38 protein-coding genes, 1 tRNA gene and 1 pseudogene (2 of these 40 cut by a window edge) are annotated in these 57,671 nt (G+C 70.5%); 28 read left to right on the top strand and 12 right to left on the bottom strand.

The genetic code is table 11. The features are described 5' to 3' along the window. Window positions 1-1,182, bottom strand: the 5' portion of a protein-coding gene (locus ACFYY1_RS25430; protein ID WP_388589511.1) for a sel1 repeat family protein. 489 nt of this gene lie to the left of the window's left edge; only the first 1,182 of its 1,671 coding nucleotides appear in the window; the start codon lies at window positions 1,180-1,182; its stop codon lies off the left edge, out of view. A gap of 302 nt (window positions 1,183-1,484) precedes the next feature. Between ACFYY1_RS25430 and ACFYY1_RS25435 the strand changes: the two genes are divergently transcribed. The 3 genes from ACFYY1_RS25435 (at window position 1,485) to ACFYY1_RS25445 (ending at window position 7,126) form a co-directional block, all read left to right on the top strand. After that, the gene (locus ACFYY1_RS25435; protein WP_388589513.1) at window positions 1,485-3,548 is read left to right on the top strand and encodes a discoidin domain-containing protein; all 2,064 of its coding nucleotides are present in this window, start codon (window positions 1,485-1,487) and stop codon (window positions 3,546-3,548) included. 222 nt (window positions 3,549-3,770) lie between these two features. Further along, window positions 3,771-5,831, top strand: coding sequence for an alpha-galactosidase (locus tag ACFYY1_RS25440; RefSeq protein WP_388589516.1), 2,061 nt, complete (start codon window positions 3,771-3,773; stop codon window positions 5,829-5,831). After that, the gene (locus ACFYY1_RS25445) at window positions 5,828-7,126 is read left to right on the top strand and encodes an MFS transporter (RefSeq protein WP_388589518.1); all 1,299 of its coding nucleotides are present in this window, start codon (window positions 5,828-5,830) and stop codon (window positions 7,124-7,126) included. Before ACFYY1_RS25440 ends, ACFYY1_RS25445 begins: the two co-directional genes overlap by 4 nt. Window positions 7,127-7,264: 138 nt before the next feature. Here ACFYY1_RS25445 and ACFYY1_RS25450 read toward each other — a convergent pair whose 3' ends face one another. After that, the gene (locus tag ACFYY1_RS25450; protein ID WP_388589521.1) at window positions 7,265-7,888 is read right to left on the bottom strand and encodes a TetR family transcriptional regulator; all 624 of its coding nucleotides are present in this window, start codon (window positions 7,886-7,888) and stop codon (window positions 7,265-7,267) included. A 61-nt stretch (window positions 7,889-7,949) separates the two neighbouring features. On the opposite strand from ACFYY1_RS25450, the gene ACFYY1_RS25455 reads away from it, so the two are divergent. Then, on the top strand, window positions 7,950-9,284 hold the full coding sequence (locus ACFYY1_RS25455; protein ID WP_388589523.1) for a GH1 family beta-glucosidase: 1,335 nt from the start codon (window positions 7,950-7,952) through the stop codon (window positions 9,282-9,284). Between the two features lie 155 nt (window positions 9,285-9,439). Here ACFYY1_RS25455 and ACFYY1_RS25460 read toward each other — a convergent pair whose 3' ends face one another. After that, window positions 9,440-11,494 carry a phosphocholine-specific phospholipase C gene (locus ACFYY1_RS25460; protein WP_388589526.1) on the bottom strand — a complete coding sequence of 685 codons (2,055 nt, stop codon included), beginning with the start codon at window positions 11,492-11,494 and terminating at the stop codon, window positions 9,440-9,442. 379 nt (window positions 11,495-11,873) lie between these two features. Between ACFYY1_RS25460 and ACFYY1_RS25465 the strand changes: the two genes are divergently transcribed. Then, the gene (locus tag ACFYY1_RS25465) at window positions 11,874-12,833 is read left to right on the top strand and encodes an SDR family oxidoreductase (protein ID WP_388589528.1); all 960 of its coding nucleotides are present in this window, start codon (window positions 11,874-11,876) and stop codon (window positions 12,831-12,833) included. 85 nt (window positions 12,834-12,918) lie between these two features. Further along, complete coding sequence (locus ACFYY1_RS25470; RefSeq protein WP_388589531.1) at window positions 12,919-13,233, top strand: hypothetical protein; 315 nt, start codon at window positions 12,919-12,921, stop codon at window positions 13,231-13,233. A gap of 87 nt (window positions 13,234-13,320) precedes the next feature. Here ACFYY1_RS25470 and ACFYY1_RS25475 read toward each other — a convergent pair whose 3' ends face one another. After that, window positions 13,321-15,261, bottom strand: a complete 1,941-nt coding sequence (locus ACFYY1_RS25475) for a SpoIIE family protein phosphatase (RefSeq protein WP_388589533.1) — start codon at window positions 15,259-15,261, stop codon at window positions 13,321-13,323. A 92-nt stretch (window positions 15,262-15,353) separates the two neighbouring features. On the opposite strand from ACFYY1_RS25475, the gene ACFYY1_RS25480 reads away from it, so the two are divergent. Beyond that, the gene (locus ACFYY1_RS25480; RefSeq protein WP_388589536.1) at window positions 15,354-19,640 is read left to right on the top strand and encodes a HAMP domain-containing protein; all 4,287 of its coding nucleotides are present in this window, start codon (window positions 15,354-15,356) and stop codon (window positions 19,638-19,640) included. Next, window positions 19,637-20,365: a two-component system response regulator gene (locus ACFYY1_RS25485; protein ID WP_388589539.1), complete on the top strand. Its 729-nt coding sequence runs from the start codon at window positions 19,637-19,639 to the stop codon at window positions 20,363-20,365. Before ACFYY1_RS25480 ends, ACFYY1_RS25485 begins: the two co-directional genes overlap by 4 nt. A gap of 136 nt (window positions 20,366-20,501) precedes the next feature. On the opposite strand, the gene ACFYY1_RS25490 is transcribed toward ACFYY1_RS25485, so the two are convergent. Next, window positions 20,502-21,026 carry a DUF1877 domain-containing protein gene (locus ACFYY1_RS25490; RefSeq protein ID WP_388589541.1) on the bottom strand — a complete coding sequence of 175 codons (525 nt, stop codon included), beginning with the start codon at window positions 21,024-21,026 and terminating at the stop codon, window positions 20,502-20,504. A gap of 233 nt (window positions 21,027-21,259) precedes the next feature. Next, window positions 21,260-21,466 (bottom strand): annotated as a pseudogene (locus tag ACFYY1_RS25495) (hypothetical protein); the annotation flags it as partial. 476 nt (window positions 21,467-21,942) lie between these two features. Here ACFYY1_RS25495 and ACFYY1_RS25500 point away from each other — a divergent pair. Beyond that, complete coding sequence (locus tag ACFYY1_RS25500; RefSeq protein ID WP_388589543.1) at window positions 21,943-22,962, top strand: proline racemase family protein; 1,020 nt, start codon at window positions 21,943-21,945, stop codon at window positions 22,960-22,962. Between the two features lie 214 nt (window positions 22,963-23,176). Here the strand turns inward: ACFYY1_RS25500 and ACFYY1_RS25505 are convergent, their stop codons facing one another. Continuing rightward, window positions 23,177-24,208 (bottom strand): helix-turn-helix domain-containing protein, encoded by a 1,032-nt coding sequence (locus tag ACFYY1_RS25505; protein ID WP_388589546.1) that lies wholly within the window; start codon window positions 24,206-24,208, stop codon window positions 23,177-23,179. A gap of 167 nt (window positions 24,209-24,375) precedes the next feature. Between ACFYY1_RS25505 and ACFYY1_RS25510 the strand changes: the two genes are divergently transcribed. The 11 genes from ACFYY1_RS25510 to ACFYY1_RS25560 all read left to right on the top strand — a co-directional run bounded on the left by ACFYY1_RS25510 (window position 24,376) and on the right by ACFYY1_RS25560 (window position 41,738). Further along, window positions 24,376-25,497, top strand: coding sequence for a PP2C family protein-serine/threonine phosphatase (locus tag ACFYY1_RS25510; protein WP_388589548.1), 1,122 nt, complete (start codon window positions 24,376-24,378; stop codon window positions 25,495-25,497). A 251-nt stretch (window positions 25,498-25,748) separates the two neighbouring features. Continuing rightward, window positions 25,749-26,786, top strand: coding sequence for an endonuclease/exonuclease/phosphatase family protein (locus ACFYY1_RS25515; RefSeq protein ID WP_388589551.1), 1,038 nt, complete (start codon window positions 25,749-25,751; stop codon window positions 26,784-26,786). Between the two features lie 94 nt (window positions 26,787-26,880). Then, a complete protein-coding gene (locus ACFYY1_RS25520; RefSeq protein ID WP_388589553.1) occupies window positions 26,881-27,885 on the top strand; it encodes an SMI1/KNR4 family protein in 1,005 nt (334 codons plus the stop codon). A 451-nt stretch (window positions 27,886-28,336) separates the two neighbouring features. Continuing rightward, a complete protein-coding gene (locus ACFYY1_RS25525; protein WP_388589673.1) occupies window positions 28,337-29,038 on the top strand; it encodes a 2-phosphosulfolactate phosphatase in 702 nt (233 codons plus the stop codon). 180 nt (window positions 29,039-29,218) lie between these two features. Then, window positions 29,219-29,788 (top strand): TetR/AcrR family transcriptional regulator, encoded by a 570-nt coding sequence (locus ACFYY1_RS25530; protein ID WP_388589556.1) that lies wholly within the window; start codon window positions 29,219-29,221, stop codon window positions 29,786-29,788. 97 nt (window positions 29,789-29,885) lie between these two features. Continuing rightward, window positions 29,886-31,064 (top strand): GDSL-type esterase/lipase family protein, encoded by a 1,179-nt coding sequence (locus tag ACFYY1_RS25535; RefSeq protein ID WP_388589559.1) that lies wholly within the window; start codon window positions 29,886-29,888, stop codon window positions 31,062-31,064. 114 nt (window positions 31,065-31,178) lie between these two features. Further along, complete coding sequence (locus ACFYY1_RS25540; RefSeq protein WP_388589561.1) at window positions 31,179-39,593, top strand: type I polyketide synthase; 8,415 nt, start codon at window positions 31,179-31,181, stop codon at window positions 39,591-39,593. 87 nt (window positions 39,594-39,680) lie between these two features. Then, complete coding sequence (locus ACFYY1_RS25545; RefSeq protein ID WP_388589563.1) at window positions 39,681-40,232, top strand: DinB family protein; 552 nt, start codon at window positions 39,681-39,683, stop codon at window positions 40,230-40,232. Between the two features lie 66 nt (window positions 40,233-40,298). Further along, the gene (locus ACFYY1_RS25550; RefSeq protein ID WP_388589566.1) at window positions 40,299-40,469 is read left to right on the top strand and encodes a hypothetical protein; all 171 of its coding nucleotides are present in this window, start codon (window positions 40,299-40,301) and stop codon (window positions 40,467-40,469) included. A gap of 24 nt (window positions 40,470-40,493) precedes the next feature. Continuing rightward, on the top strand, window positions 40,494-40,757 hold the full coding sequence (locus ACFYY1_RS25555) for a hypothetical protein (RefSeq protein WP_388589568.1): 264 nt from the start codon (window positions 40,494-40,496) through the stop codon (window positions 40,755-40,757). A gap of 192 nt (window positions 40,758-40,949) precedes the next feature. After that, entirely contained in the window at window positions 40,950-41,738 is a 789-nt protein-coding gene (locus ACFYY1_RS25560; protein WP_388589570.1) for an IclR family transcriptional regulator, read from the top strand. A 65-nt stretch (window positions 41,739-41,803) separates the two neighbouring features. Here the strand turns inward: ACFYY1_RS25560 and ACFYY1_RS25565 are convergent, their stop codons facing one another. Continuing rightward, a complete protein-coding gene (locus tag ACFYY1_RS25565; protein ID WP_388589572.1) occupies window positions 41,804-44,104 on the bottom strand; it encodes an FAD-dependent oxidoreductase in 2,301 nt (766 codons plus the stop codon). Between the two features lie 437 nt (window positions 44,105-44,541). Here ACFYY1_RS25565 and ACFYY1_RS25570 point away from each other — a divergent pair, with 437 nt between their 5' ends. The 6 genes from ACFYY1_RS25570 to ACFYY1_RS25595 all read left to right on the top strand — a co-directional run bounded on the left by ACFYY1_RS25570 (window position 44,542) and on the right by ACFYY1_RS25595 (window position 51,569). After that, entirely contained in the window at window positions 44,542-45,471 is a 930-nt protein-coding gene (locus ACFYY1_RS25570) for a carbohydrate ABC transporter permease (protein WP_388589575.1), read from the top strand. Further along, window positions 45,468-46,388, top strand: a complete 921-nt coding sequence (locus tag ACFYY1_RS25575; RefSeq protein WP_388589578.1) for a carbohydrate ABC transporter permease — start codon at window positions 45,468-45,470, stop codon at window positions 46,386-46,388. Before ACFYY1_RS25570 ends, ACFYY1_RS25575 begins: the two co-directional genes overlap by 4 nt. Window positions 46,389-46,490: 102 nt before the next feature. Next, window positions 46,491-47,792 carry an extracellular solute-binding protein gene (locus ACFYY1_RS25580; RefSeq protein WP_388589581.1) on the top strand — a complete coding sequence of 434 codons (1,302 nt, stop codon included), beginning with the start codon at window positions 46,491-46,493 and terminating at the stop codon, window positions 47,790-47,792. 233 nt (window positions 47,793-48,025) lie between these two features. Then, the gene (locus ACFYY1_RS25585; protein WP_388589584.1) at window positions 48,026-49,339 is read left to right on the top strand and encodes a BNR-4 repeat-containing protein; all 1,314 of its coding nucleotides are present in this window, start codon (window positions 48,026-48,028) and stop codon (window positions 49,337-49,339) included. 182 nt (window positions 49,340-49,521) lie between these two features. Beyond that, window positions 49,522-51,336: a protein kinase gene (locus ACFYY1_RS25590; protein WP_388589586.1), complete on the top strand. Its 1,815-nt coding sequence runs from the start codon at window positions 49,522-49,524 to the stop codon at window positions 51,334-51,336. Window positions 51,337-51,495: 159 nt separating this feature from the next. After that, window positions 51,496-51,569 (top strand) — tRNA-OTHER (locus tag ACFYY1_RS25595). Window positions 51,570-51,682: 113 nt separating this feature from the next. On the opposite strand, the gene ACFYY1_RS25600 is transcribed toward ACFYY1_RS25595, so the two are convergent. The 3 genes from ACFYY1_RS25600 to ACFYY1_RS25610 form a co-directional block, all read right to left on the bottom strand. Next, the gene (locus ACFYY1_RS25600) at window positions 51,683-52,234 is read right to left on the bottom strand and encodes a DoxX family protein (RefSeq protein WP_388589589.1); all 552 of its coding nucleotides are present in this window, start codon (window positions 52,232-52,234) and stop codon (window positions 51,683-51,685) included. Window positions 52,235-52,531: 297 nt separating this feature from the next. Continuing rightward, complete coding sequence (locus ACFYY1_RS25605; protein ID WP_388589592.1) at window positions 52,532-53,203, bottom strand: response regulator transcription factor; 672 nt, start codon at window positions 53,201-53,203, stop codon at window positions 52,532-52,534. A gap of 4 nt (window positions 53,204-53,207) precedes the next feature. After that, window positions 53,208-54,371, bottom strand: a complete 1,164-nt coding sequence (locus ACFYY1_RS25610) for a sensor histidine kinase (RefSeq protein ID WP_388589595.1) — start codon at window positions 54,369-54,371, stop codon at window positions 53,208-53,210. Window positions 54,372-54,519: 148 nt separating this feature from the next. On the opposite strand from ACFYY1_RS25610, the gene ACFYY1_RS25615 reads away from it, so the two are divergent. Continuing rightward, a complete protein-coding gene (locus ACFYY1_RS25615; protein ID WP_388589598.1) occupies window positions 54,520-56,064 on the top strand; it encodes a hypothetical protein in 1,545 nt (514 codons plus the stop codon). Window positions 56,065-56,209: 145 nt separating this feature from the next. Further along, window positions 56,210-57,451 (top strand): DUF4303 domain-containing protein, encoded by a 1,242-nt coding sequence (locus tag ACFYY1_RS25620; RefSeq protein WP_388589600.1) that lies wholly within the window; start codon window positions 56,210-56,212, stop codon window positions 57,449-57,451. Between the two features lie 48 nt (window positions 57,452-57,499). On the opposite strand, the gene ACFYY1_RS25625 is transcribed toward ACFYY1_RS25620, so the two are convergent. Beyond that, window positions 57,500-57,671, bottom strand: partial view of a class I SAM-dependent methyltransferase gene (locus tag ACFYY1_RS25625; protein ID WP_388589603.1) — the 3' portion only. The gene runs 473 nt beyond the window's last position; only the last 172 of its 645 coding nucleotides appear in the window; the start codon falls outside the window, past its right edge; its stop codon occupies window positions 57,500-57,502.

Genomic DNA, 57,671 nt, shown 5'->3' on the forward strand with positions numbered 1-57,671 from the left:
GTACGCCGCCTGCGGGTCCCCGGCCAGCGCGGCGGGTTCGATCCAGCGGACCAGGTGGCGGTCGTGCGCGCCACCCCAGTCGCCGAGGATCCTCCCGTACGCGTACGAGGCGTGCACGTCGCCCGCTTCGGCCCGCTCACGCAGCCCTGGCAGTCGGCGCAGGTCCTTGCCGGGGGCGACGGCACCGCTCGCCCGGATAGCGGCGATCCGGGCGAGCTGCTCGACGACGTCCTCGTCGTCCTCGCCGACCTCCCGGAACCAACGTTCGGCCTCCTCGTACCGGCGCTGCCGCTTGCACAGGATCCCCAGGTTCCACTGGGCCGACTGATGCCCGCGGGCGGCCGCGAGGCCGTACCAGTGCTCGCCGTCGCCGAGGTCGCCGCGCTGCTCGTGCAGGACACCGAGTACATACGCGGCGCCCTTGTAGCCCTCCTCGTGGGCTTGGAGCAGCAGGTCGCGGGCCTCGGGCCAGGACGCCTCGCCGCCGGTCTCCGTCAGGAACACGGCGTGGTCCACGCGGGCGGAGGCGCTGAGAGCGGAGGCCCTGCGGTAGTGACCGGCGGCCTCGGTCGTCAAGCCCGGGTATTCGCAGAAGCGCTGTTCCAGGGCGAAGAGCGGGCTCAGCGCCTCCGCGGCGGCGGCTCCGTCCCCGGCGGCCTCGGCGGCGTCGAGGTCCGCCGCGACGCGGTCGAAGTCCTCCCGGATCGACTCGAAGAGCTGCGCCCAGCGAAAGACCGCGATGTCTCCCAGCTCGATGTCGCTCATCAGGAACTTCGCCGCCTCGTCGAGTCTCCCCTCGGCCGCGAGCAGCTTGCCGAGCTCGATCTTGCAGTCGAGGTCGCGGCCTCCCTCCCAGCCACGGCGGAACCAGACGGCTGACTCCGGATCACCGTCCTCCCGGAGCAGGACGCCGAGTCCGTAGGCGCATCCGGCATGCCGTTCGGCGACGGCACGGTAGAGCGTGTCCGCGGCCTGTCGATCACCCCGGATCTTGCGGTACCGCGCAAGGGTGTAGTGCGAGAAGGCGTCACCGGCCGCCACGGCCTGCTCCCAGTACGGGATGCCCTCGTCCACGTGCTTGCCCATCACGAAGAAGTCGGTGTGCCTGCGGGCGGTCCTGGCGTCGCCCGCGCGGGCGGCGGCGACGAGCGCCTCGCCGCGGGCCTGTATGTCCTGCGTCATGATCGCATCGTGCCAGGTGGTACCAAGGACCAGCCAATTGGCGGCTGTTGTGCTCCGGCGAGGCCGGCGCGCCGGAGACGGCATCGACGCGAAGGGCCACCGGCCGCGCGGCCGGTCGGCCCGCTCCTGCGGGGGCCGGGCCAGGTTCCGCCGGTGATTCCGGCGACCGGCAACCGGCAGCCGCGCGCATCGGATACTCCCCGCGAGGCGATGCCGGGACCGTCAGGGGCTTGGCGTCGCGGGCTCGTATCCCTAAGTTATGAGCAGAACATGAGCCCCACTCACATTTAAGGATCTACGCGATGGCCATGGTTCAACCTCCGCGCCGCAGAATCAGATCCCTCACGGTGGTGTCACTGCTCCTCGCCGTGATGACCCTGGTACTCGGCCCGATGCCCAGCTCCGCGGCGGAGCCCAACTGGTGGGATCCGACCGCCCGGCCCGCGCCCGACTCGCAGATCGGCGTCACGGGTGAGCCCTTCAAGGGCACCGACGCCCAGGGACGGGTGAGGGGCTTCGTCGACGCCCACGACCACATCATGTCCAACGAGGGCTTCGGCGGCCGGCTGATCTGCGGCAAGCCGTTCTCGGAGCAGGGCGTCACCGACGCGCTCAAGGACTGCCCCGAGCACTACCCCGACGGCACGGGCGCCATCTTCGACTTCATCACCAAGGGCGACGGCAAGCACGACCCCAACGGGTGGCCCACGTTCAAGGACTGGCCCGCCCCCGACTCGCTGACCCACCAGCAGAACTACTACGCCTGGATCGAACGGGCCTGGCGCGGCGGCCAGCGGGTGCTGGTCAACGACCTGGTCACCAACGGCGTGATCTGCTCGGTCTACTTCTTCAAGGACCGCAGCTGCGACGAGATGACCGCCATCCGCCTGGAGGCGAAGAAGACGTACGACATGCAGGCCTACATCGACAAGATGTACGGCGGCCCGGGCAAGGGCTGGTTCCGGATCGTCACCGACAGCGCACAGGCCCGCGAGGTCATCAAGCAGGGCAAGCTGGCCGTCGTCCTGGGGGTCGAGACCTCCGAGCCGTTCGGCTGCAAGCAGATCCTGGACGTCGCGCAGTGCAGCAAGGAGGACATCGACCGCGGCCTCGACGAGCTGTACGACCTGGGCGTGCGCAGCATGTTCCTGTGCCACAAGTTCGACAACGCCCTGTGCGGGGTGCGCTACGACTCCGGCGCTCTCGGTACGGCCATCAACGTGGGCCAGTTCCTGTCGACCGGCACCTTCTGGAAGACGGAGACCTGCCGGGGCCCGCAGCACGACAACCCCATCGGCAACGCGAAGGCGCCCCAGGCGGAGGAGCAGCTGCCGGCGGGGGTGACCGTCCCCTCGTATTCCTCGGACGCGCAGTGCAACACCCGCGGGCTGACCGGCCTGGGCACGTACGCGCTGCGCGGCATGATGCAACGTCACATGATGCTGGAACTCGACCACATGAGCGTCAAGGCTGCTGGTCAGGCCTTCGACATCATGGAGTCGGAGTCGTACCCGGGCGCCATCTCCTCGCACAGCTGGATGGACCTGGGCTGGACCGAGCGGCTGTACAAGCTCGGCGGGTTCGCCGCCCAGTACATGAGCGGCTCCGAGGCGTTCAGTGCGGAGGCCAAGCGCACGGACGCGCTGCGTGAGAAGTACAAGGTCGGCTACGGCTATGGCACCGACATGAACGGTGTCGGCGGCTGGCCGGCCCCGCGAGGCGGGGACACCCCGAACCCGGTCAAGTACCCCTTCCGCAGCACGGACGGCGGCTCGGTGATCGACAAGCAGACCGCCGGCGAGCGCACCTGGGACTTCAACACCGATGGTGCCGTGCACTACGGCATGGTCCCGGACTGGATCGAGGACATCCGGATCGTCGGCGGCCAGGGGGTCGTGGACGACCTCTTCTCGGGCGCCGAGTCCTACCTGCGCACCTGGGGCAGCACCGAACAGCACAAGTCCGGGGCGAACCTGGCCGCGGGCGCCTCCGCCTCGGCGTCCTCGTCGGAGTGGTGGAACCCGTTCGTCAGCTTCGCGCCCGGCAAGGCCGTGGACGGCGACAACGGCACCCGCTGGGCCAGCGAGTGGAACAACGACCAGTGGCTGCAGATCGACCTCGGATCCTCGAAGCCGGTCGATCGCGTCACCCTCGACTGGGAGGAGGCGTACGGGAAGTCGTACCGCGTCGAGCTGTCGCAGGACGGCGCGGCCTGGAAGACGGCCTGGTCCACGGCCACCGGTGACGGCGGCCTGGACACGGCACGTTTCGCCGGAACTCAGGCCCGCTACGTACGAGTCAAGGGGCTTGAGCGCGGCACCCAGTGGGGCTACTCGCTTCGCGAGGTCGGCGTCTACGCCGATTGACGCACCTGTGAGGCGGTGCCCGGGGCCGGGGCCGGTCGGATCAGATCTGCTGATCCGACCGGCCCCGGCCGACTTTCCCGTGCGTTCGCCGACCGGTCCGCGCAGAGCGCGGGGAACCACATGCCGCGAATTTCGACAGCCACCGTCAGAGGGCTTGGCGCCGCGGGCTCGCGTGCTTAACGTATGACCAAACATGAGCCCTACTCACGTTTGAGGATTTGCGTGATCACTCACCACTCCGAGGCCCGCCTCTGGCTTCTGAGCACCCCTGGCGCCTCCTACGCCTTCCGGCTGGACGCCGACGACGCCCCCCGGCATGTGCACTGGGGCCGGCCGCTGACCCTGGAGCAGGCCGTCGCGATCGCGGCCGACCTGCCCGACGAGGATCCCGGCGGCGACGACCCCGGGGGTGAGGAGTACGTGGTCGAGGGCGGGCTGCGTTTCGGGGCACAGTCGCTGACGGTCCGTTACGACGACGGTGTCCGCGGCTTCGAGTGGCGGTTCCTCTCGCACACGGTCGAGGACGGCCTGCTCACGCTCTCCTTCACCGACCGCGTCCGCTCCCTCCGCCTCGACCTGCACTACCGGCTCCGGGACGGCCATGACCAGATCGAGCGCTGGGCCGTCCTCACCGCGGACGAGCCGGTGGACGTCCTGCGGTTCGACTCCGCCGCCTGGACACTGCCCGCCCGCGACGACTACCGCGTCAGCCATGTGGTGGGGGAATGGGGCCGGGAGTTCCAGCTCCAGCGCGACCGGGTGCCCGTCGGGGAGACCGTGTTCACCAGCCGCCTCGGTATCACGGGGCAGCACGCCGGGCCGTGGCTGATGCTCGACGCGCGGGACGCCGCCGAGGAGCACGGCGAGGTCTGGAGCGCGGCCCTGGCCTGGAGCGGCAGCCGCCGGATCACCCTGCGCCGCGACACCTACGGCCGCACTTCCTGGACGGGCGGGTTCGGCCACGAGGGCCTGGTCTGGAAGCTGGCCGCCGGCGAGCGTCTGGAGACCCCCGTCTTCACCGGGCTGTACGCCCCCGACGGCTTCGGCGGCACCAGCCGCCGCTGGCACGCGTACGTCGAACGTGAGGTGCTGCCCGCCCGCCCTGCCGAACGCCCGTTGATCTTCAACTCGTGGGAGGCGACCGAGTTCGACATCGACGAGAAGCAGCAGACCGAGCTGGCCGACCTGGCCGCGGGTCTCGGCGTCGAGGTCTTCGTCGTGGACGACGCCTGGTTCGGTGCGCGCACCAGCGACATGGCCGGGCTCGGCGACTGGTGGCCCAACCCCGACCGCTTCCCGAACGGCCTGGGCCCGCTCGCCGACCACGTCCGCGCGCTGGGCATGGGCTTCGGTCTGTGGGTCGAGCCCGAGGCGGTCAACCCCGACAGCGGCCTCTTCCGTGCGCACCCCGACTGGATCCTCTGCCAGGACGGCCGCACCCGCACCCAGCGCCGCAACCAGTACGTGCTGGACTTCGCCCGCCGCGACGTCCGCGAATGGGCGGTCGAATGGCTGGTCAGGACCGTCACCGAACTGGACGTGGTCTTCCTCAAGTGGGACATGAACCGTCCCTTCAGCGAGGCGGGGCAGCCCGGTGCCGCCGACCCCGACCGGGTCTGGATCGAGCACACGCGCGGGGTCTACGAGGTGATGGACCGGCTGCGCGCCGCACGTCCCGGCCTGTACCTGGAATCGTGCGCGGGCGGCGGCGGCCGGGCCGACCTGGGCGTGCTGGCCCGCGCCGACCAGGTCTGGACGTCGGACAACACCGACGCCGCCGACCGGGTCGCGATCCAGCACGGCCACGGCCAGCTGCTGCCCGCCCGGACCATGGGCGCCTGGGTCACCGACAGCCCGAACAGCTTCACCGCCCGCCCGACCTCGATCCGGTACCGCTTCCACGTCTCGATGGCCGGGGCGATGGGCATCGGCGGCAACCTGCGGAACTGGAGCGAGGAGGACCTGGCCTGGGCCCGGATGCTGGTCGAGCAGTACAAGCGGATCCGGCCCGTGGTGCACGGCGGCGTCCAGTACCGCCTGGAGCACGACGCCGTGCAGTACCTCACCGAGGACGAGGTCGTCGTCCTCCAGTTCCAGCCGTCCGCGTCGGCCCGCTCGGTCGCCCGCACCCGGCTGAAGGGCCTCGACCCCGACGCCCGCTACCGGGACGAGGCCACCGGCGCCGTCCACGGGGGCGCCGTCCTGCTCAGCCACGGCCTCGCGCCGCTGCTGCCCTTCGACTGGACGAGCGAGCTCGTCCACCTCAAGAAAGTGGCCCGATGAGTATCGCCCCCGAGCTGCCCGATCACCCCGAGCGCAGCCAGCTGTCCGAGCGTCCCGAGGCCCTCACCGAGCCCGTCCGCCGGGTCGGCCCCGGCTGGGTCGCCCTGTACGTCCTGGCCAACGTCGGGGTGTTCATCCCGATGCAGGTGCCGACCACGTTCCTGATGCCCGAGCAGATCGCCCAGATCGACCCGGCGGGGAAGGTCGGCAGCTACGCCTGGGTCAGCATGATGGGCGCGATCTCGGGCATCGTCATCGCACCGCTGGCCGGCGCGCTCAGCGACCGCACCACCAGCCGGTTCGGCCGCCGCCGGCCGTGGATGCTCGTGGGCACGCTCGTCTGCATGGCGACGCTGGTCTTCACCGGCCTTCAGACGACGGTCGCCGGGGTCGCGCTCGGCTCCCTCGTGCTGTCCGCCTCGTTCATGATCATCGGCGCCGGACTCTCCCCCGTGGTGCCCGACCAGGTCCCGGTCGCCCAGCGCGGCGCCGTGCTGGGCTGGGCCATGGTCCCGCAGGCGGGCGCCCTGATCGCGGGCGGGCTGCTGATCGGTCTGGTCACGGGCTTCACCTCGCAGTACCTGCTGATGGCCGTACTGCCGCTCCTGATCCTGCTGTTCGCGACCACCATGAAGGATCCGCCGCTGCCCCGCCGGCACCGCGAGCCGTTCTCGCTGCGCACCTTCCTGGACGGCTACCGGATCAGCCCGCGCGCGCACCCCGACTTCGTCTGGGCGATGAGCTCCCGCTTCATCATGGGTCTCGGCTACGGCATGGGCACGCTCTACCTGCCGTATTTCCTGGACGACGTCCTGCACTACGAGAAGTTGTTCCCCGGCCAGTCCACCGAGGACGGTCTGCTCATCGTGATCGGCATCAACTGCCTGGCCACGATCTCCACGGTCGTCCTCAGCGGCTGGCTCTCCGACAAGCTGGGCAAGCGGCGCATGCTGGTCTTCCTCGGCGGCGTCACGATGGCCGTCGCCGCGGTCCCGCTCGCGCTGTCGCCCACGTGGACCATGACGCTGGTCGCGGCCGTCATCCTGGGTCTGGGCTACGGCGTGTACCTGGCCGTCGACACCGCCCTGGTCACCGAGGTGCTCCCCGCCTCGGCCGACCGCGGCAAGGACATGGCCCTGGCCAACCTGATGACCTCCCTGCCCTACGTCCTCGTTCCCGCGATCGCCTCGGTCGTGCTCAGCGGTCCGGGGGGCTACAGCTCGCTGTTCCTCTGCTCGGCGGCCATGTCCGCGCTCGGCGCGGTACTGGTCTGGAAGGTCAAAGCCGTCCGTTAGCTCTCGGGAGGACGGCGGTGGCGTCGTCCTCCGGCGGATCCGGGGCTCCACCCGACGCGGCTCGCGACAGCACCCGGGCGGCTCCGGTCATGCGCGCCTCCGGGCGCGAAGCACGCCTTGGCCACTGCTGGTCGCCGGTCACCGGCGTCGGTCGTTCAGATAGCTGTTGAGGACTCGTTTGCACTCGGCGATCAGCTGGGCGTCGCCCTGCGGATCGACACGGAAGGCGAGTTGCAGCACGCTGTCCGCGCACTCCAGGGCCACCCGCACCGCGATCTCGAATTCGGCGTCGTCCTGGACCCCTATCAGGGAGGCGGTCAGTGAGCGCAGCCTTCCGGCGACCGCGGTGTTGTTGTCCAGGGTCGGCTCCAGGATGTGGTCCTGTCCCACCGCGCCGAAGTCGACCACGCCGAAACCGGTGATCGTCCGGCGCATGGTGACGAACTCGTCGACGGTCACGTCCACGATGCCCGAGATCCCTTCGGGCTCCTCCTGCTCCAGCCGGTCCGTGACCCGCCCCAGGAAGGATTCCAGATTGCGGGCGGCGAGCGCACCGATCAGCCCCTCCCTGTCGGAGAAGAACTGGTAGAGGGTGCCGATGGGCACCTCGGCCCTGCGGGCCACCTCCTTGGTGGTCAGCCCTGCATAGCCGACCTCGTCCAGGACTTCGGCGCAAGCGTCCAGCAGCCGTTCGAAGCGTTCGGCGCTGCGCTTCTGGACCGGCAGCCGGCGCAGCGTCCCTGCGGTGCGATCTTGATTCACGCTTCCATCATCCCACCGAGCGGGTTAACGTGAGCCCTGCTCATGTTTCAGGAGGTTAGACGTGACACTGGACCATCTCCCCGCGAACTTCATCTGGGGCGCCTCGACGGCGTCGTATCAGATCGAGGGCGCCACCAAGGAGGACGGCCGCGGACCCTCGGTATGGGACACCTTCACCGCGCGGCCCGGCACGATCCGCGACGGGCACACCGGCGACGTGGCCTGCGACCACTACCACCGGTACGAGGAGGACATCGCGCTGATGGCCGAGGCGGGCCTCACCGGCTACCGCTTCTCCATCGCCTGGCCCCGGATCCAGCCGACCGGCAGGGGCGAGGTCAACCCCAAGGGCCTGGACTTCTACGACCGGTTGGTCGACGGTCTGCTCACACACGGCGTCGAACCCGTCCCGACCCTGTTCCACTGGGACCTTCCGCAGGCCCTGGAGGACGACGGCGGCTGGCTGAACCGCGACACCGCGTACCGCTTCGCCGAGTACGCCGCCATCGTGGCCGACAGGCTGGGCGACCGTGTCCAGAAGTGGATCACACTCAACGAGCCGTTCATCCACACGGTCTGGGGCTACGGTCTCGGCACTCACGCACCGGGCCGCGCCCTGTTCCTGGACTGCCTGCCGGTCGCCCACCACCAGTTGCTCGGACACGGCCTGGCCCTGGCGGAGCTGCGGGCGCGCGGCCTCCAGGGGATGATCGCCAACAACTGCACCCCGGTCTGGCCCGCCTCGGACTCCCCCGCCGACCTCGCCGCCGCGCGCGCCTATGACAACCTGCACAACCGCCTGTTCAACGACCCGATCTTCACGGGCGCCTACCCGGACCTGTCGGACTTCGGCGCGGACGCGACCCTCGGCGGCTCCGTGCGGGACGGCGACCTCGAACTGATCTCGGCTCCCCTGGACGCGCTCGGCATCAACTACTACAACCCGACCCGTATCCAGGCGCCGTCGTCCGAGGGGCTGCCGTTCGAAGAGGCCCCCATCGAGGGCTACCGCCGCACCTCCTTCGACTGGCCCGTCGTCCCCGACGGCCTACGAGAACTGCTCGTCGGCCTCAAGGAGCGCTACCCGGCACTCCCGCCGGTCTACATCACGGAGAACGGCTGCTCGGCCGAGGACGTCGTCAGCGAGGACGGCACCGTCCTCGACCTCGACCGCATCGACTACCTGGACACCCACCTCCAGGCCGTCGACACCGCCGTGGCCCAGGGTGTGGACGTGCGCGGCTACTTCACCTGGACCCTGATCGACAACTTCGAATGGGCCGAGGGCTTCCACCAGCGCTTCGGCCTCGTCCACGTCGACCACGACACCCAGGTCCGCACCCCGAAGGCGTCCTTCGCGTGGTACCGCGACCTCATCCGCGCTCAGCGCGGCTGAGCCGCCCGTCGGATCGCGTCGCGGAGTGCGTACTCGGGGGTGCGCACTCGGGGGGGTGCGCACTCCGGGGGTGCTGAGCTCCGGCACGTCGCACTGACGCCTCGTCACCCTCAGGGTGTGTGCCCCTCCGTCCGCCGGACGGAGGGGCACAGGTCTCACACGGTCGCGATGCCCGGGTCGCTCACGCCGACCCCACCGTTCTCGACGTGCCCGGCCAGGCGCCGCAGGTATCCGGCGTTGCCGTCGACGACGATCGTCAGGTCGTACCAGCGCTTGGTCGCGCGCAGGTCGACGGTCTGCTCGACGGTGGCGCCGGCGCGGACCGTGTAGGTCTGGCGGCCGCCGCCGTACGCGTTGGTCACGGTGAGGTGCGCGTCGGCGGTCGACGGGTTGGTCAGGGTCAGCTTCAGGCCACCGCCGTCGTGGCGTGCCGTCACCTCCGGCTCGGCGGCCTTGTTGTTGCCCTTGAACGCGCGCAGGAAGCCGTTCGGGCCGTGGACCGTGAGGTCGTAACTGCCGCTGGAGTAATACGAGTTCCAGCTGTCGGAGACGGGCTTCCCGGCCGCCGCCGTGTACGTCCACGGGCCGTCGGTGCGCTTCTGGGAGCGCACCTGGAAGGCGGCGCCCGCCTGGTCCCCCGCGCTGAACGTCAGCTTGTACTTGCCGGTCGAGAGGTCTGCGGCCCCATCGACGTACGGAGCGTAGGCGAGCGGGCGGCTCGGTCGGGTTCCGGCCTCCTGCCGGGGCAGGGCGCCCTGGGCGGGCGGCTTCGGTACGTAGCTGTTGTGGCGGTCGCGGTCCGGCGGGGCGTAGCCCGCGGTGTCCGGCAGGTCGGCCGGGTTGGTGACCTTGTGGGAGAAGTCGAAGGCGGATGTGAGGTCACCGCAGATGGCGCGCCGCCATGGCGAGATGTTGGTCTCCTCCACCCCGAACCGGTTCTCCATGAAGCGCAGGATCGAGGTGTGGTCGAAGGTCTCGGAGCAGACGTATCCGCCGGTGGACCACGGCGAGACAACGATCATGGGGACGCGCTGTCCGAGGCCGTAGGGGCCCGCGGCGTATCCGATGCTGCCCTTGTAGTGGTCGAGCGTGGTGTCGACGGTGGACAGGCCCTGGCCGGCGGAGGCCGGCGGGTAGGGCGGCACGACGTGGTCGAAGTAGCCGTCGTTCTCGTCGTATGTGATGAACAGTGCGGTCCTGCTCCACACCTCAGGGTTCGAGGTGAGCGCGTCAAGGACCTGCGATATGTACCAAGCGCCGTAGTTGGCAGGCCAGTTGGGGTGCTCGGAGAATGCTTCGGGGGCGGCGATCCAGGAGATCTGCGGCAGTCTGCCGGCCTTGACGTCGGCCTTGAGGATGTCGAAGTATCCGTCTCCCGCCTTGGCGTTCGTGCCGGTGCGGGCCTTCTCGTACAGGGGGTCACCGGGCTTGGCGTTGCGGTAGTTGTTGAAATACAGCAGGGAGTTGTCGCCGTAGTTGCCGCGGTACGCGTCGTTGATCCAGCCCCAGCCACCGGCCGCGTCGAGGCCGTCGCCGATGTCCTGGTACACCTTCCAGGAGACGCCTGCCTTCTCAAGGCGTTCGGCGTACGTCGTCCAGCCGTAGCCCGCTTCCTGATTGCCGAGGACCGGGCCGCCGCCGGTGCCGTCGTTGCCGACGTGTCCGGTGAGCATGTAATAGCGGTTCGGGTCGGTGGCACCCATGAACGAGCAGTGGTAGTCGTCGCAGATGGTGAATTTGTCGGCGAGGGCGTAGTGGAACGGGATGTCGTCCCGCGTCAGGTACGCCATGGTGCCGGTGCCCTTGGCGGGGATCCAGTTGTCGTACTTGCCGTTGTTGAACGCGCTGTGGCCGCCGGCCCAGTCGTGGTCGAGGCCGGCGATGAACTGCATGCCCAGGTCGTCGGCGTCCGGGTGGTAGGGCAGGGTTTCCTTGCCGAAGAAGCTCGCCTGGTGCCATACCGGTTTGCCGCTGGGCAGTGTCACCGGGCGGGGGTCACCGAAGCCCCGGACGCCCTTCATCGACCCGAAGTAATGGTCGAAGGAACGGTTCTCCTGCATGAGGACGACGATGTGCTCGACGTCCTGGACGGTTCCACTGCGGCGCGCCGCGGGGATGGCCGCGGCCCGGTCGATGGAGCCGGACAGAGCGGCGAACCCCGCGGTAGCTCCCGCGATTTGAAGGAAGCGACGCCGGTTGATTTCGGTCATGGCTGTGGGGATCCTCCTGTTGCTTCAGTGATGTCCGTCCACGATGAGCGGCAGACGGAGTCTGCAAGACGACCCGGGCGCGAGGAAAGTGGGCTGAGGTGACGGTCGCGCAAAATATGGGTGGATAGTGTGCGGGACGTCGGCGCATCACCGCAGATCGTGCCACAAGTCCCGTTTCATCACCCTCGGCAGCACCGGTGGATCGGCCTTGGACGAAGGTTCGTCCGGCGTACGTCCCGGTTGGTCGGGCCGTGACCGGCCAGGTGCTCGGTGATGGGCTCGTAGGAGCCGGCAGGCCGCGACCGTGAGGACGGGAACAAGAACGATCCAGGAAAGAAAGACGACATGAGCTGTCGCCTTTGACGTGCACGGTGGTGCCATGAACAAGGACAGGATCACTCAGCACACCGGCCAGGCCGGACCGCTCGCCGGCCGGATCGCGCTCGTCGCCGGGGCCACCCGCGGCGCCGGCCGCGCCCTCGCCGTCGAACTCGGCCGCGCCGGCGCCACCGTCTACGTCACCGGCCGCACCACCCGCGAGCACATCAGCGAGGTCGGCCGGGCCACGGAAACCATCGAGGAGACCGCAGAACTGGTCACCGCGGCCGGTGGCACCGGCATCGCCGTCCCCACCGATCATCTGGACGAGGACCGGGTACGCGCCCTCGTGGAACGGATCGACCGCGAGCAGGGGCTGCTCGACATCCTGGTCAACGACCTCTGGGGCGGAGAGCACCTGCTCATCGGCTCCGTCTTCGGCAAGAAGAGCTGGGAGACACCGCTCGCCGACGGCCTGCGCATCCTGGAACTCGGGGTGCGCTCGCACGTGATCACCGCGGCACTCGCGCTCCCCCTCCTGGTCCGCTCCGCCGCACCCCTGCTCATCGAGGTCACTGACGGCACCGCGGTCTCCAACCGCCGATACCGCGAGAACCTCTACTACGACCTCGCCAAGAACGCCCCGATCCGGATCGCCTTCGGGCTGGGCGAGGAGCTGGCGGAGTACGGGGGCACCGCGGTCGCCGTCACACCGGGCTTCCTGCGCTCGGAACAGATGCTCGCCCACTTCGGCGTGAGCGAGGACAACTGGCGCGACGCCATCGCACAGGAACCGGGCTTCGCGGTCGCCGAATCACCGCACTACCTCGCCCGCGCGGTCGCCGCACTCGCCGCCGACCCGGACCTGGCCGCCCTCTGGAACGGAAAGTCCACCTCCAGCGCCGAGCTCGCCAGGACCTACGGCGTCCGTGATGTCGACGGCAGCCGGCCGGACGCCTGGGCGTACTTCGAGGCCGTCGTGCACGGCGGGAAGGACACCCCCGTGGACGAATACCGCTGATCCGCCGGCCCCCGTGCCCCGAGGTCTCTCGTTCGGCCGCGGATGGTGGCCCGGGACGGACGTGCACGGGGCGATGGTCGGGGGTGTGCGCACGTGGTACTTCGAATACGGCTCGGGCTCCCAGACCCTGCGCTTCGACTCGTTGTCGATCGTGCACGACGCCACCGTCACCGTCCCGGCCTGGATGGCCTCCGAGCTCACGGAGCAGCAGGCGGCCGAAGCACTGCTGCCCGTTTCCGACGGGTACTTCCGCGACAGTCGGGGCGATCTCGTGTCCCGTACACCGTTCGAGTGCCTGCGTGATCACCTGGGCTACCGCATGGAGGTGCGTCAGGCACGGTACGACCGGTCGGAGCTCGGAAAGGGCCGGCTGCCGGTGGAAGTGGACGTGGTCAGCTGACCACCCGGGCCTGCCGGCCCGGCGTTCCCTCCTCACCGGGCACGTCGAGTGGTCCACGTCGTTCGACCGCTGTCAGGACCCGGAGCGTCACACGCCGGAGTCGGCCACCACCGCTTGCAGCACCAGTACCGAGAGGTCGTCCTCGACCGGTCCCACCCCGAAGTCGTGGGCCGCCCGCCGTACATGCTCCGCGAGTGCCCTCGCGCCCAGCCCCATGCCCTGTCTGAGGACATCGGCTAGACCGTCGTTGTCGTCCAACTGCCAGTTCCCACAGCGGCGTTCGGTGACCCCGTCGGTCACGCACAGAAGCGTCTCGCCGGGAGCGAGGTCGAAGGTGCTGGCCTGGAACTCGGCGCCTTCGTCGATGCCGAGCAGCATCTGGGGTTCGGAGGCCGGTTCCACCCTCCCGTCGGCGAACAGGTGCAGTGGCGGAGGATGGCCCGCGCTGGCGACCGTGCAGCCGGCACCGGCCCTCCCCGGGGCGACGGTCAACTCCCCGTACAGCAGGCTCAGGAAGCGTGGGCCCGCTTGCTCACCGCCGAGCGCGTACGCCTCGGCACCCTCCTCCGCCATGGCGATGTTGAGCCGGCCGAGCACCGACTCGACGCCGTGGCCCTCGCGCGCGAGCAGCCTGACGAGGTGCCGGGCCAGGCCGGTGATGGACATCGCCTCCGGGTCCTTTCCCTGTACGTCCCCGAGCAGGAAGCACCAGCGGCCCTTGCCCATCGGGAAGATGTCGTAGAAGTCCCCGCCGACGGTCTGTCCCTCGCCGTGCGGCTCATACACGACCGCCGTGTCGACGCCTGCGATACTGGCCAGTTTCGCGGGCAGTTGTCTGCGCTGGAGCACCGCGCTGATCGCGTGCTGCCGGGTGTACTGGCGGGCGGTGAACACGGCCTGCGCGACCCTGCGGGCCACGGCCTGCACCATCCGCACCACGGTGTCGGTCATCCGCAGCTGCCCTGCCCGGCCGAGCAGCAGAACGCCCTGGTCGATGTTGGGCGCTTCGAGCGGGAAGGCGTACGCCGACCCGCCGGCCGGATCAGCACCGGCACTCACCGGACAGGGCCAGGGCGTGCCCCCGGTACGGACCGCGGCGGGGGGCGGCATCCGTTCCAGTTCCTCGCGCAGCGGACCGATGCGCCGCTCGTCGGCATGCCAGACCCGGGACAGTTGCAGCCCCTGTCCCGGTGTGCCGAGCCAGATGCCGCACCAGTCCGCGAGCCGGGGCACCAGCAGTTGCGCCGCGAGCGCGGTGACCATGGCCTCGTCGAGCTGGCCTGCCAGGAGTTCGCTGGTCTCGGCCAGGAACGACGGCCCGCCGCGGTCGGCCCACTCCGCGGCGCGCCCGCGGGGAGGCGCGGGATGCACGGGTTCCTCCGCGTGAGGATGCGCCGAATCCTCTGTGTCACGGGCCTCCGTCGTGTCACGGGCCTCCATGCCATGGACCTCCGTGGCATAGACCTCCGTGCCATGGGGCGGGGCGTCGCTGCCTGGCTCGGTGGTACCGGGCCCGGAGGAGGCCGGATCCGTGGCCGGTGCGTCTCTCCCGCCGGCCTCCAGCCGGAACCAGACCCGCTTCTCCGCCCGCCGGTATGTCACGCCCCAGGACTCCGAGAGCGCGCTCACCAGCTGGAGTCCGTACCCGGGCTCCCCGTGCCGGACCGCCGCACAGCGTATGCCTCTGGAGGGGTGGCGGTCCCCCACCTCGACGACGACGCCCGCCCGGGTGGCCGGGTTCCGCTCCACGCGGCAGACGACGTCGATGTCCGTGCCCGCGTACATGACGGCGTTGGTGACCAGTTCGCTGACGAGCAGGACCGCGTCGTCGACGAGCTCTTCGGGGATCCGGGCCGGAGCAGGGGCGTCGTCGAGCGCCGCCGTCCACCCCTGAAGTGCCGCACGCACGAATTCCCGGGCCCGGGAGGCAGCCAGTTGATCCGCCGGCAGCCCCTTCCTGGACGCCGATTCGCTCGCCAGCACTGACAACGGGATCACCACTCTCCCCCATGTGCCGAATGAGCCCATGAAGAGTGTTTTCGTGCGCTTTATACTATGACATGCGTCACTGAGTGAATCTTTGTGACGTCCACCAATTGATCTTGGGTGGAGGGTGTTCCATGGCACTGGCACCGACTCGGCCCGGCACGGAGCCGGACGAACAGTGGGTTCGTACGAGTGATCTGCGCCCGTTGCTCTCCGCGATGCAAGCTCTGTGTGACGGCGACTTCACGGCGCGGGTGGAGACTGCCGGGGGTCCGGACGGTGGCACCCCGCCGGACGGGGTACCGGCCGAGATGGCCGGGGTGTTCCAGCAGATCGTTGCGCGCAACGCGCATCTTGCCTCGGAGCTCCAGCGGGTACGTCGCGAGATCATCCGCCAGGGCCGGCTGGACGAGCGGATCTCGGCGAGCCCCGGATCGGGGACCTGGACGACGAACGTCGAGGCCGCCAATACCGTCCTGGAAGCACTGGTGGTTCCCGTCGCCAAGGCCACCCGGGTGCTCGACGCCGTCGCGGACGGTGATCTGACCCAGCACGTCGATCTGCACGACGGAAGCCGGCAGCTCCGCGGCGACCTGCGGCGCCTGGGTGTCGGGGTGAACCGGATGGTGGACCAGTTGTCCCTGTTCACCGGCGAGGTGACACGGGTGGCCCGCGAGGTCGGCACCGAGGGGCGTCTGGGCGGCCGGGCGAAGGCACAGGGGCTGTCGGGCGACTGGCTCTATGTGACCGAAGCGGTCAACACGATGGCGTCCCGGCTGACGGCACAGGTCCGCAACATCGCCCAGGTGACCACCGCCGTCGCCAACGGCGACCTGACGCAGCAGGTGACGGTCGAGGCCACCGGCGAGCTGCTGGAGCTGAAGCTCACCGTCAACACCATGGTCGACCAGCTCCGGGCGTTCGCGGACGAGGTGACCAGGGTCGCCCGCGAGGTCGGCACCGAGGGCCAGCTCGGCGGCCGCGCCCAGGTCAGGGGCGTGTCCGGGGTCTGGAAAGACCTCACCGACAACGTCAACTTCATGGCGTCCAACCTGACGTCCCAGGTCCGCAACATCGCCCAGGTGACCACCGCCGTCGCCAACGGCGACCTCAGCCAGAAGATCACGGTGGACGCGCGCGGCGAGATCCTGCAGCTGAAGTCGACGATCAACACCATGGTCGACCAGCTCTCCGCCTTCGCCGACGAGGTGACCAGGGTCGCCCGCGAGGTCGGCACCGAGGGCCAGCTCGGCGGCCGCGCCCAGGTCAGGGGCGTGTCCGGGGTCTGGAAAGACCTCACCGACAACGTCAACTTCATGGCCGACAACCTCACCTCCCAGGTCCGCAACATCGCCCAGGTCGCCACCGCCGTCGCGGAAGGCGACCTCGGCAAGACGATCACGGTGGAGGCCAAGGGCGAGATCCTGGAGCTCAAGTCGACGATCAACACCATGGTCGACCAGCTCTCCGCCTTCGCCGACGAGGTGACCAGGGTCGCCCGCGAGGTCGGCACCGAGGGCAACCTCGGCGGTCAGGCGCAGGTCAGGGGTGCTTCCGGGGTCTGGAAGGACCTCACCGACAACGTCAACAGCATGGCTCTCAACCTGACGTCCCAGGTCCGCAACATCGCCCAGGTGACCACCGCCGTCGCCAACGGCGACCTGTCGAAGAAGATCGATGTCGACGCCCGCGGCGAGATCCTGGAGCTCAAGGACACCGTCAACACGATGGTCCAGCAGCTGCGGGCGTTCGCGGACGAAGTGACCAGGGTGGCCCGCGAGGTCGGTACCGAGGGGCGCCTCGGCGGCCAGGCCCAGGTCCACGGTGTCTCCGGGGTCTGGAAGAACCTCACCGACAACGTCAACTTCATGGCCGACAACCTCACCTCCCAGGTCCGCAACATCGCCCAGGTCGCCACCGCCGTCGCGGAAGGCGACCTGTCGAAGAAGATCGACGTGGACGCGCGCGGCGAGATCCTGGAACTCAAATCCACGATCAACACGATGGTCGACACCCTTTCCGCATTCGCCTCCGAGGTGACACGAGTGGCCCGCGAGGTCGGCAGCGAAGGGCAGTTGGGCGGCCAGGCCCGGGTGGAGGGCGTCTACGGAACGTGGAAGGGGCTGACCACCAGCGTCAACGAGCTGGCACTGAACCTGACCACCCAGGTACGCGCGATCGCCGAGGTCGCCAGCGCCGTCACACAGGGCGACATGTCCGGCTCCATCTCGGTGGAGGCCCAGGGCGAGGTCGCCGCCCTGAAGAACAACATCAACCTCATGGTGGCGAACCTCCGTGAGACCACCCGCGCCAAGGACTGGCTGGAGTCCAACCTGACCCGTATCGCCGGGCTCATGCAGGGCCACCGCGACCTGGTCGAGGTCGCCGACCTGATCCTGCGCGAGCTGACCCCGCTGGTGAACGCCCAGTACGGCGCGTTCTTCCTGGCCGGGGCAGGCGTGGCCGGGGCCGGCGCGCCATCCGGCGAGGACCTCGAACTCCTGGCCGGTTACGGCACCGGCCAGCCCGAGGACCGCCGCCGGCGGACCCAGCTCAGCCTCGAAAGTCCCGGCTGGGGCCTGATCACCCAGGCCGCCACGGAGAAGCGGCGGATTCTCATCGACGCGGTCCCGACCGAGTACATCACCATCAGTTCCGGCCTCGGGTCCGCTCCCCCGGCCAGCATCGTCATCCTGCCGATCCTCTTCGAGGACCGGGTGCTGGGGGTCATCGAACTGGCCTCGTTCAGCCGCTTCAGCGAGGTGCACCTCGCCTTTGTCGACCAGTTCGTGAACACCATCGGCGTCTCCATCAACACCATCATCGCCAACTCGCGTACCGAGTCCCTCCTCTCGGAATCCCAGCGCCTGACCGCGGAACTGCGCAAGCGCTCCGACGAGTTGCAGCTCTCCAACGCCGAGCTGGAGGAGAAGGCGGCGCTGCTGGCCACGTCCTCCCAGTACAAGTCGGAATTCCTGGCCAACATGTCGCACGAGCTGCGCACCCCTCTCAACTCCCTGCTCGTGCTGTCCCGGCTCCTCGCCGACAACCCCGACAACCACCTCTCCGCGCAGGAGGTGGAGTTCGCCGTCACCATCTACCGGGCGGGCTCCGACCTGTTGCAACTGATCAACGACATCCTCGACCTGTCGAAGATCGAAGCGGGCCGGATGGATGTCCATCCCAAGACGCTGCCGCTGATCAAGCTGCTGGACTACGTACGGGCGACGTTCCAGCCGCTCTCGCTGGACCGCGGCCTGTCGTTCGACATCAAGGTCGGCGAGAACGTGCCCGCCGAGCTCTTCTCCGACGAACAGCGCCTCCAGCAGATCCTCCGCAACCTCCTCTCCAACGCGATGAAGTTCACCTCGTCCGGCGGAGTGCAACTGATCGTGGAACGTGCGACGCCCTCGGACTTCGAGGAGGAGACACTGCGCACTGCCGACGCCGTCATCGCTCTGACCGTCAAGGACACGGGAATCGGTATCGCGCCGGAGAAGCTCGACGGGATCTTCGAGGCGTTCCAGCAGTCCGACGGCACCACCAACCGGAAGTACGGCGGCACCGGGCTCGGCCTCTCCATCAGCCGGGACATGGCGGGCCTCCTCGGCGGCCGGATCATCGCGGAGAGCGAGCCGGGCGTCGGTTCCGCCTTCACCCTCTTCGTCCCCGCGCACTACAAAGGCCAGCCCGCCGACATCTCCCCCGCGGTCGAACCACGCCCTGTCGGCGGCACCATCCTGGCCCTCGCCGGGCCCTCCACCCTGACCGGCCGTCCCGCGGCCGAGTCCGGGCCCGCGCAGGTCGATGTGTTCCATTCCCGGGAGCCCGTGACCCGCACCTTCCCCGACGGCGGTGGCGGTGGCGTCAACTGGCCGGAGACGACCCGGCTCAAGGACTGGCTGAGCGGCCCCGCCGCCGCCGTACTGGCCAACCGGCGCATCCTCATCGTCGACGACGACATCCGCAACGTCTTCGCGCTGACGCATGTACTGGGCCGCGTCGGCATCAGCGTCAAGTACGCGGAGAACGGCCGCGAAGGCCTTGAGGTCCTTGACCGGACACCTGACGTGTCACTGGTTCTGATGGACATCATGATGCCCGAAATGGACGGCTACGAGATGATCGGGGCGATCCGCCGCACACCTCGCTTCGCGGATCTGCCGGTCATCGCGCTCACCGCGAAGGCGATGCCCGGCGACCGCGAGAAGGCCATCGCGAGTGGCGCCGACGACTACGTCCCCAAGCCGGTGGACGTCGACCGCCTGCTCGCCGTGATCTGTCGGCTCCTCGACCCGCAGTGCACTTCTCCGGAGCCGCGGCCCGACCGCACCGGCAACGCCCTCTCCACGGACCAGGACGACCACAGCGCCCCTACCGAAACGGGCGATGGCAACGGTGCGACAGGACGGCCGTCATGACGGCGCCACGGGATACAGCACCGGAGACCTCCAGCGTCCTCATCGTCGACGACATGGAGGAGAATCTGGTCGCCCTCCAAGCCGTCCTCGGCTCGCTGGCCCACGTGGTCCGCGCGCGATCCGGCGAAGAGGCGCTCAAAGCGATGCTGCGCCAGGAGTTCGCGGTCGTACTCATCGACGTGCTGATGCCCGGCATGAACGGCTTCGAGACCGCCGCGAACATCAAGGGGCTGGACCAGACGAAAGACGTCCCGATCATCCTGCTGACCGGTGCCGCGGTGGATCCGGACTACGCCTACCGCGGCTACACGGTCGGAGTCGCCGATTTCCTGATCAAGCCCTTCGACCCCTGGCTGCTGCGCACCAAAGTAAACGTCTTCCTCGACCTGCACCGCAAGAACCGCCAGCTCATCGACCAGACCGAACAGCTGAAGCGACTCCTGACCGCCGACGGCGGCCACCCCGGGATCCCGTCGACCGCCCCCGAAACAGCCCACGCGTCAACCGACCCCGCGAACGGGACGGACCACACACGCCCCACAGGCCCTGAGGAACACCCTGCGCCCGGGGAACAGCCCGACCGGCTCACCGAGGCCGCCGGCCAACTCGCCCAGGCGGAACTCCTGCTGCGAGATGCCGACACTCCTGACAGTGCTGCCCTCGCCGACCGCATCCTCGACCTTGAGCAGGCAGTGGGACGACTGAGGACGGACCACGGAACGTAGGCGGTCGGACCGGTCGGGTGACCGGGCGGACCGCTGCGCGGGGTCCGGTCGGCGACGTTGTGCGGCTGCGCGCAGGCGTGCAGCCGTCCTCGTGATTCCCCAGCGGACGTGAGACCGGCTTGGGGTGAGGCCCGTATCAGTCCCACCAGAGCACGACGAGAAGGTGCCGTCGGGACGCTCCGAGGTAGAACTCCCGCAAGGCGTTGAAGTGCTCGATCAGATACTTCCCCGGGCCTCCAGTTATCACGTCGGCTCCGTGGCCGACCAAAGCAGCGACCTCTGCGTCGTCGGTCGGCAAGGCGGCCAACATGGCCGGCATGTCCATCTCCTGGAGCAGTTCGGCGACGCGAGCCACTTGAGCTGCGGAAAGCGCTGTGGGAGCGGGCCCGAAGGGGGCGATGGCATGCGGGTGTGTGCAGAGGAAGCCCAGGTCGACCGCCGTGCCGCCGTCGGTCGCCTGCTGCAGGGCGGCCAGCCGGACGTCATCGAGACCCGCCAGCTCGCACACCCGCCCCAGCAACGCCGGCGCCCAGTCCAGATCCAGGACGTCGCACGGCGGCGGATCCCACTGAGGGTCTCCGTCCGGCGATTCGCCGGCCGCGCGGCGGCGATCGGCCAGATATCCGTCCGAGACGCGGGCAAGTTGCTGAGTGACGGCCATGACGGCAGTATCCCGACGGCGTCCAGCGGTTTACCTGCTTCGGTGTCCTCCGACGCCGTGGGCGTCCGATCCAGGACGAAGGAGCACGGGGGAACAGTCGTGGAACACATCGGCGCGGCGGCCGGGGTGTTTCACCCCGCCGCGGGCCGGGGGCGGTCGGGGCGCACGGAGAAGGCCGTGTCACCCGCCACGGCCACGATCGCGTCCCGCACCAGGACGATGCTCGGGAGCCGCTTCTCCGCTGCCGCGACCTCCTGGCGGAAACGGACTCGGAACTCCTCGTCCTGCGCGTACTGCGCGTACTGCGCGTGCACGACCTTGACCGCGACCCGGCGCCCGGAGGCCGACCGTCCGAGGTAGACGGCTCCCATGCCTCCGCTGCCGAGCTTGCCGAGAATCGCGTTGCCGCCGACGAACCCGGCGGACCCCGGCTCCCCCATGTTCACCGGTGTCGACGACACGCTCCCCAACTCCCCGCGCAGCATGATCCGTTCCGGCCAAAGATGCATCAGCCCGGCCCCCTGCCGCGCCGCTTCCGCAATCACCGTCGGCACGGTCTGCCGGGCCCGGCCGGCAGCTCGGAGGGATGAAGCGACCGTCGGCCATGGCCGATCCGTGCCAGTGACGCTCCTGGGCACCGAATGGACGCGGTGCGGGATAGCGTCCGGGAGCCGCCGAACGGCGGCGACGAGGTCGACCGGGTCGTCACCGAGGGCGGTATCGAGGGTCCGGGCCGAGGCGTGGATGGCGCGGTTCGCCGACTGACAACATGTCACCGGCAACGGATTCACCGGGGTTTCCCCGCCGCGCCCGCCTCGGCTCCCGACTCAAGCGATCCCGAACCTGACGAGTTCGTCGACGCCGCCCGGACCCGACCGACTCGCATCCTGCCCTCACCAGCTCCGTGGAGGACCTCATGACCATCCATCAGGTACGCACCACCGACTACCACACCGGTGGCGAACCGTTCCGCATCGTCCCCGAACCGCCGGTCGCCATCGAAGGCGCCACCGTCGCCGAACGCCGTGTGCTCGCCATCGGCAACGCCGACGTGGACAACCTGCGCAAGCTGCTGTGCTTCGAACCGCGTGGACACGCCGACATGTACGGCGGGTTCATCACCCCGCCCGATGACGAGGGTGCGCACTTCGGCGTGCTGTTCTGGCACAAGGACGGCTTCTCGACAGCCTGCGGCCACGGGTCCATCGCGCTCGCCGTCTGGGCCGTGCAGACCGGCCGCGTCGCCCGTGACCCCTCCGGCATCACCACGGTCGTCATCGACGTCCCCTCGGGCCGGGTCACCCTGCGCGTGCACACCGTCGGCGAACAGATCACCGGAGTCGACTTCGTCAACGTCCCCAGCTACCGACTCGCCGAACGCGTCACCGTCGCCACGTCCCGCGGGGACGTCGTCGTCGATGTCGCCTACGGCGGCGCCATCTACGCACATCTGGAAGCGGCCGGTGTGGGACTGGCGGTCACCCCCGAGCACTACTCCGACCTCATCGCGATCGGACGCGAGGTCAAATGGGCGCTGAACGACAGCGAGTACGCCCGTCACCCTGTCGACGACCGCCTCAGCGGCATCTACGGGACCATCCTGTACGACGACCTCGGCATCGACGAGAACGGCAACCCGCACCAGCGCAACGTCACCGTCTTCGCCGACGGCCAGGTCGACCGCTCCCCGTGCGGCTCCGGCACCTGCTCCCGCGTCGCCGTGCTCGCAGCGGGCGGTCACCTCAAGCCGGGCCGGACTCTCGTCCACGACTCGATCGTCGGCACCCGCTTCCACGCACGGGTCGTCGCGGAGACGGCCGCCGACGGCCACGCGGCCGTCATCCCAGAGGTCACGGGGATGGCGTACCGGACCGGCGAGCACCGCTTCGACCTCGATCCCGCAGACGGCCTCGGCACCGGCTTCGTCCTGCGGTAGCCGCCCCGCCGACCAGCTGGGGATGCGGGTACGCGGTGCGACGTCCCGCGTACGCGTCCCAGCTGCGGGCGTAGTTGATCGTGGTCGTGTCCCCCGTCGCCGGACGGTCGGTCTCCAGGCTCAGCCGGTGGGCCTGCCGGGCGTCGAGGAGCCTGCACATGACGGGATTCCCGCATGGTCGGGTTTCCATCGGACGGTCACGAGGGAGGGCCGGTCACAGCCAGCCCGCGCGGGCGGCGTGCCAGCCGAGCTGCAGCCGGGAATCGGCTCCCGCGAGGTCCATCAGGCGGCGCGTCCGCCGCTCCACGGTCCGGATGGAGACGCCGAGCTGCGAAGCCGCACGCCGGTCGGAGATTCCCGCCAGCAGCAAGGACAGGACTTCGAGTTCACCCTCGGTCGGCCATTGCTCCGCTGCCGCCTGCGCCCGTACGCCGGTGGCAGTGGGGTACAGCGGCCGGGCCCGGTCCCATTCCTTCTCGAACAGGTGCACAAGGGCGGTGAGCAGACCGCTGCGATGCACCACGATGGCGCTCGGCTCGCCACACGGACCGGCCACGTCGAGCGGCACCATCGCGCGCTCCCGGTCCGACACGACCATCTTCAGCGGCAAGGCGTCGACCAGGCGGACTTCCAGCCCTGCTGTGATGGCCGCCCGCATGTCCGCTGCCATCTTTTGTCCGTCGAGATAGTCCTTCGTGGCCACGACCCGGAATTCGACCCCGCGGTCGAGCGCGGAACTCTCCGCCATGTCGGTGTCCTCGCGCGGCACCGCCATCGGCTCGCCGACGAGGAACACGAGCAGCTCCTGCTGCGCGCCGAGCTCCAGCTGGTGGAACCGGTGGGCGACCTGCTCCACGCCGACGACCACTTCCACGACACTGCCCGCGGGGTGTGCGGCGGTGTTCCGGTACTGCTCGGTCAGCACCGAGAACGCGGTCTCGGCCCGGTGCAACGCGTTGCGCTGCTCGACGAGAAGCGGGGCGAGGGCCACGGAAGGCGGCGCGAGCCGGTACTGGGCGGCTGGTCCGCCGTCGGCTCCCCGGTCGGCCGGGGCAGGCACCTCACCACCCGCTTCGGACACCACCGCGACCAGGCCGCGCGCCGCCAGATCGCACAGGACCCGGGCGATCTCGGCCCGCTCCAGCCCGGTCTGCCGGACGAGGTCCTGGGCCGAGGCGGACGGACGGGGCAGCAATGCGGTGTAGACGGCCTCTTCGGCCGACCCCAGTCCCAGTGCCTGCAACATCCGGTTCCCCCCTTCGGGGCAACCTTATCCCCGCCGCCCGATGCACCATCCGCCCACCCCGGAACGCGTGCGGCCGAGAGGGTGCGGCCGTCCGGCGGGGCGTGGCCGCACGGCGGTCGGGGCCTGCCTACTGTAAGTGGATATGCCCCGTCTGCCCCGGAGGTCCCGTGGTACGTAAGCATGCGAAGAAGCCGGTGCGTCCGGCCGAGGCCATCGAACCGCCGAGCGGGGCCGAAGTCGTGATCGCTGTCGCCTCGGTCACCTTGCTGGTGCTGGTTCTGGGGGCCCTGTCGCAGTCCCCGGTGTGGCTTCTGGGTCTTCTCGTCTTCCTTCCGGGGGCTGCTTCGGCGCTGTGCACCGTCCGCCAGACGCAGTTCGTGTTCGCCTGGACCGGACTCGTCGTGATCGTCACCATGCTGGTCCGGCAGGGGGACGGGCGGCCGTGGCTCGACAGGATCCTCATGATCCTGCTCACCCTCATCCTGGGTGCGGCCTCCGTCTACGCGTGCCACCGCCGTATCAGTCGTGAGCAGGAGATGATCGGGCTGCGCTCCACCGCGGCCGCGATGCAGCGCCACATCCTGCGCCCCCTGCCCATGGTCACCGACGACGTCCTGGTGAACGGCGTGTACGAGCCCGTTCAGGAGGACCGTCTGGTCGGCGGGGACATCTACGACGTCGTCGACTCGCCGTGGGGAACCCGGGTGCTGATCGGCGACGTCCAGGGAAAGGGACTCCCCGCGGTCGGCGCCGCGTTCGCCGTCATCGGCGCGTTCCGTGCGACGGCCCACCGGGAACCCACCCTGACCGCGCTCGTCGACGCCCTGGACGCCTCCGTCGTACGGCACAACTCCTATGCCGCGCAGACCGGCGACGACGAACGGTTCGTCACCGCGCTCATCCTCAACATCGACGCGGGTGCCGAGGTGCAGGCCATCAACTGCGGCCATGTCCTGCCACAGGTGCTCCATGACACCACCGTCACCACACTGGCCCTCACGTCCGGCGTCCCGCTCGGCCTCGCGGAGCTCGCCGACGAACCCGCGACGGTCGACTGGTTCGTCTTCCCGCCCGGCGCGACCCTACTCCTGACCACGGACGGGCTCACCGAGACCCGCGCCGCGGACGGTGCGTTCTATCCCCTCACCGAGAGCCTCACCCGGCGCGTGTCGCTCTCCCCCACCGAGCTGCCGCGTGCGCTGTACGACGACGCGCGCGTGTTCGCCGGGGGTGGCGGCCAGCACGACGACGTGGCGGTACTGACGGTGCGACGGTCACCCACCCACTGAGCGGTCGTTCGTCGTACATCGTCATACGCAAAAGCCCCGCGCACGGCACAGGCGTACTCGCCGTCCTGCTGCCGCCCGCCGTCCCCGCCGTCCGCGCACTCGCCACCCTCTGGCCCTCAAGGAACTGCCGGACGTTCCCGTCCGGACCGCCCGCGGCGGAGGAGCAACAGCGCGGACGGATCCTCCTTCGCCGGAAACTGATTCGCCTGATCACTCGTCCTGGGGGGGCGAGGTCAAGTGGAGGGGAAGCCATGGTGAAGCGGGCGGACAACGGTGCGGCGTCGACGGCGAAGGCGAAGGCAGCAGCGCCCCGGCGGGCGCGGTGCCGGACGGGGCGGCGGGAGGAGTGGGCGAGGGGCCGGCCGGTCCTGACGCGGGACCGGGGCCTCGCCGCGCTTGCGGTGCTGACGGCCGGGCTGTTGGCGTTCCACCAGGCCGTGCCCAACTCCGTTGGCCGCCTGGGCAGTTTGCTGGAGAGTTTCCTGCCTTGGCTCGGTCTGGTGGTCGTGGCTCTGCTCGGCCTGTCGCTGCTGCGGCGTTCGGCCACCGCGCTGGTGGCCCTGCTGCTGCCGGTGGCGGCCTGGATGTACCTCTTCGGCGGGCTGCTGCTGCCCGGGGCGGAGCCCGGGGCGCACGACCTGGTCGTGGTGCAGCACAACGTCAGCGACGAGAACACCGACCCGGCGGGCACGGCCCGCGCCCTGGCTGACGCCGCGCCCGATCTCATCGCGCTGGAGGAGCTGGTGCCCCCGGCGCTGCCGGTCTACGAGAGAACCCTCGCCCCCGACTATCCGTACCACACGGTCCAGGGCACCGTCGCACTCTGGTCGAAGCATCCGCTCACCGATGCCCGGCCGTTGAACATAAAGCCCCGAGGGATCACGGAGGCCTGGAATCGCGGGTTGCGGGCCGTGGTCCACACCCCGCATGGCGAGATCGCGGCGTACGTCGCACACCTTCCCTCGATCCGTGTCGGGGCGAGCGGCCTCGCGTCCTCCTGGCGCGACGAGAGCGCCGATCTGCTGGGCAGGGCCATCGCCGCCGAGAAGCTGCGAACGGTGATCCTGCTGGGCGACCTCAACGGCACGGTCGACGACCGCGGTCTGGCCCCGCTGACCTCACGGATGAACGTGGCGGAACGTGGCTTCGCCTTCAGCTTCCCCACCGCCTTCCCGCTGGCCCGGATCGACCAGGTCATGGCCCGCTCGGCCACCGTCGGCCACATCCGCACCCTGCCCGTCACCGGCAGCGACCACCTGCCGGTCGCGGCCCGGATCGCACTGGACTGAAGGAACGCTCCGAGCGGGGCATGAGGAACGGGGGCGGTGCCGGCGGGCACAGCGGACGGAGGGGTGTCACAGGTCCGTGCTTTACTGCCCGACCATGGATGAACAGGAACTGCTCGCTGCCGTTCACGATCTGGTGGCTCACAACCGGCGGGACGCGGTGTGCGGCCGGGCCGTTCATGGCGAGGACCATGCCTGTCTGCCGGCGGACGAGGCCGTCGACATGAGGTCCCTGCGCAGGGAACTGACGGCACGCTACGGGATGTCTCGCAACCTGGCCATGGACGGGTACGTCGATCCGACGGTGACCGAACGCACCGGAGCGCCGCTCCTCGCCCCTTTCGGGGATCAGGTCGTCGAGATGCGCGCGTGGAAGCACTCCGGCTGGTGGATCGGCTGCGGTGCGGTCCGGGCAGACGGAGCGGTGAAGCGGGTGGTGCTGGTGGCCGGGCAGTCCGTACGGCAGCCGACGGGCGCGCAGGTCGGACCAGCGCGGCAGCCGACGGCGACGGCAGCGAAACCCGTATCGAAGGAGCAGCCGGACGGACTGCGGGAGGAAGCTCCCTGGGTGGACCGGGTCGTCGCCGTCACCGGATGGACACGGGAGCGGAGCGACAGCGCGATCGACTGGGCGTCGGTCGAGGCCCGGCTCGGAACGGCGCTGCCCGGCGACTACAAGGAGTTGATCGAGCTGTTCGGCTACGGCGACTTCGACGACTACCTCGGTCTCCTGATCCCCGACGGACCGCCCGGCAGCCTCGACCTCGTCGAGTTCAACGAGTTCTGGGCCCGGGCAGCAGCCGAGGACGGCGTCGAGCCATGGGCGCCGTACCGGCTCCACCCAACTCCTGGAGGACTGCTGCAGTGGGCGAGCACGGAGCAGCAGACCTCCTTCTACTGGCTCACCGAGGGCTCGTCCCCCGACCGGTGGCCCATCCTCGTCACGGGCGACGACTACAGCGAGTGGAACCGGTTCGACGTCTCGACTGCGGAGTTCGTCCATCGCCTGCTCACCGACCCGCACCACCCCTACTCCACCGCGCGCTACTTCGACCAGCACTGGTTCACGAGCTACGAGAACCGCGACGGGGAGGGCCACTAGCCTTCTGCGCCGGACAACCGACCCGCTTTGCCTGTGCTCGCCGTCCTCGATCGTGCGCAGGACGAATCGGATGCTGCCGGGGCCGGCACCGGAATCCGTGCGGAGAACCCTCGGTGGCCGGCCGGCCGCCGAGCGGCGCTCAGTACGTCTGGATCTCCAGCAGGTTCCCGTCCGGGTCGCGCAGGTGCGCCGCCCGCAGCCCCCACCGTTCGGGGCGCGGCCGAAGATTGCGTACGAAGTGCAAGGCACCCCTGAGCCGGGACGACGGACCACGGTCCCTGCCCGGGGCCGTAACATCGCATCGCATCGCGAGCTTGCCGGTCGCCGTCACGCCGCCCCTTCGACGAGCTCGAACTGTTCCGACAACCGAAGGGTTTGCGTTCCGGGACCGTCCACATGATGTACATCACCGCCTGGGTGATTCGGGTCGGTCATGCGCGATCATGACCGGATGAAAGCTCGCTTCCTTGGTATCGCCGATTTGACCGAATCCCCGTCCGTAGCGGTAGTTGTCGACGTCATGCGTGCTTTCACGGTGGCGGCCTGGGCTTTCGCCCAGGGGGCGGAAAAGATCGTTCTTGCCGAGTCGCTGGACGAAGCCCTGGCGCTCAAGGCCCGCCACCCGGATTGGGTGGCGCTCAAGGACGGTGCGCTCGCGCCCGGGTTCGACACCGTCAACTCTCCGGGCCTGTTGCGGTCCGTTGACCTCGGTGGACGGACCGTTGTGCAGAAGACCACGGCAGGGACGGTCGGCGCCCTTGCGGTCAAGGATGCCTCCCTGGTGCTGTGCGCCGGCTTCGTGGTGGCGGAGGCAACGGCCCGGCTTTTGCGGACACATGAGGGTGACAGTGTCACGTTCGTGGTCACTGGCGAAGACGGGCAGGCCGATGAAGATCTGGCGTGCGCCCAGTACATCGCCCGCAGGGCCACCGGGGCCGGGACGAGTGCGGGTGAATTCCTGCGCCGCGCCGAAGAGTCGCGTGCCGCCACCGAGTTGGCGGAGGGTGTACGCAAGGGGGTCCACCCCGATGACGTCGCACTCTGCCTCGAACTCGACCGATTCCCCTTTGCCATGGTGGCGACCGTGGAGGACTCGCTCATGGTCCTCCGTCCGTGCGCCGTGCCTTCACCGGCCGACGAGGCTTCGATCTGATCGCTTCGCCAGTGCCGTGACCGGGAAGTTCCACCGGGACACCGGTCGCGGCGGCAGGGTCGGCGCCTTTCGCGCACTGCGGTCCCTCTCCGGTTCCCCTGCACGCCGGGCGGCAGTGCCGCATTTACCTAAAGATGTTAGCCAAATGCATAATGACTATCGCTGAATGGGAGGAAGGTTATGGCTCGTGCAGGGCTGACCACGGAGCGTCTGACGCGTGCGGGGGCGGAACTGGCCGACGAGGTCGGCTTCGACCAGGTGACCGTCTCGGCGCTCGCCCGGCGGTTCGATGTCAAGGTCGCGAGTCTGTACTCGCACCTGAAGAGCTCCCAGGACCTCAGGATCAGGATCGCTCTGTTCGCGCTGGAAGAGCTCGCCGACCGGGTCGCCGCCGCGCTGGCCGGGCGGGCCGGCAAGGACGCACTGGTCGCCTTTGCGGATGCCTACCGCGACTACGCCCGGGAGCATCCCGGCCGCTACGACGCCGCCCGCCTCAGGCTCGACCCCGAGACCGCGGCCGCCGGCGCCGGGGTGCGGCACGCGCAGATGACGCGGGCGATCCTGCGCGGCTACGACCTGACGGAACCGGACCAGACGCACGCGGTCCGGATGCTGGGCAGCGTCTTCCACGGCTACGTCAGCCTGGAGATGGCCGGAGGCTTCGGGCACACCGCCGTCGACTCGCAGGAATCCTGGGCCTGGATCCTGGATTCCCTCGATGTTCTGTTGCGGAACCGGACCAAGCCCTGACCAGCCGGGGCCACGCCGCCGAAGCCGGTCCGCCGCCGCACACCGGCACAGCCGCGCACTGAACAATCCGAAATTTCTTGATCAAAAGGCTGGGACAGTGAACACCGAACACGACTGGATCACCACACCTGTCACCGCGGACATGCTGCGTGGATTCCTCGACCTGGAACCGACCGCACACGGCCTGCTGCCGCATCGACTGCCCGCTCGGGCTCGCCGGCAGATCCCTGACGACCAACTGGCCGTGGCCGAGGCCCAGCCCTCCGGCGTGCGGCTGGCCTTCCGTACCCGGGCCACCACCATCGAACTGGACACGCTGCCCACCAAGCGGGTCTACCGAGGTCTCCCGGCCCCGGCGGACGGCGTCTACGACCTGCTGGTGGACGGCCGGCTCGTTGCCCAGGCCACGGTGCCCGGCGGCAACGTCCGCACGATCACCGACATGGTCACCCAGGCCGCCGAACTGTGTGAGGGGCCCGTCGGTACCGCCCGGTTCACCGGTCTACCAGCCCGCGGCAAGGACATCGAGATCTGGCTTCCGCATACGGAGATCACCGAACTGATCGCTCTGCGTACCGATGCCCCGGTCGAGCCGGCGCCGGACAGCGGGCGCAGGGTGTGGCTGCACCACGGCAGTTCCATCAGCCACGGCTCGAACGCCGCCCACCCGACCGCGACCTGGCCGGCCCTGGCCGCGGCTCAGGGCGAAGTGGAGCTGGTCAACCTCGGGTTCGGCGGAGGCGCACTGCTCGATCCGTTCACCGCCCGCGCGATGCGAGACACCCCTGCGGATCTGATCAGCGTCAAGATCGGCATCAACGTCGTCAACTCCGACGTGATGCGCCTGCGCGCCTTCACCCCCGCGGTCCACGGCTTCCTCGACACCATCCGCGAGGGGCATCCGACCACGCCGCTGCTGGTCGTGTCCCCCGTCCTGTGCCCGGTCCAGGAGGACACTCCCGGCCCCCTCGCGCCCGACTTCGGCGGCGGGACATTGCGGTTCAAGGCCACAGGCGATCCTGCCGAACGCGCAGCCGGGCGCCTTACGCTCAACGTCATCCGCGACGAACTCGCCCGGATCGTCGAACAGCGAGCGGCCGACGACCCGAACCTGCACCACCTCGACGGCCGTGGCCTCTACGGCGAGAAGGACTACGCCGAGATCCCGCTGCCCGACGAGGTCCATCCTGATCCCGCAGGGCACCGTCGCATCGGCGAGAACTTCGCGCGGCTCGTCTTCGGCGACGGCGGCCCCTTCGCGGCCGAGACCGACTGACCACACCGCGGTCACACAGACCGCGTTCGGTGCGCGGCCTCGCCGGGGCCGGGAGGCAACCTGGTGCACTGTGCCACCGTCCTCAACGGCGGGTCGTCTCAAGGAGGTCATGCGGTGGGTAAGCACGCCGGCATCGTCGAACCACTGCCGGAACTGCTCGGGCGCCACGCCCGGCGCCTCGGCGACAAGGTCTGTTTCGAGGACCGGCTCAGGCGTGTGACCTACCGGGAGCTGGAACGGAGGACCGCGCGGCTGGCCGGTCATCTGGCCGGACTCGGTCTGGAACGTGGCGACCGGGTGGCCGTACTGCTCGGCAACCGTGTCGAGGCGGTCGAGAGCCTGCTCGCCGTCACCCGGGCGAGCGGCGTGGGCGTGCCTCTGGACCCCGGGAACTCGGTGGAAGAGCTGACCCGCCTGCTGGACGACAGCGGGGCGCGGGTGCTCATCACGGATGATGCGTGCCTGGCGCGGCGGCGAACGCTGCCGTTGCGCCCCGGGTTGACCGTGGTGGTGGCCGAAGGCGGTGCCGAGGACGGGGACGGGGGGCGGCCCGCCGGGGTGGCAGGCGCGGGTGGCGTGCTGCGGTTCGAGGAGTTGGCGGGTACGGACCCGAGGACGCCGGCCCGGGACGATCTCGCGCTGGACGACGTGGCCTGGCTCCTCTACACCTCGGGCTCCTCCGGGGTGCCCAAGGGTGTGCTGTCCACCCAGCGCAACCGGCTCTCGCCGGTCGCGACGGGCCTGGTCGGTGTTCTGGGCCTGTCCGAACGGGACCGTGTGCTGTGGCCGTTGCCCCTCCATCACGCGATGAGCCAGATCGTGTGCTTCCTCGGGGTGACCGCGGTGGGGGCGAGCGCGGTGCTGCTGCCCCGGTTCTCGGTGGCGGGGGTGCTCGGCGAACTGCGGCGTGGGGATGTCTCGTTCACCTTGCTCGGCGGGGTTCCGACCACGTACTCGGCACTGCTCGACGCGGTCCGGGGCGAGAACGGCGGCCGGGACGGCGGCAACGGTCTGGGCGGCCCCGCGCTGCGCGGTTGTGTCAGTGGTGGCGCGGCGGCGGGGCCCGGGTTCCACGAGTCCTTCGAGGCGATCTGTGGTGTGCCCTATCTGGAGCACTACGGCAGTACGGAGGCGGGCCCGGTCACCATGCCGGCGCTGGACGGGGCGACGGCGTCCGGGGCATGCGGGCGGGTGCTGCCCGGCACCCGGGTCCGGGTCGGCGGGGGTCCGGACGGCCGGGACACGGGCGAGGGCGAGTTGTGGGTCAACGGGCCCGGGGTGATGGCCGGTTACCACGGCAGGCCGGAAGCCACCGCGGAGGTACTGCGCGACGGCTGGTTCCGCACGGGTGACCTGGCCAGGATCGATGGCTCCGGTGCGCTGGCGATCACCGGCCGGGCGAGCGACCTGATCGTCCGGGGCGGGGTGAACATCCACCCGTCGGAGGTGGAGGCGGTGCTGCGGCGGCTGCCCGGGGTGGTGGACGCCGCCGTGGCCGGACGCCCGCACCCCGCCTTCGGCGAGGTGCCGGTCGGCTATCTGGTCGCCGAGCCCGGCGGCGTACTGGACCGGGGGCGCGTCCTCGCCGCCTGTCGTGCGGAACTCTCCGGTTCCAAGGTGCCCGTCGAACTGTTCGAGGTGGCGGACCTGCCCCGTACCTCCTCCGGGAAGATCCTACGGCGGGACCTGGCCGGTCTGGCCGCACGGGCACTGGGCGCGGGGACCGCCGGCGACGGGAAGCCGTCGCAGGACCTGCTCGCCCTGGTGCGGAGCGAGGTGGCGGCCGTGCTCGGCTGTACGGCTCAGGCGGTGGAGCCGGGCACCGCGCTGCGGGACCTGGGCATGGACTCCCTGACGGCCACGGTGCTGCGGGAGCGGCTGTCGGCGGTGACCGGTCTGCCGCTCTCCGAGGCCGTCGCCTTCGACTTTCCCACGGCCGAGGCGCTCGCCGCCCACCTCGGGGAACGGAGCGCCGTCGCACCGGCCGGTGCCGGGCCGGTGGACCGGAGTGCGGCCCGGTCGGACGACGATCCCGTGGTGATTGTGGGGATGGCCTGCCGCTACCCCGGGGACGTGACCTCGCCCGAGGAACTGTGGCGGCTGGTGGCCGACGGGCGGGACGCCATCGGCCCCTTCCCCACCGACCGGGGCTGGGACGTCGACGCGCTCTACGACCCGGACCCCGGGCGGCCCGGGAGGACGTATGTGCGCGAGGGCGGCTTCCTCTCCGGTGCGGACCGCTTCGACCCCGCCTTCTTCGGCATCTCGCCCCGCGAGGCCCTGGCCATGGACCCGCAGCACCGGCTGCTGCTCGAAGTGGCGTGGGAGGCTTTCGAGTACGCCGGTCTCGTCCCGGGCACGCTGCGCGGCTCGGCGACCGGGGTGTACGTCGGGCTGATGTACAGCGACTACGCGCGCCGCCTGGCAAGGACGCCCGAGCAGGTCGAGGGGTACCTCGGCCTCGGCAACGCCGGAAGCGTCGCCTCGGGCCGCATCGCGTACGCCTTCGGCCTCGAAGGCCCGGCGCTCACCGTGGACACGGCGTGTTCCTCGTCGCTGGTGGCCCTGCATCTGGCGGCCCAGGCGCTGCGCCGGGGCGAGTGCGCCTTCGCGTTGGCCGGTGGTGCCACGGTGATGTCGGGGCCCTCGTCGTTCGTGGAGTTCAGTCGCCAGCGGGCGCTGGCACCGGACGGCCGCTGCAAGGCGTTCGGTGCGTCCGCCGACGGCACGGGGTGGGCCGAGGGTGCCGGAATGCTGCTGCTGAGCCGGCTGTCCGAGGCGCGCCGCGCCGGGCTTCCGGTACTGGCCGTGGTGCGCGGCTCGGCGGTGAACCAGGACGGGGCGAGCAACGGGCTGACCGCACCGCACGGCCCGGCGCAGCAGCGGGTGATCCGCCAGGCGCTCGCGGACGCGGGGCTGGAACCCGGGGACATCGACGCGGTGGAGGCGCACGGCACCGGCACCCGGCTGGGGGACGTCATCGAGGCGGAGGCCTTCCTCGCGACGTATGGGCGGCAGGAGCGGGAGCGTCCCCTCCGGTTGGGCTCGGTGAAGTCGAACATCGGTCACACCCAGGCCGCCGCCGGAGTGGCCGGGGTGATCAAGATGGTCCAGGCGATGCGGCACGGTGTGCTGCCGCGCACCTTGCACGCCGACGAGCCGACGCCCCGGGTCGACTGGTCGGCGGGGCGGATCGCGCTGCTGAGCCGGGCGGTGGAGTGGCCCGCGACGGACCGCCGGCGCCGGGTGGGGGTGTCGTCGTTCGGGATCAGCGGCACCAATGCCCATGTGGTGCTCGAAGAGCCCGGGGGAGACGGGGAGGCCGCAGCGCTGTGTGGCGTGGTGGGAGGCGGGGCCGCGAGGGGCGGCGGTGCCGGGCCCGGGGTGGAGTCGGAGTGCGCGGCGCTTCCTGGGCGGGCCGCGGTGGCCTTTCCGCTGTCGGCGCGGAGCGTGCCGGGGCTGCGGGCCCAGGCGCGACGGCTGTACGACCATGTGGCCGCCGCTCCTGACACGTCCCTGGTGGACATCGGGTACTCGCTCGCCACCACGCGTGCGGCCCTGGAGCACCGGGCCGTGGTGGTGGCCCGGGACCGTGCGGAGCTGCTCGGCGCCCTGCGGGCCGTGGCCGAGGGCGGCGGCCGGTCCGGCGTGCACACGGGCACGTCACGCCATCTCGGCTCGACGGCCTTCCTGTTCACCGGACAGGGCAGTCAACGTGTCGGCATGGGTGGTGAGTTGTACGGGTCGCGGGATCTGCACCCGGTCTTCGCCCGTACGTTGGACGAGTGCTGTGCCCTGCTCGACCCGCTGCTGCCGGTGCCGCTGCGGGACGTCATGTTCGCGGGGCCCGGTACGGAGAAGGGCGCGTTGCTGGACACGACCCGGTTCGCGCAGCCGGCGCTCTTCGCTCTGGAGACCGCTTTGTTCCGGCAGTTCGAGGCGTGGGGAGTACGTTCCGGTGCGGTGGCCGGGCACTCGGTGGGCGAGGTGGCGGCGGCGCACGCCGCCGGGGTGTTGTCCCTCGCGGACGCGTGCACGCTGGTGGCGGCCCGGGGCCGGCTGATGGACGCGCTGCCTCCGGGCGGCGCCATGGCGGCCGTGGCTGCGGGAGCGGACGAGGTGGCCGGCCATCTCTCCGGGGTGGGCGGCGCGGTGGAGATCGCCGCGGTCAACGGGCCCGCGTCGGTGGTGGTCTCCGGCGACGAGCCGACGGTGCGGGAGGTGGCCGCGTACTTCCGGGAGCGGGGCCGTGCGGTGACGCCGCTACGGGTCGGCCATGCCTTCCACTCCGCCCGGATGGAGCCCGTGCTGGCCGAGTTCGCGGAGGTGGTCGGGCGTCTGTCCTTCGCCGCGCCGCACCTGCCCCTGATCACCGCTGTACCGGGCCGGACGGCCACCGCCGAGGAGGTGTGCACGCCGGAGTTCTGGGTGGGCCATGTCCGCCGTCCGGTCCGCTTCGCCGATTCGGTGGCGTACCTGGGCGAGCAAGGCGCGGCACACTACGTCGAACTGGGGCCGGACGGCGTGCTCACCGGCCTGGTGCGTGATTGCCTCGCCTCATCCGGGCCGGGCACGGACGGCCCGGACGCGGACGGCCCGGACGGGGGCGGGGCCGGCGGTGGTGAGCGGGGTCCGGTGCCGCTGGTTCTGCCGACACTGCGCAGGAAGCGGCCGGAGGCGGACGCCTTGCTGGACACGCTGGCCGCGCTGCACGCCCACGGTGTTCCCGTCGACTGGCGGGCCGCCCTCGCCGGGGGCGGTGGGCGGCGCGTCGCGCTGCCCACGTACGCCTTCCAGCGCCGCCGGTACTGGCTGGAGGCCGTCCCGGAGCTTGCGCCCGCCGCCCCGGCGGCCGAGGCCGCCCATCCGTTCCTGCGGTCGGTCACCCGTACGGCCGACGACGACGGGTTGCTGCTGAGCGGGTCGCTCTCGGTACGGGACCAGCCGTGGCTCGTCGACCACGTGGTCGCCGGTGAGATGCTGCTGCCTGCCACCGCATTCCTCGAAATGGCCCTCCACGCAGGTGAGTTGATGGGCTCCGCTGTCCTGGACGAGCTCGTCCTGACCGCACCGCTACCGGTGCCCTCGGACGGTGCGGTCGCCTTGCAGGTGAGGGTGGCGGGGGCGGACGAAGCGGGGCGGCGGGCTGTGCTCTTCCACTCGCGGCCGCACAGTACGGCGGGTGACGGCCCCTGGCTCCGTAACGCCGTCGGCACGCTCTCGCCGATGCCGCTGTCCGCGGGCCGGGGAGCGACCGCGGGCGAGATGGGCGGCGCGCCCCGGCCCGACGCGTCCTGGCCGCCGGAGGGTTCGCTGCCGCTGCACGCCGGCGTCCCGGGGACGGGGCCGTACGAGCAACTGGCCGCCGGCGGGCTGCGATACGGCCCCGCCTTCCGGGGCCTGCGTGCCGTCTGGAGGCACGGGGAGGAGTTGTACGCGGATGTCGCGCTGCCCGAAGCTGTCCGGGCCGCGCATCGGGAGGCGGGGGGCCCGGAGTTCGTCCTGCACCCCGCGCTGCTCGACGCGGCGCTCCACGCCCTGGCCCTGGACGGCCTGGTCGCGCACTTGTCCGGGGCAGCCGGTCCGGCGGACGGCGGCTTGTCCCTGCCGTTCGCCTTCAGCGGGGTGCGTGTGCACGCCGCCGGTGTGCAGCGCCTGCGGGTACGGGTGGCCCCCGGTCCGGACGGCCGGGCCGCGGTGGAACTGAGCGACGAGACGGGCTCGCCGGTGGCGACGGTCCGTTCGCTGGCGCTCCGGCCTCTTCCGCGTACCGGTCCCGGCTCCGGTACAACGGCGGCCGACGCGGTCCCCGGTGCACTCCACCGGACCGACTGGGTGGCGATGGCCGAGCCGTCCGCACCCATGGCACTGCCCCGCTGGGGGGTTCTGGGCGCTGCGGGCACATGGCTGGTGGACGCTCTCGCGCCGCCCGGTTCCGGAGTCCCGGTGTACCCCGACCCGGCGGCGTGCGACGCGTCCTCGGCCGTCGTCGTGGCACCGTGCCCACTGCCCGGCACGGCCGGCGGCGGGCAGGACCAGGCGGCCGGTCTGCTGCGGGCGGCGGACCGGGCACTGAGGCTCGTACAGGAATGGCTCGCCGAACCGCACCTGTCCCGCTCCCGTCTCGTCCTCGTGACGTCCGGTGCCGTCGCTGCGGCAAGTGGCGGTTTCCGCACGGACGATGCCGCCGGGCGTGGGAGTGACGGCCGGTCCGGCGAGGCAGGGGCCGTACCGTTGCACACCCCGGTGTGGGGCCTGGTCCGTTCGGCGCTGCGGGAGAACCCGGGCCGCTTCGCCGTGATCGACGTGGACGGGCACCCCGACTCGTGGAGCGCCGTTCCCGGCCTGCTGGCCGCCTCGGTCCCGGAGGCGGCCGTACGCCGAGGGGCGGTGTACGTACCGGAGCTGGTTCCGCTGCCGGCCGAGGCGGCGCCGAAGTCACGGAAGGGGCGGACCCTCGACCCGGAGGGGACCGTCCTGGTCACCGGCGGCACCGGTTCCCTGGGGATGCTGGTGGCTCGGCACCTGGTCACCGCTCACGGCGTCCGGCACCTGCTGCTCGCCGGCCGACGGGGGCCGGACGCTCCGGGGGCGCGTGAGCTCGTCGCGGAACTGCACGAGGCGGGCGCCGAGGTGACCGTGCACGCCTGTGATGTCGCGGACCGGACCGCGCTCGCGGCCCTGCTCGACGCGGTGCCGGCGGCCCACCCGCTGACGGGCGTCGTGCACACCGCGGGAGTGCTGGACGACGGTGTCGTCGCGGCGCTCACCCCGGACCGGGTGAGTCGGGTGATGCGCCCCAAGGCCGACGCCGCTCTCGCTCTGCATGAGCTGACCCGCGGTCATGACCTGGCCGTGTTCGCTTTGTTCTCCTCGGTGGCGGGTACCTTCGGCTCCGCGGGTCAGGCCAATTACGCCGCGGCCAATTGTGTGCTGGACGCCCTGGCGCGGCACCGCGGGCGGCTCGGGCTGCCCGGCACGTCGATCGTCTGGGGCCCCTGGCAGCAGGGCGACGGCATGATGGCGCACCTCGGCGACGCGGACCGTCGGCGGATGGCCCGTTCCGGGTTCGGCCCGCTCGGGCCCGAAGAGGGCCTGGCGCTCTTCGACGCGGCCGTGGCCGGTGACGAACCGGTGGTGGTGGCGGCCCGCCTCGCGCCGGCCGCTCTCCGCGGCGGTGACATGGCGGCGAACCGGCTCCGTTCCCCTGCCGGGGAAGAAGACCGCGCGGGCGACGGGGGCGACGGGGGCGGGGATCGGCTCGGCCGGTTGCCGGCGGCTGCTTCCGCCGGCGAGCTGGGCGGGGTGCTGCTCACGAAGGTCCGGACGCTGGCGGCCCGCGTCCTGGGCCATCGGGAGGAGGCGAGCGAGATCGACGAGGACGCCCTGCTGGCGGATCTGGGACTGGATTCCCTGGCTGCGGTCGATCTGCGCAATGAGCTCGCGGCGTGGACGGGGCTCGACCTGCCGTCCACGCTGCTGTTCGACTTCCCGACGCCGCGCGCGCTCGCCGTCGAGCTGACGCGGCGGTATGCCGCCGAGGCACCGTCCGAGGGTGCCGCGTCCGACGGCCGGGCCCGGCCCGGGACCGTCGGTGCTCCGGGCTCCCCGGGACTGCCGGCGGACGGCGGTCCGGGAAGCGGTGCGGGAAGCGGTCCTGGGGTGGGCGCTCCGCCGGACCGCCGGGTGCGGGTCGCCGAAGCGCCGTACGCCGAGGAGTCCTTGGACTCCCTGGGCGCGCTCTTCCGTACCGCATGCGCCCGGGGCCGGAGCTGGGACGGCATGGTGCTCCTCACCGTCGCCGCGCGCCTGCGTCCGGTCTTCGACCGGGCCGGGGCACCCGGCGCGGCGCACGAACCCGTCATGCTCGCGGCGGGCGGCACGGGGGCCCGGCTGGTCTGCTCCCCCGCGCTCAGCGCGCTGTCCGGACCGCAGGAGTACGCGCGTCTCGGTGCCGGGCTACGAGGGCTGCGGCCGGTTTCGGCGGTGCGGCACCCGGGGTTCGAGCCCCGGGAGGCGCTGCCCGCCACACTGAACGCCTTCGTCACGGCCCAGGTCGCCGCTGTCCGCGCGGCCGCGACCGAAGGCCCTCCGGTACTGCTGGGACGGTCGGCCGGCGGCTGGGTGGCGCACGCCGTGGCCGAGCGTCTGGAGTCCGAGGGCACCGCCCCGGCTGCCGTCGTCCTGGTGGACACCTATCCCCCGGGGCACGGCGACCGGGGGCAGGCGCTCTCCGCGATGACGTCGGACATGCTGCGCCGGGCGGCGGAGTTCGCCCCCGCCAGTACCGACCGGCTCACCGCCATGGCCGGATACTTCGAGCTCTTCAGCGGCTGGAAACCCGGACCACTCGCCTGCCCCACCCTGTACGTACGAGCCCGGGACATGCTGCCCGGTGCCGGGTCCGCCCCGGACTGGAGCCTGCCCCACGCCGAAATCACCGTGCCGGGGGACCACTTCACCATGCTGGAGGAGCATGCCCGTACCACCGCGCTCGCCATCCACGAGTGGCTCGGCAGCCGCTTCTGAGGAGGTCCCGGCCGCAGCGGATCGCCGAGCACCTCGATGTCCCGGCGCGGCTTCCCGGAGCGGTTGCCGAGGCCTCATGATGCACTCATGAGGATTCCCGACCGACGGATCGAGCTCTTTGCCGGAACTGACAGCGGCAACCGGTTCAGCGGCCCTGCGACGGGGGGTGAACGGCCCATGCTCACAGCCATGCTGGACGCCCAGCGCGCCACCCTGGAGCTCAAGTGCTCGGCTCTCGGGCCCGAGTTGGCGATGCGGTCCGTTTCCCCGTCCTCGATTTCGCTGCTCGGCCTGGTCCGGCATCTCGCCGACGTGGAGCGCCGCTGGTTCCGGGCCGTGCTCGCCGGGCACGACGTCGAGCTGCGCTTCTCCTCGGCGGACGCCCCGGAGGGTGATTTCGACGGTGCGGTTGCTGCGCCCGAAGTCGTCGCCGCCTCCTGGCGGGCCTGGCGGGACGAGGTGGCCTTCGCGCGCGAGTTCGCCGCCGAGGCCCCTCACCTCGACGTCCAGGGCCGTGACGCCTGGCGAGGAGCGGTCTCGCTGAGGTGGGTACTCATCCACATGATCGAGGAGTACGCCCGGCACAACGGGCACGCCGACCTGATCCGGGAACGGATCGACGGAGCCGTCGGGGTGTGACCGGGGGCGGGCCCGGCCGGTCCACGCGCTGTCGGACCGGGCCCAGTCGAAAGGTCTGCCCGCTGTGTGCCACGAGGCGGCTGCCTCGTCGCCGCACTCGAAGAATGGCTGTGGCAGTCGCGGGCCGTCCCCGGCATCATGGATGCCATGGACACGCCGATCGACGACTGGATCACCATCGCGGCCTACGAGAACCTGCCTGGCCGCCTCCGCCCGATGGCGGCAGTCCGCGCTTGACTGCGCGACCGCGGCATCGACTGGATGCCCTTCGATCCGGACGAGATCCGATGCGGTCTGGCCTGCGGCATCGGCACTGACGGCCACTGGCACGGTTGGTTCCACATCCACGTCCGGGCCGACGCCCTCAGACGTCTCGGGCTCCATCCCGACCAGCCCACCGCCGAAGTCACCGGCACGTCTCCGCCCCGCTGGTGGCACGCCGCCGCGGAACGCAACCCTCACGCGTGGGCGCCGGCGAGACGGGCGGCTCGTCCGGACATGCCGCGGACGGGCGACGCCCGGTGAGACGCGCCCCGTACACCGTGCCCGGCGAAGGACGGCTCAGGGCGCCGCCGCATCAGTCCGTGCACCGTCCCCCGCGGGACGGTACGGGCCCGGATCCGGTCCGTTTTGAGCCGGTGCAACTCAGGGACATCCCCAGGTCGACGCGATATGCTGATGCAGATTGTGCAAGCCATTTGCAAAATGAGGAGGGTCATGGCTACGCGGGCGACCGATGCCGGGACGAACCAGAGCGTCGAACGAGCGGTCTCGGTACTGCGCGCACTCGACGCCGGCCGCGCCGAACTACGCGTCTCCGACGTCGCCGAACTCACCGGGCTGGGGTCTTCCACCACCTCCCGGCTCCTGTCCACCCTCGAACGGCTCGACATGGTGGAACGCGACCCGGTCAGCAACCTCTACCGCCTCAGCCTCGGGATTCTCCCGCTCGCCGCCACCGCGACCAACCGCCACCCCGTCCACCGCGCGGCCCGCATGGTCCTCCAGGACCTCGCGACCCGCACCGGACTGGGGGCCAATGTCGCCGTCCGCCGGGACTCCGAGCTGATGTTCCTGTGCAATTTCGAGGGGCACCGCGCCCCGAAGTCCTATACGCAGGCCGGGCACACGGCTCCGCTGCACGCCACCAGCATCGGCAAATGCCTTCTCACCGGCCTCACGCCCAAGGAGCGCCGCAGGCTGCTCCCCGAGCCGCTCGCGGCACACACCGACTACACGACCACCAGCCACGACCTCCTCGACGCCGAGATAGACACGGTCCGCCGCACCGGTTACGCGATCGAGGCCGAGGAACGCGCCCTGGGCCGCGCTTCCCTCGCCGCGCCCGTCCGCGACGCCTCGGGGGACGTGGTCGCCGCCATCTCCCTGTGGGGCCCGGCCTCCCTCCTCGGCAACCACGCCGAGACCAACGGGCAGCGGCTCGCCCTCACCCGTGAGGTCATCGAGGCCGCCGACGCCATCAGCCAGGCACTGGGCGTCCTCTGAAATCACACGGCGAAGGGGCCCGGTGAAGGTTGTTCGACCTTCACCGGGCCCCTTCGCCGTGCCGCTTACGCGCCGTACGCCTTGAACGCGATCACGTGCGCGTGCCGCGCGCCGTGCGTCGCGTCCACCACGAGCCGCAGCGCACCGGTGCGCAGGGGCCCGCCGTCCGCACCGTTCAGCGGGTGCACGCGGTGGCGGCGGCGGTTGCCCTCCACCGTCAGCAGTGTGCGCCAGGTGCCGTCGGGCTCGCGGCTCTGGAGGCGGTAGTCGCGGACCAGTTCCGGCATGACCTCGAACGGGGTGCGGTGGCGGTGCAGGTTGTTGAGGTACTCGTCGACGTCGTCGTCGAACACCACGCGGGCCTCGGTGAGCTGCTGCTCCTCGTCCCAGTCCAGGCTCAGCCACTGCTCGGCCCGGTCCGGGTCGGGCAGCAGCTCGGACGACCACATCTGCGGGCCTCCGTAAGCGCGCTGGAATCCGCCGACGGCCCGCTCGGGCAGGAACGCGGCGGTGTCCGGGGCCGCGCGGAAGCCGAAGGTCCGGCGGCGCAGGCCGCGGGCCTGCCATTCCAGGACCAGCTGGCCGTCCTCCTCCGGAATGTCGTGGTCGACGGCCGCATCGCCCTCGACCCTGCTGCGCAGTGCGAGGACGCCGTCGGTGCGCTCGGGGACGAGGACCAGCGCGGCGCCCGGGCAGGCGCGCACGATCAGGACGACGTTCTCCGGGGCGTCCGGGCGGTGGCCGAGGCGGGCCGTGACCCAGTGGGGGCCGTCGGCCGGCACGGTCACCGTGGTGGTGAGCAGGTGGTCGACGGGGACCGCGTTCTCGGGGCGGCCGGTGCTCCACAGTTCCACGGTGAGTTCGCTCGCCGGCTCGCCCGGGACGCCGTGGACGAGCAGGTCGACCGTGTCGAGTGCGGGGTCCACCGGCAGCAGCAGCGCGAGGTCGCGGGTGAGCGGGTACGGCTCGCCGGGTGCGGTCCGCGTGGGCTCGGCGGCCAGGCGGCTCAGGTGCGAGGAGGCGCTGACGCGGGCCGTGCGCGCCAGGTTGTCGGGGTCGTCGTCGTACAGGCCGATGACCGAGGCGTCCTGTCGCAGCAGGGTACGGCGCACCAGTTCGGGGTGTTTTGCGGCGAGTTCGCGCGGGGTGAGGCCCTCGGCGACACAGAGCGCGGCGGCCGTGCCCGCGGCCTCGCCGAGCGTGGCGCAGGTGGCCATGACACGGGTGGCGCCGAAGGCGATGTGGGTGGCGGAGATGTTGCGCCCGGCGAACAGGAGGTTCGTGACGTTCGCCGAGTACAGGGAGCGCAGCGGGATGTGGAAGATGCCGTCCGCGTAGCGCTGGCGGGCCCCGGGCTCGTCGGCGTACATGCCCTGCACCGGGTGGAGGTCCACGGACCAGCCGCCGAAGGCGACGCGGTCGGCGAACTGCCGCTGTTCGAGGATGTCCTGCTGGGTCAGCATGTGGTCGCCGAGGAAGCGGCGGTACTCGCGCTTGCCGGGGAGGCTGCCGACCCATTCCAGGGTCAGGTTCTCGGCGTCCGGGAACTCGCCGGAGTTCTTGATGTGGTCCCAGATGCCCATGATGACGGACTGGAGCTCGTCGCGGATGCGTTCGTTGTCGTGGACGGTGTCGAGCTCGCCGCCCCACTCGATCCACCAGTAGTCGCAACCGTTGTCGCCGGTGCGCAGGACGCGGTTGCGCAGGATGGGCGTGGTGGTGAGGTCGCGGGCGCTGGCGGGCGGCACGAACTTCACCGGCCGGCCCGTGTCCTTGGTGTGGAACAGGATCGTCGACCCGAGCAGCGCCTCGTCCTGCTCCTCGGGCGCCCAGGGCTCGCCGAACTCGGCGCGCGCCTCGCGGCCGATGCGGTGGTGGGCTCCGGCGAGGTGGCCGAGCAGGCCGTCGCCGGTGCAGTCGAGGAACTGGTGCGCGTGGAAGGTGATGCGCCGCTCGGAGCCCATCATCCAGCCGGTGCAGGAGTGCACCTCGCGTGCCTCGTCCGGGCCGCTCGCCTCGACCTCGCGTACGTCGGTGTTGAGGTACAGGTCGATGTTCGGCTCGGCCCGGACCGCGTCGAGGACCACCTGGTCCCAGTAGTACGGGTTGCCTTCGGGGTTGCGGAACTGGTTCTCGGTGTACAGCTCGCCCATGATGCCGGTCTCCCGGGCCCAGCGGTGCACGCCGTGGGCGGTGGCGCCGCAGACCCAGACACGGACCTCGCTGCTGGCATTGCCGCCCAGGACGGGCCGGTTGTTGACCAGCGCGACACGCCGGCCGAGCCGCGCCGCGGCGATGGCCGCACAGGTCCCCGCCAGGCCGCCGCCGATGACGGCGATGTCGTAATGGACCTCTTCTTCCCGCACGGTGCGGCCTCCTTGATGTGAAGCTCGGATTCTCTCCGCCACAGCGGAGCGGCCTTGAACGTACATCACATCCATATTGTGCAACCACTGTTCAGCCAGTGGGATGTGTTGTAAGTTTCCAGCGCAGCCGACGACACCGTCGCCGCGGGTCGACGGACCAGCTCATGGCAAGTGCGGCGACTTCGCCGGTGCCGTACAGAACCGGCGATTCGCTCACCAGCAGGGTTGACGCCGTCGCACGATATGGAGAACGATCCCGCATGCTGCAACTTGCGTTCAACGGAGCATGCAATGGCATTCACACAGGGCCTCGGGCGAAACAGGGGACGGGGCGACTCACCACTCGCGCCCGGCCGCGTCGTATCCGGCTGCCGGTGCACGGCCTTCCGTGCCACGCCCTGCAACACCGCTCCCGCCCCGTTTGAGAGGACACACCCATGAGTACGGCCGCACCTCCCCAGAAGGCCGCTCCACGCCGTGAGCGGGCCGGTGGGCGGCTCTCCAACGGCGCGTTCGCACTGCTGCTGACCGCCCCGGGGATCGCCCTGTTCGCGACGATCATCGTCTACCCGCTGGTCTCGGCCCTGTTCACCGGCTTCTTCAGGCAGGATCTGCGGCTGCCGGGCCGGGAATTCGTCGGCCTGGAGAACTTCGCCTACTGGCTGGACGGCGACTTCCTCACGATCCTCAAGCAGACGCTGGTCTTCACCGTCGGTGCGACGGTCGTGCCCTTCGTGATCGGCTTCGCGCTCGCGCTCGCACTGAACTCGGGCCTCAAGGGCAGCGGCTTCCTGCGCGGCCTGTTCCTGTTCCCGTGGGTGATCCCCGGCGTGGTGATCTCCTTCCTGTGGATGTGGATCTTCAACGCGAACTACGGCGTGCTGAACGGCATCCTCATGAAGGCCGGGATCATCGAGGAGTCCATCTCCTGGCTCGGCCAGCCCGGCACCGCCATGCTCGCCGTCATCATCACCAAGACCTGGGCGAGCTTCCCCTGGATGATGGTGATGCTGCTCGCCGGTCTGCAGACCGTTCCCAAGGAACTGCACGAGGCGGCCTCCATGGACGGGGCGGGCTCGATCCGGCGCTTCTTCGCCGTCACCTGGCCGCAGGTCCGCGGTGTCGCCTCGATCGTGCTGCTCCTGGAGTTCATCTGGAACTTCCAGCACTTCGACACCATCTACGTGCTCACCGGCGGCGGCCCGGCGGGCTCCACCGAGACCTTCGCGACCGCCGTGTACCAGACCGCCTTCAAGGGCTTCGACATCGGCCGGGCGACCGCGCTGGGCGGACTGTGGATGCTGCTCCTGCTCCTCCTCGTCGCCGTTTACCTCAGGATCACCGAGCGGAAGGGCGACGCCCGATGACCTCCACGACCTCCACCCCCCTGTCCGGCGCCGAGCGGCTGAGGCCGCGCACCACGTCCGCCGGGCGCACCTCACGGCGCCGGATCCGCAAGGACCTGCTGCGCTCGCGGATCGCGGCCTGGACCGCGGTCCTGGTGATCGGCGCCTTCGGCATGCTGCCGATCTACTGGCTGCTGGCCACCGCCCTGAGCAGCCCCGAGCAGACCTTCCAGTTCCCGCCGAAGCTCATACCCACCGAGATCACCTTCAGCAACTTCACGGCCCTCGCCGAGAACGAGCAGCTGATCAAGTACCTGGTCAACTCCCTCATCGTGGCCTCGATCACCGCCGTGCTGAGCGTGGTCGTCGCCACATACATGGGCTACTCGTTCTCCAAGTTCCGCTACCGCGGACGCCGGTCGCTGATGCACCTGGTGCTGGCCTCCCAGATGTTCCCCCAGGCGGTCCTGCTGGTGACGCTGTACGCCGTTTTCTCCAGCTTCGGACTGCTGAACACGTACACCGCCCTGGTGCTGTCCTTCACCACGTTCACGATGCCGCTGTGCGTCTGGATGCTGAAGGGCATCTTCGACACCATTCCGGACGCCCTGCTGGAGGCCGCGTCCATCGACGGCGCGTCCCGGTGGCGGACGCTGCACTCCATCGTGGCGCCGCTGGCCGCGCCCGGCATGATCGCCGCCGGCCTGTTCGCCTTCGTCCGCGGCTGGAACGACTTCATCTTCGCGGTGACGCTGGCCGACAAGGAGAAGCAGACTCTGCCGCCCGGCCTCGTCTCCACCTACATCGGCGAGTTCCAGACCGCCTGGCCCGAGCTGATGGCGGCCTCGCTCGTCGTCTCCGTCCCCGTGGTCATCGCCTTCATGTTCCTGCAGCGCTACCTCGTCGGCGGCATGACCGCCGGTTCGGTCAAGAGCTGAGCCGACGGGATCGTCCCGCCGAGTCAAGAGCTGAGCCCGCGGGATCCTTCCGCACCCTCCCCCCACGCCCTTCCCTTCCACCCACTCCCCCATGGAGAGACCATGACCACCTCTGGCATCAGCCGGCGCGGCGCGCTGCGCATGTTCGGCATCGGCGCGCTCAGTGTGGCCGGAGCCGGTGCGCTGGGCGCCTGCGCACCGTCCGGCGCCAGCACCTCCTCGAACGGAGGCGACACGAAGTCCAAGGACTTCGACTTCACCTCCTGGTCGCTCAACGAGGAGGCCGCCAAGCCCTCCATCGAGAAGATCATCAAGGCGTGGGAGAAGGCCGAGGGCTCCAAGATCCGCGCGGTCTCGTACCCGTACAACGAGTACCTGAGCCAGCTCACCCTCAAGCTCGGCGGCGGCGAGACGACCGGCGCGGTGCACCTCGACATCGCCTGGCTCGCCGCGGTGGCGCAGATGGGCAAGCTCGCCGAGCTCGACACCGTGGCCATGAAGGGCGGCTACACCAACGTTGCGCTGAACAGCGGCATGTACGACGGCAAGCAGTACGGCCTGCCGTGGAACACCGGCTCGATCGGCGTGATCGCCAACTCCAAGCTCCTGGCGAAGGCCGGCATCAAGAAGCACCCCACCACCATCGAGGAGTTCGAGGGCGCGCTGCGGGAGCTGAAGGGGCTCGGCAACGGCATCGTGCCCTACGCCGCGGCCACCAAGGTCGCGCAGCTCAAGGACATCTTCCCGTGGATGCAGACCTTCGGCTGCACGCTCATGGACGGCGACAAGGTGACCATCGGCGACGACGCCTCCGTCGACGCGGTCACCTGGTACAAGAAGCTGCACGACGAGAAGCTGATCGCCGCGGACGTGGACCGCTTCGACGCGCGTGCCCTGTTCGGGCAGGGCAAGGCCGCCTTCTACGACGACGCCATCATCGGCAAGGGCGTGACCTCTGCGCAGTCCAAGGACAAGACGCTGGCCGACGCGATGCAGCCGATGAAGCGGCCGGTGCTGAAGGCCGGTGACACGCCGCAGGCGCTGCTGTGGGGCGGCGTGATCGCGATCGTCAAGGGCAAGGGACAGGACGCGGCGACGGAGTTCGCCCTGCACACCACGTCCGACCGTGCCACCACCACCGAGTACTTCGCCTCCCGCGCCCTGCCGCCGTCCACCACGGCGGGCCTGTCCGACCCGAAGGTCGCCCAGGACACCTTCACCACCGAGTGGACCGAGAAGATCACCGACACGGCGACCGGCAGCCCGTTCTGGCAGTTCGCGCAGAACGCCCAGATCGAGGAGGCCGTGGCCAAGCAGGTCCAGGCGGTCCTGGTCGGCAAGTCGAAGCCGAAGGACGCGATGAAGAAGGCCGGCGAGGAGGTCGCCGCCCTCATCAAGCGCTGAGCCGGCGCGCGGCGCTCCGGGCCCGGTGAAGGTCGAAACGGCCTTCACCGGGCCCTTCGCCATGCCGCACACGCATTCCTCAGGACGTATTCAAGTTCCGTATTGTGCATCCTCTATTCATGATCTGGGATCTGCTGTAAATTCCGGGCGCAGCGGAGGGGGTGTTCCGGCCTGCGGGGCCACTCCCGTTCGCCTCACCGCCTCACCGCCACACCGCCACGAAGGAGTTCACCTTGCGACGTCCCACGGCACGCTCGTACGCCGCCTCAGCCGCGTCCCTGGCCGCCCTGCTCGCGCTCGTCCCGGCCACCGCCCGCGCCGACGGCACGGACCGTGCCGCGACCGCGGCGGCGGCGACGGTGATCGAGAAGGTCCCGTACACGATGGACTCGTCGAACCAGGCAGCCTGGTGGACGCCGGTCGCCACGTACAAGGGGCGCGGTCAGTACACGTACTTCGCCTTCAACGAGCCCGGCTCGACGGCCGCCACGCACCGTCCGGCGATCGCGCGGCGCGACCCGGATGGGCTGTGGAGCCGTCTGCCGCTGCTCGACAAGAGCGGACAGCAGGCCGAGTTCCCCGACGACAACGGTCACAACCAGGCGTCCGTGGCGCGCGACGGCAGCGGCCGTCTGCATGTGTTCGCCTCCATGCACGCCGACCCCTGGCGCTACTTCCGCACCGAGGCCCCCGGCGGGGACGTCACGGATCACGCGTCCGAACTGCCCGACCAGGGCGTGGGCATCACCTACCCGATCGTGACCACCGCACCCAACGGCGATCTGTACCTGGCCGCCCGTGTCGGAGCCGGTTCCGACAAGCGCCCCGGCAAGCTGTACCGCTGGGACGACGCCGCCGCGCGCTGGAGCGTGGTCGCCACCTTCGCCGACGCACTGAACCGCTCGGTGTACCCCGACGACCTGACGGTGGACGCCGGCGGCCGCGTGCATCTCCTGTACGAGTGGGCCAAGGCCCCGGCGACCGGGTTCCGGCACCAGCTCTCCTACCTGAGCTACGACCCCTCGACCGGCGCCTTCGCGGACAGCGCGGGCGCGGCCGTCACCACCCCGGTGACGCCCGACACGTCCGATGTGATCCAGGAGCTCACCACAGGTGAGGAATGGAGCATCGACAACGCCTACACGGGTCCGGCGGTGCAGAGCGCCAAGCTCACCCTCGACGGTTCCACCCCGAAGGTCGCCTACCGCTACCGCTCGGCCGACAGTGGCGGCAACTTCCGTGTGTACTACGCCTATCCGAGCGGCAGCGACTGGGTCCGCAAGACCGTGTACGCCGGCGGCCAGACCGCCGCGGCCCTCGGCATCACCTGGGACGAGACCGACACCAAGCGGATCTACTACGTCACCGGCTCCGGCACCGACCGCGTCTTCGCCGCGACGCAGACGGCGGACGGGACCTGGACCGCTCAGTCCGCCGCACCGGGCGTGAGCGCGGACCGGCTCGCGGTACGGCGGGACTCGGACGGCAACGATGTGCTGTACCTGCCGGACACGACGCACAACTCGCTGTACTACGGGCTTCGTTGATGCCCTGAAACGGCGGCGGGGAGGGGCGGCGGACGACGGACGCCGCCCCTCCCGCCCGTTCGGACCCTTGGACCGCGCCGCGTCCGTCCGGTGCGCCCGGCCGACGGCGGGGTACCTCCACCGGCTCCTGCAGGCAGGTATTGCTGTGGATCTGATGACAACGGCCGTGCTCGGACCCAAGAATGCGGGGAGTCGGTGAGGACAGGGTCACAGGGATTCAGGGGGAAGAGAACGTGCCGCAGGCCGGGGATGTACTGGACGGGCGTTACAGGTTGGATTCCCGGCTGGGCGCCGGAGGGTTCGGCACCGTCTGGCAGGGCCGTGATCTGCGTATGAATCGCGATGTCGCGGTGAAGACCGGGGTTCCGGACACCGTGGAGGACGCCCGCCGGTTCGTGCGGGAGGCGGAACTCGCCGGCTCTCTCGCACATCCGAACATCGTGACCGTCCACGACTTCGCCCACATCCACTGGGAGGGGCGGGAACTCGTCTATCTGGTGATGGAGTTGGTGCGAGGAGAGAGCCTCGCAGACGTACTTCGGCGGGGTCTCCCCGGCTTCCACGACTCCGTCGGCTGGGCCGGGCGGATCTGCTCGGCGCTGGAAGCGGCCCACTCGGCGGGGATCGTGCACCGCGACATCAAACCCGCGAACGTGATGATCGGAACGGCGGACACCCTCAAGGTCCTCGACTTCGGCATTGCCCGGCACCAGCTCTCCCGAACCGATCTCACCGGGAACGGCGTCATCGGCACCGCTCTGTACATGGCTCCGGAACGCTTCCGGGGCGCGGCGGACGCCCGCTCGGACCTGTACTCGCTCGGCTGCCTGCTGATGGAGATGTGGACCGGCCGGCTGCCGTTCCCCGGGACGTCGTGGCAGGAGCTGTACGCCCAGCACATCGGCGCCCCGCCGCCGCGGCCGAGCGCGTTCATCCCCTCGCTCTCCGCCACCGCCGACCAACTCGTCCTCGACCTCCTGGCCAAGGACCCGGCCGGCCGGCCGCCGCACGCAGCCGCTGTCGCGCAACGCCTGACATTGCTGGCCCAGGGTACCGAGCCCACCGCGCCGCGGCCGGGCACGACGCCTCAACCCCCCTCGTACACGCCCACGGTCCTCGACGAGGGGGCGGAACCGGTACGTGCCGCGCTGCGTCGTCGGCTGGGCCAGATCATGGCACTGCCCGACGACTCCGACCTCGGCGAGTTCCAGGAACTGATGGGTGCGCTGATCCCCGAGGCCCAGCGGGAACTGGGCCCGGACGACCCACTGACCACGGAGGCCGTCCTCGTCCGTGCCCGGCGGTTGTGGCGCCGGGACCCGACCGACACGGCTCTGGCCCGGACCGTTCCGAAGTTGCGGAGGGTCTTCGGCGATCAGGATCGGCGGACGATCGAGGCACGGGCAGTGCTGCTGGGGCACCGGATTCAGTCGGAGCACGCGGACAGGACTGCGGTGACGGCCGAGATGCGCGAGGTCATCAAGGTGGCGCAGGATGTGCTGGGCCCCTTCGACCCGGTCACCCTGCACGCCCGCGCCGAGCTGGCCACGGGCCTGTGCAAGGGGCTGTCGCGGGACAGGGCCGAGGATGTGAAGCGGCGAAGGGCCATCCTGGAGCGCTTGCTGCCGGACCTGGTACGTGGACTGCCTGCCGACGATTCCCATCGCCGTGACATCCATCTGACCGTGGCCGACGACGCCTACCTCATGCAGGATTACGAGACGGCCGCGCGGTGCTACGACGAATTGGCGGCCCTCGGCGACGGCGAAGACCGGGAATGGTCCGCGAAGACCGTCTTCGCCCACGCGCGCAGCCTCGGCGAGTCCGGTGAATTCGAGCGCGCGGCTGCCATGCTGGCGCAGCTGGGAGACACACTGGCCGAAGAGGGGAACGCCCGGAGCTACCTCGGGAGCGATGCGCGCCGCTTCGCGTCCCGCTACAGGCGACGGGCGCGCCGCCGCACCGATCAGCCCCGCGGCTGGTTCACGCGCGGTTGAGAGCCGGTCCCCACCATCCTCCGTGCCGGCCGGTCCCGCAGCCCGTCTCCCCGTGCACAACGGTCTCGTCCGGAGCGACCCGGGCGCCGCCTACTAGGGGTACGCGACGGTGATCCGGGGCTGCGGAGTGCGCCTTGCTTGTATGATCCCCGGCGGGACGGGGCTCGTAGCGCAGAGGTTGTCGCGCCTTCACCGCGTGTGGGAGGACGCCGGTTCGAATCCGGTCGGCCCCGTCCCGCCTTCCACCGTCACCCGCAGTGGCCACGTCCCTGACATCGACGGCGGGCACGGCAGCCGTCCGCATCCGTCCACGTCCGCGCCCCGGTTCGCCCTGGTTCGCCCTGGTTCAAAGGCTCAGCACGACGGCGGCACCGATACCGCCCACGAACAGCGCGAATGCGGCTTCCAGCCAGCCGCCCCTCCCCCAGCGGAACGGTCTGTCGAGGGCGAACCGGCCGGGACCGATGGCGGCGACGGCCAGTGCCACGACCGCGATGCATACGTTGTACTCGACGCCGCCTTCCGACGCCCACAAACCATGTGCCGCGGTGACGGTCGCCATGGCATTGATCATCACGCCGATCAGGGCGGCCGCTGCCAGTGGGGTGAACAGCCCCAGCGCCAGGCCCAGGCCGCCCAGGAACTCGGAACCACCGCCGATGGCGGCATAGACCGCTCCTGGGCGGTATCCCAGAGCGGCGAAACCCCTGCCCGTTGCGTCGAGACCTTCACCACCGAATATTCCGAAGAGCTTCTGTGATCCGTGCCCGGCCATGAGGAGGCCGAAGGTGATCCTGACAAGGAGCAGACCGCAGTCGCCGGCAGAGACCACGGTCGCTCCCGGAACGCGGGCCGCCTGCTGGGGCGGGGCACGCAGCTTCTCATCGACGAACTTCATCGCAGACTCCTTCTTCGCTCCGGACTGCCGCGGAGATTCAGTCGGACTGCCGCCCCCACCATCGAGCAGATGCGCGTTCTCGCATCGAAGTGCGCGAAGCGGATTGCCTTTCCATCGTTACCCCTCCTCCCGCCGGTATCGACCCCGCAGCGGTGGAGTGCGCGCGGTATCAGCAGGTGAAAGCCCTGCGGTCGGCGTGATGCGTCCTGCACCGATCCGCCCGGTCGCTGACGGTGACGCCCCGGTCGTGCCGAGATCCGCACGCCGCCGTCCGGTGGTGGATCCCGCCCTGCCGCGTCAGGGAGCCGGAGCGCCGGCGATGCGATAGCCGACCCCGGGTGTGGTCGTGATGACGGGCGGGCCGCCCAGCTTGCGTCGCAGTCGGCCGATGGTGACGGTCACGGTGTTGGTGAACGGGTCGGCGTTCTCGTCCCACACCTGTTCCAGGAGGTCCTCGGCGCTCAGGAAGCCGGGGGCGGCGCGCAGCAGGGCCTCCAGGACGGCGAACTCCTTGACCGACAGCTCCAGCGGGCGGCCGTCGCGCAGGGCGATGCGGCGTACCGGGTCGAGTTCGAGGCCGGCGGCGCGCAGCGTTCGGGGCCGGGCGGCCGGTCTGCGGCGGGCGAGGGAGTGGATGCGCAGGATCAGCTCCGGGAAGTGGAAGGGTTTGGCGAGGTAGTCGTCGGCGCCGAGGGTGAAGCCGCTGACCCGGTCGCCGGGTGCCCCGGCCGCGGTCAGCATCAGGACCATCGCGCGGTCGTCCCGCTCGGTGATCATCTGGCAGAGGGTGTCACCGTGGATCCCGGGCAGGTCACGGTCGAGGACCACGACGTCGTACGTGTTCACGTCGAGCCTGGCAGCGGCGGCCAGGCCGTCGTGCGCGACGTCGACGGCCATTCCCTGGTCCCGCAGCCCCTCGGCCACGACCTCGGCGAGCGACCTCGCGTCCTCCACGACCAGAACTCTCACCGCTTCACTTCTCCTCTCCGCGACCGACCGCCGTCGGCAGCGCCGCCCCGACACTCAGGCCGCCCTCCGGCCGGGCCAGGAGGGTGAGGCGGCCGCCGTGCGCCGCGACGATCGCTGCGACGATCGAGAGTCCCAGCCCGGAACTGCCCTCCGGTCCCGTCCGGTCGGCGCCGAGCCGCTCGAAGGGCTGCGTCAGCCGGTCCACCCGGGCCTGGTCGAGAACGCGCCCACCGGTCTCGACGACGAAGTGTGTTCCGGCGCCGTCGCGTTCGGTGGCAACCCGGATCCAGCCGCTCCGCTCGTTGTGCACGATCGCGTTGTCGACCATGTTCTCCACCATCCGGGACAGCAGTGCCTGACTGCCCCGTGTCCAGGCGTCCGGCCCGACGGCGTCGTCGTCGACGGTCAGCTCCTTCGCGGTGATGTCTCCGGCTCGTCCGGTCAGTGCCTCCCGTGCCAACTCGCCCAGCGACACGGGGGTCGGGTCGGCGAGGATGCCGTGCTGGGCCCGTGCAAGGACGAGGAAGCCGTCCAGCAGGTGGTCCACCCGGTCGAGTTCGGTCCGAAGCCGGCCCACGAGCGCGACGGTCTGCGCCGCGGGCTCCGGTTTGGCGGCGGCGACGTCCAGCGAAGCCCGGATCGTCGCCAGTGGCGTGCGCAGTTCGTGCGAGGCGTTGCCGACGAACCGGCGCTGCGCGACGAACGAGGCTTCGAGTCGCTCCAGAAGGCCGTCGACCGTGTCCGCCAGCTCCTTGACCTCGTCGATGGGCCCGGTCACGGCGAGGCGCTGATCCAGGTTCTCCGCGGAGATCCGCCGTGTTGCCGCCGTGATCAGCCGCAACGGTCGCAGGACACGGCCGGCCAGGATGCGGCCGAGCAGGAGCGAGACACCCGCCATCACCAGCAGTGCGATCAGCGAGCCGACCAGCAACCGGTGGCTCTGCTGCGCGTGCACGTCCGCGAGTCGCCTCTGCAGATCGTGGATCTGCTGTTCGGCGGCGGCAGCGTCGAACGGGCCGGCCGGGGGCTGCTCAGGAGCGACGCCGGACACCCGGCCACCGGACATCAGGTATGTCAGGGCGAGCAGCACGATTCCGGAGCCGAGGAACCCGGCCGCGTACAGGATCGTGAATCGCCGTCCGACGGTCCAGCTCCATAGCCTTCCCACGTTCCTCACTCTCCTGCTTCCTCCTTCTTCTTCCGTCTTCGTCCGCCGCGGGTCCGGCAGTCGGACCCAGACTGCCCCACGGCACCTAACAGCGGGATGACAGAGGCGGTTCGGACCATGTCATGGGCCGAACCGTAGAACCGATCCCATGCTCACGACCAATGCACTGCTCCGGCAGGTTCGACAGGAGTGGACCGGGTTCCGGCGTCCGGGCCGGCTGATCGCGATGGCGGCCGCGGCTCTGGTCGTCATCGCCCTCGGTCTCCTCCCCGCGTTCAGCGACCGCACGTCCTGCGACGGCCCGTGCCCGGCCGAACCGACCGGGCCGGACGGCTCCCACGTCAACGACCAGTTCTCCTTCCTGCATCGCGATCTGGGCGAGAACGGCAGCATCACGGTCCGCATGACATCCATGACGGGCACGATCACCTATCCGCCGCCGGACCATGACCGGATCGTCCCGGGCCTGGTGCCGTGGGCGAAGGCCGGGATCATCATCAAGGACGGGATCCGCCGGGGGTCGTCGTACGCGGCGTTGATGCTCACCGGCAGCCACGGTGTGCGGATGCAGTACGACTACCGACATGACATCGCGGGCCGCCCCGGTGGGGTCTCGGCCCAGTCGCCACGCTGGCTGCGGCTGACCCGGTCGGGCGACGCCGTCACCGGCTACGAGTCCGACGACGGCCAGCAGTGGGCGAAGGTCGGCACGGCGCAGCTGTCCGGGCTGCCCCGGACCGTGCAGGTCGGTCTGTTCGCCACCTCTCCCGGCGATCTGACGCTGCGGCCCGTCGGCCTCGGCGGCGCCACGGAACAGGTGCGCTTCACTCAGGCCGGCGGTTCCTTCGACAACGTCCTTCTCAGCGGCGCGCCCTCCTCCGCCAAGGGTTGGCGCTCCGACACCATCGGGGAGATGAACCGGACCGACTGGGAGAAGTACCACAAGGCATCCGGGGCGGTGGTGGACGGCGACACGATCACCGTCACCGGCATCGGCGACATCGGGCCGGGAGGTACCGAGGGAGGAGACCGCCCGGTGGAACGTACCCTCGGCGGTCTGGCCCCCGGGCTGCTCATCGTGCTCGTGGTCGCCGTGCGGTTCGTCGCGTCCGGGTCCTGCCGTGATCCCGCGCGCGGCACTCCGGTCACCCGCCGGGGGCTCGCCGCGAAGGCGGCCGTCGTCGGAGCCGTCACATTCGTGACCGGTCTCCTTGCCGTGGGTGTCGTGCTCCCGGTCGGCACGGCCATTCAGCGCGAGCACGGGATCACCGTCATCGCGGTGTCCGCGTTCACCGGCGCGCGGGTGATCGTCGGGACGGCGGCCGTGCTCGCCCTCTCCGCCGTGCTCGCGCTCGCGCTCGGCGTCCTCCTTCGCCGCGTCCGGCTCGCGGTCCTCGCCGCCGTACTGGCGATCGTGGTCCCGTACGCCGTGACCTCCGTCCCGCTGCTGGCCGACGGTCTGTCGCAGTGGCTGCTGCGGGTCACTCCGGCCGCCGGCTTCGCCACCCAGCAGACCCTCGTCGAGTATCCGCAGCTCACCGCCCACTTCGTACCCTCCACCGGATACTTCCCGCTTCCGTGGTGGGCCGGGATCGCTGTGTTGTGTGCGTACGTGGTGGTGTTCCTGGGGCTCGCCCTGAGGCGCCTGCCGCGAAGCGACGGGCGGACCGGGCAACCGGGGCGCTGGAGGTGACCGTCGGCAGCACGAGGCCGACGCTTCGTGCGCCGGCCCCCGCCGGCGGCGTCGGTCGCACTCAGCCGCTCCGCCGCTGCCGCAACTGTCGCACCGAGGACGGCACACCGGCCGGTGCCTTCACCACCCTTGGTAGGGTCCACGGATGCGTTTTGACTGGGCCGGACTCGAAGCGGCGATACGAGAACAAGTCGTCGGCTTCGTCCTCCGCATGTGTGCCGAGCACCCCGACGAGCACATCTACGGCGCGGCTGTCCATGAGTTCTACGCCGAGTCCGGCGGCACCATCGCCTGGACGCTCGTCGGCGTGGCGAGCGAGGAGAGACTCGCAGCGACGGCGTCCGACCCGCTCGATGCTCAGGCCTTGCGGTGGAGCCCGGCGGACTGGCCATGGCAACTCGACCCGGGAGCCGCCGAGGAGGAGTGGGCCTCCCGGCTGGAGGCAGCCGCGACGGCCGGGGACGGACCGCACTGGGAAGCGGTCCACCAGCGCTACCTGCGTACCGCCGTCAAGGCCTGCACGGCAGCGCGGAAGCAGCTGGTGGCCGGCGGAGCGGTGGGCGAGGACTTCGTCGTCGTCGCGATGGACGAGGCGTGGGAACTCGTTCCGTCGAGTCTGACCCGGGCACAGGTACGGCAGCACTTCCCGGAGTTGGACGCCGAGCTGCGCGAGGCGGACCGGCTGGCCGCGCTGCCTCCGCAGCAGCGGGTGAACGAGCTCGTCGCCATCGTCGAGTCACGCGATTCGCCGTTGCCCTCCGAGCAGGCGGTGGAGTCGCTCCGGGCACTCGGTGCGTTCACCGTTCCCGCCGCGCTGGCGCGTCTGGACTGCTCGCCCGACAGATGGCGCTGGGCGAAGCTCCTGGCCGACATCGGCATCGCATCGGCCGAGGTGTCCGAGGCGCTGGAACGAACCATGTCCGACGGGCACCTCGGCGAACCGGACCGGGCCTGGGCCGCGGCAGCGCTCTCACGCCTCGGCCGGATGGATCTGGTGGCCAGGCGGCTCGACAGCATTCCGCCGGACGTGGCAGCGCAGGGCCTGGCCGCACCGTACACATCGTTCCGCGACCACAGCGCGCACGGTGCCCTCGACTACGCGCCGCTGGAGAACGTTCTCACGGCGCATCCGGACCGTCATGCCGCCGTACTCCACGAGCTCTCCCCCGGCAGAGGGCTCTGCGCCATCGGCGCGGACGAGGTCGAAACAGCGCTCGCCGCACTGGCTTCGGCTCTGCCCGTCGTACGGCGCCACGCGCTCGTCGTCCTGTCCGGCGCGCCGCTGGACGCGGGGCAGCACGAGCGCTACACCGCCCGACTGCGGCACCTGCGCCAGGACGACCCGGATCCGTCGGTACGCGACGTAGCGGCCACGCTCGGCGGATGAGCGTGCACGAACCCGGGGTCCGTCCGGTGGCGGGTCATGGAGCAGCCCTCAGGACCGGCGACGCGCGAAGAGGAGAGCTCCTGGCCGGCTCTCGTCGAGATCGAGCAGCCATTGGGCCTCGACGGTGAATCCGGCATCGCGCAGCCAGTCCGTCATCCGGGCGGGCTGTCGTCGATGGACATACACGTTCATCGGGTGGCCGCCGTATCCCTGGGTCTTC

Origin of the sequence: Streptomyces sp. NPDC001890 (genome assembly GCF_042891445.1) — a bacterium.
GTDB lineage: Bacteria > Actinomycetota > Actinomycetes > Streptomycetales > Streptomycetaceae > Streptomyces.

Excerpts from the sequence above, each read along its gene's own strand:
- ACFYY1_RS25435 (WP_388589513.1), top strand. The coding sequence starts at position 1,485 with ATGGCCATGGTTCAACCTCCGCGCCGCAGAATCAGATCCCTCACGGTG.
- ACFYY1_RS25445 (WP_388589518.1), top strand. The coding sequence starts at position 5,828 with ATGAGTATCGCCCCCGAGCTGCCCGATCACCCCGAGCGCAGCCAGCTG.
- ACFYY1_RS25460 (WP_388589526.1), bottom strand. The coding sequence starts at position 11,494 with ATGACCGAAATCAACCGGCGTCGCTTCCTTCAAATCGCGGGAGCTACC.
- ACFYY1_RS25465 (WP_388589528.1), top strand. The coding sequence starts at position 11,874 with ATGAACAAGGACAGGATCACTCAGCACACCGGCCAGGCCGGACCGCTC.
- ACFYY1_RS25475 (WP_388589533.1), bottom strand. The coding sequence starts at position 15,261 with ATGGGCTCATTCGGCACATGGGGGAGAGTGGTGATCCCGTTGTCAGTG.
- ACFYY1_RS25480 (WP_388589536.1), top strand. The coding sequence starts at position 15,354 with ATGGCACTGGCACCGACTCGGCCCGGCACGGAGCCGGACGAACAGTGG.
- ACFYY1_RS25485 (WP_388589539.1), top strand. The coding sequence starts at position 19,637 with ATGACGGCGCCACGGGATACAGCACCGGAGACCTCCAGCGTCCTCATC.
- ACFYY1_RS25490 (WP_388589541.1), bottom strand. The coding sequence starts at position 21,026 with ATGGCCGTCACTCAGCAACTTGCCCGCGTCTCGGACGGATATCTGGCC.
- ACFYY1_RS25500 (WP_388589543.1), top strand. The coding sequence starts at position 21,943 with ATGACCATCCATCAGGTACGCACCACCGACTACCACACCGGTGGCGAA.
- ACFYY1_RS25505 (WP_388589546.1), bottom strand. The coding sequence starts at position 24,208 with ATGTTGCAGGCACTGGGACTGGGGTCGGCCGAAGAGGCCGTCTACACC.
- ACFYY1_RS25515 (WP_388589551.1), top strand. The coding sequence starts at position 25,749 with ATGGTGAAGCGGGCGGACAACGGTGCGGCGTCGACGGCGAAGGCGAAG.
- ACFYY1_RS25520 (WP_388589553.1), top strand. The coding sequence starts at position 26,881 with ATGGATGAACAGGAACTGCTCGCTGCCGTTCACGATCTGGTGGCTCAC.
- ACFYY1_RS25525 (WP_388589673.1), top strand. The coding sequence starts at position 28,337 with ATGAAAGCTCGCTTCCTTGGTATCGCCGATTTGACCGAATCCCCGTCC.
- ACFYY1_RS25530 (WP_388589556.1), top strand. The coding sequence starts at position 29,219 with ATGGCTCGTGCAGGGCTGACCACGGAGCGTCTGACGCGTGCGGGGGCG.
- ACFYY1_RS25545 (WP_388589563.1), top strand. The coding sequence starts at position 39,681 with ATGAGGATTCCCGACCGACGGATCGAGCTCTTTGCCGGAACTGACAGC.
- ACFYY1_RS25555 (WP_388589568.1), top strand. The coding sequence starts at position 40,494 with ATGCCCTTCGATCCGGACGAGATCCGATGCGGTCTGGCCTGCGGCATC.
- ACFYY1_RS25560 (WP_388589570.1), top strand. The coding sequence starts at position 40,950 with ATGGCTACGCGGGCGACCGATGCCGGGACGAACCAGAGCGTCGAACGA.
- ACFYY1_RS25570 (WP_388589575.1), top strand. The coding sequence starts at position 44,542 with ATGAGTACGGCCGCACCTCCCCAGAAGGCCGCTCCACGCCGTGAGCGG.
- ACFYY1_RS25575 (WP_388589578.1), top strand. The coding sequence starts at position 45,468 with ATGACCTCCACGACCTCCACCCCCCTGTCCGGCGCCGAGCGGCTGAGG.
- ACFYY1_RS25580 (WP_388589581.1), top strand. The coding sequence starts at position 46,491 with ATGACCACCTCTGGCATCAGCCGGCGCGGCGCGCTGCGCATGTTCGGC.
- ACFYY1_RS25590 (WP_388589586.1), top strand. The coding sequence starts at position 49,522 with ATGCGGGGAGTCGGTGAGGACAGGGTCACAGGGATTCAGGGGGAAGAG.
- ACFYY1_RS25600 (WP_388589589.1), bottom strand. The coding sequence starts at position 52,234 with ATGAAGTTCGTCGATGAGAAGCTGCGTGCCCCGCCCCAGCAGGCGGCC.
- ACFYY1_RS25615 (WP_388589598.1), top strand. The coding sequence starts at position 54,520 with ATGCTCACGACCAATGCACTGCTCCGGCAGGTTCGACAGGAGTGGACC.
- ACFYY1_RS25620 (WP_388589600.1), top strand. The coding sequence starts at position 56,210 with ATGCGTTTTGACTGGGCCGGACTCGAAGCGGCGATACGAGAACAAGTC.